The following is a 57,671-nucleotide window of genomic DNA, read 5'->3' on the forward strand; positions in this document are numbered from 1 at the left end:
TTTAACATATTTTGGGTTATTTTTATCAGGTTTTTCTTAACATTCAACGTTTCTGTAAAAATATATATAGGAATCTTATTTAATTACTAAAATTATTTGCGTGGTGCACGCAGCGCAGCGTATGCGTAATAGGGAGGAAACTTTTAACATCAAAAGGGAATAGGGAAGAAGGAATAAAGTTATACTGAGTTGTTTTCAAGAATCATTGTGCTGAGTTGCGAAGTAAGAAGTGCGGAGTTTTTTGCTGTCGATTTTAGTGCGTAATTGTTCAATAATTGCGATCGCTTATTCTACATTAGTGCGCGCTGCTTGGAGGTGAGAGCGACTGTCTCCCAGGGGCGAGGACTTATGGGGTTTTTGCGTCTTCGCACTATATCTATCATGAGGGCACAGCAGTGCTGTGCCCCTACAATGTGGTATATAGATTTCAATACGCTTGGGTTAAGAAAATTTCTCTGTGGAAAGAGGAAACTCTTAACAGGGAACAGAAAAAATAGGCTTATTTGAACTGTATTGATATCTATTTACTAATAAAAATTACTTGTAAATTGTCTGAAATAAGCTGGATTGAAATACCCAACTTCTCTAATAAATTGGGTATTTGAGTAGATGCAAATCAATTGCAGGGCGATGCATTAATATAACAAGGGAATGCGTAGACGCGGAACGGTGAATATTAAATGTTACTTGACTCTAAAGTCCGAGATGATAGCTGATGCTGTTGTTTCGCTACCATTTGAATACTACGATTTGGCCCTGTTACCAAACCACGGCGTTTTGGCTTAACATCACCATCATCCACTAGCGCCAAATCCCAACTTGAGAGAATTTTTGCTAGTATTACTTTCATTTCATACTGGGCAAATGCCATACCAATACAGCGTCTCGCACCACCGCCAAAGGGTAAGAACTCATAGGGCGAAAATTGACGTTCTAAAAAGCGTTCTGGTTTAAATTGCTGATGTTGGGGGTATAAATCTTCGCGCTGGTGGGTGAGATAAATGGAACCAAGTACGACTGTACCGGGTTCTAGGTCGTGACCACACAAAGATACTGGTGTTTTTACTACTCGTGGGAAAGTCAGCATCCCGACAGGATAAATCCGCAAGGCTTCAGAGTAAACAGCGTTAAGATATGGTGATTTAAAAACGCTACTGGGGTCTGGGCGATCGCCCAAGCTATCTAGTTCTTGTAGAAGTTTTTGCTGTACTGATGGCAATTTATGAATCCAGTACAATGCCCAGGTGAGGGCTGTGGCTGTGGTTTCATGTCCTGCTGTCAACAGAGTCATCAATTCATCACGCAACTCTGCATCTGTCATGCCTTCACCAGCTTCATCACGCGCCGCCATGAGTAAGCTAAGGATATCTGTGCGCGATGGGTCGGGATTTTCTCGCCGTTCCTGAATTTCTTCGTTGAGAAGTTGATGAACTCGCTGTTTGCGGCGTAGGAATCTTCCCCAAGAACTGCGAGGGCCAAAATCTTTTTGTAAAGCAGGAAAATAAAGTTCAATGACCCGTAGGGGGGAGGTTTCATTCAGCATTATAGCTAAAAGTTCCTCTAACTCTTGGGCGCGTGACCCTTCATATAATCCAAATACAGCTTGCATAATCACCCGCATGGTAATAATTTGCATAGCCGATCGCACACAGAAGGATTTGTCTATCTGCCATTGACTAATTACCTGTTCTGTAACATCGTTAATCACTTGGCCATAGGTTCGCATTCTGTCACCGTGAAACGGCGGCATTAATAACTGGCGTTGACGGCGATGTACCTCACCGCTGACTGTAATCACAGAATTTTTCCCTAGCATCGGTTCAAATACCGTGTTCCAGTCATTAGGTGCCTCAAATTCCTTGGTATCGCTGGTCAAAATTTGCTGTAGCGCCTGAGGATTGCTGACAAAGACAATAGGTGGATTTAATTGCAGAGTGAAAATATCACCATAGCGTTTGGCACAATCTTCCATAAACGGCATGGGTCGGAAAATCCACTGAAGCATCTGGATAAGCGCTGGAGATTTAGGACCGTTGGGTAATTTCATAGGCTTTGTCTGTTGAGTTATTTCTGTTTTGCCAATTAAGCGCACAGAACAACATTAAATTTTTCTGAATGAATATAGAAGCTGCTTATCTTTGTATTGCGAAAGTGCAATCAACTGTTACAACCTGATGGTTGTAAAATTTTTGTTAACTTGGACGAGCATCTATAGTTTCTCCTCATCCTCTTAAGGTATTCAGCATGACAGCAACCACCCCTAAGGCATCTTCAGCGCTTCCGAATTTTTGTGAAGGAATTCAATATTTTGGTGAGGCTTTACCAGGTTTTGAAACTCATGGTGCAACCCCTGCTATAGAATCAGGCAATGTGGCGATCGCATCTCCCACAGAACCGAATGCCGTCTATCAAACTTTACTTGCGGCCGATGCTCTACGTTACCTGACGCTACAAGTTACAGGTAGTAAAGCTTCTGGACACCCTGGTGGATTTGCTAGCCAAGCGGAAGCTTATGCGGCTCTCGTCATGTTAGGGTACAAAAACATTATTACGGAAGTCGGTCACCACGCCCCTGGATTTTATAGTGCGATGTTCCTCGATCGCTCTTTAGAGGATATGGGAATTTTTACAGTTCAACAATTGCGCGATCGCTTTCGTGAAAAGCATGGACTGTTAGGCCATCTTTCTGGTTACATACCAGGTATTCTTGCACCTGCGGGGCCTTTAGGACAAGGACAGCACTTTGCAATGTCAGCCGCACTGCTGCACAAAGATAAATTATTCCCCTTCACCGTTGGGGATGGTGGACTGGGTGAACCTTATATTATGAGTTCAATGGCTCACTTCCATACTGCTTATCCCCATACCACTAACTTCTTACCCGTGCTGGTGTGGAACGGTTACAGCCAAGAACATCACAGTATGGTTTCGCTCAAAACCAACGAACAGATGACAGCATACTGGCAAGGTAACGGTTTTGAGGAAGTAGTGTTAGTAGATGCCAAAGAATTTGACGATCGAGACCAAGCTGGCGATTATGTTGATAGTACCGCTTTTTCCTTCGAGCAACGGTTAGCCTTCACCAAAGCCGTGCTTTTGGGAGTAGATAAAGCAGCGCGTTCAGCTTTGAGTGGTAAACTTACCGTCTTCATCATTAAACAACTCAAAGGTGCAGGAGTCCACGCCAGAGGTGCAAAATCTCACAACCTCTATCCTAAAGATACGCTGGATGCTCCCCATATTGTCAGCGCCTTAAAAGAACGTGCTTTATCTAAGGAAGCTTGGGAATTAGTGCGGACAAATGCAGAACGCGCTGGCGGTGGCCCTGCGGCTAAAACAGTAGTGACAGAATTTGAATTACCATTACCAGACTTAGGCGAATTACCTTTAGAAGAATATGCGGTAGGTGGTGAACCCAAAGTTTCCACAACAGCAATGGGAAGATTAGTGGGAATTGTGGGGACAAAAGACCCGAATTTCTTAGTAACTAACGCTGATGGTAACGAAGCATCAGGAATTGCCAATATCAACCAAGCACTGAAGATTATTCACCCCACAACCGACGACTTATATAACCAAGCACCAAATGGACAAGTTTATGAACCATTGAGTGAAGATGCTTGTGCAGGTTTAGCTGCTGGTTTGTCATTAATGGGTGCAAGAACCTTGTGGTGTTCTTATGAATCTTTTGCCATCAACGGATTACCAATTTGGCAAACTGTAACTCAAGCAATGGCAGAATTGCGCCGTCAAACTCCCTCAACAATTACTTTATTTACTGCTGGCGCATTAGAGCAAGGACGTAACGGTTGGACTCACCAACGTCCAGAGATTGAAGCTTATTTTGCTTCATTAATGCGAAATGGCAATGTGTTCCCATTATTCCCCCCCGATGCTAACAGTATCCAAGCTTGTTATGACTGGGCATTGAAAACTAAAAATAAGGGAATTGTAATTACTGCGAGTAAATCACCTTTACCAATTCGCACCACATTAGAACAAACTCGCCAAGGTTTACGCGACGGTGCAGTTTTATTGCATGAAGTTCCAGGTGATAAGCAAGTTGTCTTTGCTGTCATTGGCGATATGACATTAATGCCAGTATTTGAAGCAGCAGCTTTCTTAGAAACTGAAGGTATTGGTGCCAAGATAGTTTCTGTTATTAATCCCCGCCGTTTGTATCGTCCTGATGATACAGCTTGGGATACTTGTTCAGAACCCGATGGTGGTTTTTTAGATGATGCCAAATTTGCCGAATTATTTGATGGCGATGCGTTAATTGCTGTTACTGGTGGTGCAGCGGCGATGGTAGAACCAATTATGTTGCGGAGTAATTCTAAGCGCGATACTTTTGCTTGGAAGCGTGGCGAAACTACAGCGAGTGCTGGTGAGTTGATGGCGTTTAATGGTTTGACTGCGGAAGCGTTGACTAAAAGAGCGATTGAATTAGTGCATTAAATCTTTATCTCATGTAATATAATGCCCCCATCTAAAAATTTTCACGATGGGGGTTTGTTATGATAGTGATTTAATCGAAACTATTAAATCTAAAATGATTAATTCTCAGAATTTCCAGCCACCTAAATTTTTTATCTTACCTCAAGATGGCCATTCCATTAATCATAATGGAATGAAGTATGTGATTGGAGAGATGATTGGTCAAGGTAACTTCGGTAAAGTATATAAATGTGAAGATGAGTGGAGCAACGAACTTGTAGCTAAAATCCTTATACCTCGAAATCAGAGCTATGAAGAAGTTCAACAAAAATGGCTGGAAGAGATAGATAAGTTAGTTTATCTTCGTCATCCAAATATTACCTTTGTATATGATGCTTTTGAATATAGAAATACTTTTTACCTTATTATAGAGCGTTGCCATTGTACACTTGAAGACCTGCTTAATCTACAAAACTTTCAGGGGGATGTATGGCTACCACATATTGCAAGAGATCTATTGCAAGGGATTCATTTCATGCACAATGCTGGTTATGTTCACAAAGATATCCATCATGGAAATGTTTTTGTGTCATTAATGCAGGATAAGATGATTCCCATGAAAGATCCAGTTTTAAGGTTTAAAATCGGAGACTTGGGAATAAGTATATTAGAAAGAGATATTGATGTGTTTAATACAACACTTGCGGCATGGATGCTACCACCAGAGTACCTTGCTCCACAAAAATTTGGGTTGATTGGTAGACAGGTAGATATATACCATATAGGGTTGTTGCTATTAAGTTTACTGCTGGGGAAAATTCCACAATTTACATATGATGAAATCTTAGCTGGAAAGCCACGGCAAATAGCAGAGAGTTTATCTTCACGTTATAGTGACGTAATAGCAAGAGCATTACGTAGGCACGTTGCATACCGAACACAATCAGCGCTAGATTTTTGGCGGGAAATATTAGAGGCAAGCAAATTTTAACAGTAATTAAGGCGTAGGTTGGGTTGAGGAACGAAACCCAACATCTAAAAACTTTGTCAATGTTGGGTTTCACTTCGTTCAAAGCAACCTACAAAAGAGTGCTTGATTATAAGTAGCATCACTCTCCAAATTTTAGCCATCCTAAATCATTCGTGAACAACAAGATCCCCGACTTCTTGGAGAAGTCGGGGATCTGAGTCTGGTTATTTTTACAAATCAAATAGTATGGCTATGGTAAGAATGTAATATGAGTAAAATCTTTAACAGCTTACTAAACTTCAAATATAATCATGACTACAGATGCAGAATATCAAGCAAGAATTATCGCCTATAACTGGGATGACTTAATAATATTATGGTCAGAAATTAAAGCAAAAAATACTTCAAACTTTTGGGATGAAGGTAAAGCATTAGAATATTTAGTTTTACGTGCATTCCAACTAGATGGTGCTGAAGTGGCTTGGCCTTATACTGTAACAATTCAAGATAAAGTAGTAGAACAAATCGATGGAGTGGTATATACAGACAGTCTAGCCTGCTTGATAGAATGTAAGGACACAACTAAAGAAGTTAATATTGAACCCATAGCAAACCTACGAAATCAACTACTACGAAGACCAGCAGCAGCTATTGGGAGCGTGTTTAGTCGCAGTGGATTTACAGAAGCAGCAGTAACATTAACTGGATTTGTAGCACCTCAAACTATTCTATTGTGGGGAGGACAAGAAATAGAATATTCACTCACAAATAAATGTATATGTAAATTCTTAGTCAAAAAATATCGTATCTGTGTGCAAAAATGTATCCCTAATTACGACATTACAACGGAGATTTCATCATGAACCTGGCATATATGATTGCAGAAAGTGATAAAGATGTAGAGATTTTACAGAAATTGCTACCGCAAAATCTAAGTAAAAATATCAAATTCATAGCAGGTGAAAGTTCTTACAGAGCGCGTTCTTTAGCTAGTTCACTGCTTGCTACTCGAAAAACACCTGTTGCTCTTGTATTAGATGCAGATACAGATAACGAATCTCAAATATTTGAAAGAAATGAATTAATTAATTATGTACTAAATCAGGCATCATCGGGAATTCCTTATCAAGTGTTTCTGGCAATTCCCCAATTAGAAATTGTATTTTTACAAGATAAATTATTAATAGAGAAAATAGCACAACGCCAATTCAATGATTTAGAATGGCAGTTGGCTCAAAGTAAACCTAAAGAATTTTTAGAAACAGTATTCGGAAATAATGAGCAAATAAATGCCAGAATATTTGAAAATATAAATGATGCGGAAATTGAGATATTACAACAAAGTCCATTAATACAAGAAATAATTAAATTCCTATCATCGCTAATTACATCTTCTGTTGCAATTAACTAACTATCCATATAATATATTTAAATTTAAGGAGGAATGAAAGTATGAGCGATATTCACGGTATCGTTCGCTTGAACCTAGATTTATCACCAGAACTTAATCAAATATTAGAAGAACTGGCAACAAAGATTGGCACAAGTAAAAGTGATGTTCTACGCCAGGCTATAACGTTGATGCAAATCATGGTTATAGCTAAAGAAGAAACCAAAAAATTAGGAGTTCCCGAAGCAAATCAACTGATAGCGAATGAAATCATTTTTTCATCTGAGCAGCCAAAACCGCATCCACTAGATACATTTATGGAAAGGCTGGGCCCGTGGGAAGATGAACGGACTGCTGAGGAAATAGTCAAAGAGATTTATGATAGCCGTACTATTTCTAACAATGACATTAGTCTATGACTTATTTACTTGATACCGATACTTGTATTTATTGGATAAAAGATATTAATTCAGTCAGAACTAAAATTAGACAAATAGGATGGGAGCAAATTTATATTTGCAGTATCACTGTTGCTGAGTTGTACTTTGGTGCTTATAATTCTCAACGAGTGGTGGAAAACTTAGCTCGTGCAGAAGACTTTATTCAAAATTTACCTGTTGTACCTTTAACTACCCCGGCTCTCAAAAAGTTTGGAGAATTAAAAGCAGAACTTCGCAGGCTTGGACAACCAATTACTGAGTTTGACTTACTGATTGCTAGTGTTGCGTTGACAGGAAATTATATTTTAGTGACTAACAATACTCGTCATTACAGTCGCATTACCAGACTACAACTTGAAAACTGGACTTTGCTTTAAAAATATCGAAAATGGAATGTACGATAGGCAAATTGCCGCAACTGCACTAGTTTTAGCAAGTAAAGGTGATGCTGTGCAGGTATTAACGTGCGACCAAAACATCACTGCATTGGGTTTGGTTACTATTGTTTGGTAGTTATTCGATGAATCAAGCGATCGCACTCTACCTCAATGCGATCGCTTTATGATGTAGAAATTCAATACTAATTCTTGACTCGCCCGTTAGTTGGCTCCTGTAAAATTGCAGTTGGGACGGGTTGAGTAGCGGGAACCTCTACAACCGGAGGAACTTGCGAAATCAATTTTTTATTACCCCGCTTGCGATTAGAACCACCTGCTTTAGCATACTCCATGCTATTTTTACCGTAGACAGTTGCAACTCCACTCAGCATCCGTTCTGAAAGTTCCGAAAGCGCTTTGTCCATCTGGGTAGCTGTCTTACGCGATTCTTCAAGATTAGACAACAGCGTATTATGGGCTTCCACAACAGCACGGGTATTATCAATTAGGCGAGTATAGGCTTCAATGGTTAATCCGTGTCCTAAATCCAGATTCTCATTAATAGATTTTAGCAAAGCAAGACGACGTTGGGCTTTTTCCACAGCAGCAGAACCGCGAGTTGTCACAGTCATGAGAAATACTCCTACAATAATTCTCTTTCAACATAGTGGAGTACCTTTGTGACTGAGATGAGTAGTTTTGTTGATTTAATTACTCGCATTGATTGGGACTATATCTGTGTTTTTACTCGTTTGTCTGTGTCTCTCAATTGTTTCAAGATAAACGCAATTAGCAATTGTAGTCTCTGAAATGGCAATTGTAGTATCCAAAATAGCAAATGTAGTCTCCGAAATGGCAATTGTAGTATCTAAAATAGCAAATGTAGTCTCCAAAATGGCAATTGTAGTATCTAAAATAGCAAATGTAGTCTCTGAAACGGCAAATGTAGTCTCTGAAATAGCAAATGTAGTCTCCGAAACGGCAAATGTAGTCTCTGAAATAGCAAATGTAGTCTCCGAAATGGCAATTATGGAGTTGGATGATAGATGCAATAAAGCTTACGGAGAGTCGCACTGCAATTTTCCGAAATTGGCAACCCAAGTATGTGAGTAATTAAATTGGCTTCTGGTAGCTGTAACTTCATTTCTTGAGCATTCAGTTCCAGTAAAATCTAAGCGGAAAGGCTATGCGAGAAAATTTTTAAACAACACATGGCAGAAAAAAAATTAGAAGCTTTAATAGCTAAAACTGTCAAAAAAGTGCTCAAAAAAGAAATAGGTAAATTTAAAAAAGATAATTTAGCGATTGTATCAAATCAAGCTAATAATACATTAGATAGTTTCGTAGCTAATGTTGATACTTGGAAAGATCAAGACAATACAGAAGAAATTATTGATGATATATATGCCAGTCGTTATGTGAGTTTACCTTCAAAAGAAGATGCAGAACTTGAGCGTAAGTTACGAGAACTAAAGTTTAAACAAGAACTTAGAAAAGATTGGATATCATTTCTTTTGAAAGATGTAATAGTATATTCTGCTACTGTTATTTTTATTTTTACTGTCGCTGGCTTTTATCTATTCACTCTGATTCAGAGGTATTAACTTGCGTATTATATCCTGTGAGCAGCGTTATACTTATGATAAAATGACTTTGATAGTAGTTTACCCATCCTCATATCTCTGTGTCTCTGTGGTTAGATAAATTATTTGTGAACCGCAGAGACGCAGAGGCGCAGAGAGGAAACACAGATTTTATTGGAGATAATGCGATCGCTTTCAGAAGTGCGATCGCTTACTGCAACGTCAAGGACGTTCGCAACTACATAAGTCTCATAAGAAACGTTAACCTAAGTAATTTTTCGTAACTAATTTTACAGGCGACGAAGCAAACTTGCGGAAAGTAGACTCTTGTGTATATCCAGAAAAACTGTACTGGATATAAAAGCTACTTTGATTGGTAAATCTGCAAACAAGTATCATGCTTGCTTTGCTTAATGGCAATTTTCCTGTCAGGGTGTTGAATTTCTCTATTCGCAAGTGTGATGGAACTTTAGGAATATGATCGGGCTTTTAATATTTTTGGTTGTTGTAATTGCCACTGTAGTTGTCATTATCATTAGTAGCTACAACGATTTAGTTAAGTTTCGCAATCGCTACAAGAATGCTTACTCCCAAATTGATGTGCAATTACAGCGTCGCTATGACTTAATTCCCAATTTGGTGGAAACTGCTAAAGGTTACATGAAACATGAACGGGAAACCTTAGAAGCAGTGATTGCAGCCCGGAATTCTGCACTTAATGCTAGCAGCCGCGCTGTACAAAATCCTGGCGATCCGCAAGCGATGCAGCAGTTGGGTAATGCGGAGGCGGTGCTGACAGGTGCGTTAAGCCGCATGATGGTACTTTCGGAAGCTTACCCGGAATTGAAAGCTGATCGCTCGATGAGTCAGGTAATGGAAGAACTATCTTCTACAGAAAACCGGATTGCTTTTGCACGTCAGGCTTTTAATGATGCTGTGACACTCTACAACACTAAAGGCGAATCGTTCCCCAGTAACTTAGTAGCACGCACTTTTAACTTTACTAATGCCGAGTTACTGCAAGAAGCCACACCAGAAATGAAAACTGCTCCCCGCGTGTCTTTTTAGATGTCTATGAATTTCTTTGAACATCAGGATAAAGCACGCCAAAACACGCAACAGTTAATCGGGTTATTTGCTGCGTCGATCGCAGTTATGATTGTGGCGATTTATATTGCCGCGTTATTTCTGTTCCGCATGGCTCCCCGGATTTGGTGGCATTTAGGATTATTTCTCTCTGTGGCTGGTGTCACCATTATTGCGATCGCTATTGCAAGTTTGTATAAAATTTTCTATCTTCGCGCAGGAGGTAGTGTAATTGCTCAGGAGTTGGGAGGACGACTGCTGCTGCCAGAAATGGCTGACGAACAAGGGCGACAACTATTAAATATTGTCGAGGAAATGGCGATCGCTTCTGGTATTTCTGTGCCGGAAGTCTATCTCTTGGAATCAGAACACGGTATTAATGCTTTTGCTGCCGGGTTTTCACCTAACGATGCGGTGATTGGAGTTACCCGTGGCAGTCTGCAACATCTGAACCGGGATGAATTACAAGGAGTTATCGGCCATGAATTCAGTCACATTCTCAATGGAGATATGCGGCTGAATTTGCGTTTGATGGGACTGCTACACGGAATTTTGTTTATTTACTTAGCCGGGGAATTGCTCTGGCGTTGGCGCGTTCGCAGTAGCTCCGAAGACAAAGGTTTGCCTTTGTGGGCGTTTGGTTTGGCACTGATGGCGATTGGCGGTATCGGATTACTCTGCGGACGCCTAATTAAAGCCGCTGTCTCTCGTCAAAGAGAATTTCTGGCTGATGCTTCGGCGGTACAATTCACTCGCAACCCTGATGGCATGACTGGAGTACTGCAAAAACTCCAACAGATGGATTCACGCTTGATTACGCCAGGTGCAGAAGCCGCCAGCCATATGTTCTTTGGCAATGCTCTCAAACTCTCCTTCGGGGAAGATATGTTTGCTACCCATCCACCGCTTACAGAACGTATTGGCCGCATTGGGGGTTTGAATGCGCGTGATTTAGGTGCAATGCCATCTCCTATGCGCAATCAGGCGCATTCTCAGGATGGGTTAGCAATGGGTTTTGCTGGAGGTGGAAATCCTACAGCAGTGACGCCAGAACAAGTAGTCAATCAGGTGGGAAGCGTTGCACCAGAGCATTTTGCTCATGCTCAAGCGTTGTTGGCGCAGTTACCAGAAACTCTACGTTTGCAAGTAAGAGAACAGCAAAGTGCAACAGCGATCGCTTTTGCCTTAGCCTTAGATACAGAAAATCCCCAGGTACAAGAACGCCAAATTGCTTGGTTAAGCCAAGTACAGCCTGCTGAGTTGGTAGAGAAAACCTTAGAATTTAGTAGCGAAATTAGCCAACTAGATCCCAGCCTGCGCCTACCCCTTGTGGATTTGACAATACCTGCATTGCGGCAAACTTCCGCTAAAGAATGTCAAAGGTTGTGCAAATGCGTTCAAGGTTTAGTTACAGCTAGAGGAAGTTTATCGCTGTGGGATTTTGTGTTGCAGTTAGTACTGTGGCATCGACTTCAGCCTTGTATCAATCCCACCTCAACTACAGCTGTAGAATTCACTTCTATAGAACAGATTTGGTCAGATAGCATATTAGTACTGTCAGCACTAGCACGAGTGGGACAATCTCAACCCGATGAAATCGCCTATGCATTTCGTTCTGGTGTTTTTCGACTTCCGGGAGCCGGACAGCAAGAAAAACCAGATGCACCTGTTGCTTGTAACTTTGCTGATATTAAGAAAAGTATTGAACGCCTCCGCCTTGCTAGTCCTAAACTTAAGCAAGCTCTTGTTGATGCCTGCGCTCACACGGTTTTACTAGATAATAAAGTTACGCCATCAGAGGCAGATTTGCTGAGAGCGATCGCCATGACTCTAGACTGTCCTATACCCCCATTTTTAAATTCTCAAAGAGGTTTTCCCAAACCCAAACAATCTTCAGCAAAGTAAAGTTCATGCCATGATTGATACCCGTACACACCAAGTCCGCCGTTGCGGACTTTTTATTTTGCAGAGTTTTGATTTTTGCAAAAACAGAGAATTTACTGGGAACGGGCTACGAGCTACGAGATCCCCGACTTCTTCAAGAAGTCGGGGATTTTACCATCTTACGAGAACTGCTATATAAAGATTTTTATGCCAAAACAATTTACTGGGAACTGTATCCGGGTAAGCTTCCGTCATAGGCGAAAGTACAAGTTAATGGTGAGGAGTGGTGAGTGATGAGTTATTAACTCAAAACTCTCTAAAATATCTGTGTCTGCTCCCGTATACTTCCCCTTCTCATTCTGGTATAAGGTGGTTAACAATGGGTTGAATGTGTTTCAAATAATTCAACTTTATGCCTAGAACCCCGAATGAATACGCAGTACACCTTCTACTAGAAAGTGGTCATCGCGAAGAAGTACGTTTTCCTACTATTCAAGAGTTTCAGAAGTGGTATAGTGGCGAACTTGTGCCAAAGTCTGCTTCTCATGACTTTATTAGCGTGCCGATCAAGAATATTCAAGGGGAGTATATGGTAGTACGCCCATCTCGAATTACCGCAATCCGGGTAGAACCAATTTTTAGCTCTAGTGTTGAAAGATACGATTAAATGATGAGAAAAACCCTTGCCTTGCTTTCCTTAAGTCTAGGAATTGCCTTTGTAAATACACTCTGGTCAGCTGTTGCTCAGGTTCCTGATTTACCACCGCCAGTACAGACTAATCCTGGAATACCTTTAGTAGTACCACCTAGCAATCCTGAAGTACAGCTGCCGCTCAAACCTACTGACTTAGGAAACTGTACCCCTAGCTATGCTTGTTTGGGCTGGGATGAGCAACTTTGGGGTAGCAGGGGTAAACGCGGCGATCGCCAAGCACTTTTAGCAGCAATTGATAATAGCTTACGTTACCTGGAAAAAGATAAGGCGATCGCTGCTTATCAACAATATCCAATTAAAGAAATTACCCTGGATCGGGTACGTCGGAGTTTGGTACGCTTCCGTCAGCTGGTTGTCAAATCTAAATCACCAGCCCAACTACAAGCTGCTGTCCGCAAGGAGTTTGTGTTTTACCAATCCGTAGGTAACGACGGCAACGGTACTGTTAAGTTTACCTCTTACTACGAGCCTGTTTATCTAGCTAGCCGTGTACGAACTTCTGAATACAAATATCCCCTTTATCGACTACCACCGGATTTTGACCAATGGGCTAAACCTCACCCAAAACGGATTGATTTAGAAGGTCAAGATGGGTTACTGGGGGATAAAAGCCAGTTGCACGGTTTAGAAATGTTGTGGTTCCGCGATCGCCTAGACGCATACATGATCCACATCCAAGGATCTGCCCAAATTCAGTTAACTGATGGTAAAAAAACCTCTGTTGCTTATGCAGGTGGAACAGATTATCCTTGGACAAGTATCGGCAAAGAACTGGCAAAAGACGGCAAACTCCCACTAGAGGGATTAACACTACCAAAGTTGGTCAGTTACTTTAAGCAATCTCCACAGGAATTGAGTAATTATTTGCCTCGCTGGGAGCGGTTTGTCTTCTTTAAAGAAACAAGCGGTACACCAGCCACTGGTAGTATTAATGTGCCAGTTACACCAGAGCGTTCCATTGCCACCGATAAGTCTATTATGCCTCCTGGCGCTCTAGCCCTGGTTTATACTGCTATTCCTTATCCCAATACCGTTGGTAACCTAGAGTTTCGGAATGTTAGCCGCTTTGTGCTCGATCAAGACACAGGTAGCGCCATCAAAGGGCCGGGAAGGGTAGATTACTTTATGGGAACCGGCAAATTAGCAGGCGATCGCGCTGGGATTACAGGCGGTAACGGCTCCTTATATTATTTATTGCTCAAAGAATAGATATTGGGCATGGGGTATGGGGCAAACAAGGAGTGTGGAAGGTGTGGGAAGATGGGGAAGACTAAGTGTGGTTTCTTTCTCCCCACACACCCCACACTCCCTTGCCCCCTCATCCCCTAATAAGGCGGATAACCAAAATCATCTTCATCAGCGTAAACATAAGAACTGGAAACACCCGCCATTTCCATTTTAGGTGTTTCTATTTTCACAGCTTCCTTACCAAATTCTTTGTGTTCTTCAAAAGTCTTACAAATTATTGTAGACTCAGGCGAATCAGAAGCTATTAAGTATTGTGTTAATGTTCCAACTGTCGGATGTTTGAAATCCACAGTAGAAGCAACCAAAACTGTATTTGGTTCTATGCCTCTTTCTTCACACTCAATGATGGGAGAAAAAATTCCGTGAGCATGGAATAGAGGACCTTTGGGTGACACAGCTTGCTTTCTATATGCCGCATAGGCCCTTTCTAATTCAGCAACGAAACCATTAACAACTTTACCTTGTTGATATTCGCAGTAGGTTTTGCTGAAACTTGCCCCAGCTGCACCATTAAGAGTTAATTGTAGTGGAGTTTCATGTAAAAACTTTTTATTTTCTCCTACTAAAAAAATCAAATACCGAGTGAAAGTTTTAAATTTAAGTTTATCTGCTAAAAAAGCATCGTAATTTTCTTTAAGTGTACCCAATTTCAGCCCAGTTTCTCTATCTTTGACAGATAGCGGTCCGCGACGTACTATCACTAAGTTTGGAGTACTAGTAATAAATACAGTTTCGGCTCCGGAGCTAAATTCATGCTCTACCTGTTGCCAATTATCGTCTGGCTGAAAGCCAACAGCATGGGCATTATCCAGCTTTACTGCCAAACCATAAGATTGGATACCATCTGTGCCATACCGAGGATTAATCATCTGACACCAGGGAATGACTTGAGAAGGGGGTGCATTAAATTTCTCGTCCTCAAAGTCGAACTTAGCAGATGCTTTCATCGTTTTAGGCTATCCAAGTGTTGTGCTAAATAAGTGTATCAGTAGTCAAGAGTTAAGAGTCAAGAGTCAAGCCTCAAGGGTCAAATCTTAATTTTGAATTCTTTGTCCCCCTTGCTTCCTCGTTCATATTTTCTCAAACAATAATACTTTTGTACCACTTATTTAGTAGATCGGGTCAATGCTAAAGCAGATTTACTAGCAAGCTTGGGATTAAACCGCGCATAAGTACAGTTAATTGCTGGGTTTATTGATACATATCTAGAATTGAATGCGCAAGAAGCAGTGTTTCAAGAACAGCTTGCTAGGGTAGAACAAAGGCAAGAGGAACAAGTTATGGAAATTGTCACTAAACCACATCTATTTTGAGAACCACAGTTTTAAAAGTAGTGGGAGCATTTTGCTCTAAACCCTCTTCCCTCCTGCCTCATCCCAACGATAAATATTCACGCCGACCTACTTAACTGATAACTGGGTAGCCGCTACTTGGGATGAATACATTCAGGTAATTGAAAATCCTGCCTATGAAAAAGCTAAGGGCTACTACTACAATCATAAAATGAGGATTGAAATGCCTTCAGTAAGTATTTACTGTTAGTGTTTTACTAGTCTTACAACTAGCTCCGCAAGCGTAAATTCCGGCACTTCTAACCGTATTGAGTGGTAGATCATATCATCGCTTTTGAAAACCGCCACTATCAAACTCAAAAACCTGGTCAATGGTGACCAGGTTCGCTCGAATTCACAGTTTTCAAATCGTTAAACTTGTTAAGTGTTTGCAAAAATCTATAACTAGGGTGGACATTAAAACTAGCAACTTCAGCATTTTTTGTTTTTCCGCTTTGGGATTTGGCTTTGCCTTTCTTAGAAAGAGTTTATGCCACTTCACTATTAAGATGCTGAAACTTGCTTGGGCTGATGACGGGAGACACCGGGTCATGTGCCCTTCGGTTTGGTTCTGCTTTATTTGGTGTCCTATAAATACAATTTACCACCAGGATAATTAGCCGCAACCCTTTGTTTACCAAAGTTGATATTTTGTTGAATTCTGCAATACAGATTGAAACTTTTACATAACCAAGTTTACTAATCTAATTGTATGGGCTAATATGCGATCCCCAAAAGCCTGAATTTGGATAAAATATGCCCTTAGTAGGATGTTTTGATTAATCAAAAAAGATAATAAAACTTATTTAGATATGATGCATATAAACTTGGATAATGTTTTGTGAGCAAAGTCTAGAGTTAAAAGTCAAGAGTTACTTTAGACTCTTGACTTTTAACTATTTCAACAAGAAAATGTGCAATTTAAACGGGTATTAGCTTACCATTCCCACATCACAAGACTCTCATCTAGGTGAGCCGTGACAATTCGCCCAATGGCATCAATTTCTGCAAGTTCAGCAGCAGAAAGTTTAACTTCAGCAGCTAATGCGTTGTCTTTGGCTTGTTGAGGATAACGCGCACCTGCGATCGCATTTGTCTGAGGTTGGGCAATTAACCAAGCTAGCGCTAACTGGGCAAGGGTTGCATGATGTTTCTCGGCTATGGGGCGGAGTTTGTCTAAAGCTTGTTGGGCGCGTTCAAAGTTTTCTCCTTGAAACAACTTATTTTTAGCACGATTGTCTGCTGCGTCGAATTTATGACCGCGAGCAAATTTACCTGTTAACAATCCTTGTGCTAATGATGAATAAGCAAGAATGGAAATTTGATTGTCTATACAATAGGGCCTTAAATCTTTTTCTATCTGTCGCCAAAATAGAGAATAAGGTGGTTGTATACTATCAATCCGCCCATATTTGGCAGCTTCTGCTATTTGGTCACGGGAAAAATTAGAAACACCAATGGCACGAATTTTACCTTGCTCATTCAGGAAGTTAAGAGCTTTCATTGTTTCCTCAATTGGTACAATTTCACTATTAAAAGCACCAGATGGCCAATGAATTTGGTAGAGGTCGATATAGTCAGTTTTGAGGTTTTTCAAAGAACCTTCACAAGCCTCTATCACTTGCTGATACTTGAGATGATTAGCAAAAACTTTTGTGGCATACTGCACGCGATCGCGCACATTAGATAAAGCTTCGGCTACAATGCGCTCAGAATGTCCTTCCCCATAGACTTCAGCAGTATCAATTGTGGTAATGCCAGCTTCAAATGCGGCGCGAATTGTTTTAATTGAGTCAGCATCCTCAATTCCTACCCACATTTTTTTACCAGCTTGCCAAGTTCCCATCAAGATAGGCGTGATTTCTACATCTGATTTTCCTAGTTTTCGCTTTTCCATAGTTGCTTCCTAATTCATCTCCCTGGATAGTTTTACACTGTAGCGGTCTTAGGGTGAAATTAAATCAGAGTTAAAGTAGATGTCGATGAATTTAACCACAAATTTCCATGCACTTAAAGAATGGGCAGTTGCGATCAATGCTTTAGAAAATGGCAATACTATTATGTTGCTCCGCAAAGGCGGTATCCATGAAAAAAATGGACGTTTTCAAGTTGCTCATAACCAGGTTTTGCTCTACCCTACATTTGAGCATCAACAAACTTTTTTGCTTAAACCTGAGTATGCCAATCTTGTATGTCCAGTGACATCAGGATGGCATCCGGAAATGGTTCGCATCGGTAGTTGGGCTGAAATTACCGATATTTTGCCAGTGAATGATGAGTCAATAGTTAACAGCTTGCTTCCTTTCCATATTTGGAATGAGCATTTTATTAGCGATCGCTTAAAATGGAAATCTCGCCAGCCCTTGTATATTCTCCTGTTGCGGACTTATAAACTACCCGAAGTGCAAGAAATACCTTATCGTCCTGAATATGGTAGCTGCAAGTCTTGGATTGATTTAGATCAACCTATTAACATTCAAGGAGCAGAACCAGTATTGTCAGAGTCTAGCTATCAGCAATTAGTAGCGGAGATTCGCGCTATTGTTGGCGACAAGTTGTATGTCCCGTTGTTCTAATACTCATATCGATTCCCTTGAATTCTAGCTATAGATAACGATATGGCAACGTGCACAGATGAATCTGTAGCCAGATTTTGAGGACTTTAGGACTTACGCACTCGTGACGAAAAACTAAGCCTTTGCGATTACTTCGCTACCCTGCGGGAACGCTTTCAGCGAACGCTTGTAATGACGTAAAATCGTAGTCCTTGCGTAAGTCCTGGACTTGTAACAATAGCTAGTAAGTAGAACGGTGTGGAAAAACAAAACTATGTTTTGAAAAATCAAATAGGCTTAAACCCTCTTCCCTCCTGCCCTTCGGGTTCGCCAGTCGCTCATGGGGAAACCCCCAAGACCGCGCTGGCTCACCTTCTGCCTCCTGCCTCATCCCAACGATAAATATTCACGCCGACCTACTTATAAGTAATACAAACTAATGTAACCAGAAAAACAAATCATTTACACCTGAGGTCTAGCCTAAAACAGTAACTCTTGATACATACACTGACAAAAACCGCAAGTAATATTAAAAAAACTTCACCGTAAATAATGGGAGCGGTATAGAAGTTGGTTGATGCTGTTTTTGTATCTTATGGAAGGGCCCGTTAGATTATAGGCTTGTGGGTGATTATCTGCTGCAAGGCAGTATTGGATGTGACAGTTATATCTATTAAACAACAAAATTATCCCACAAGAGTGATGCAGGTATTGACAAAAGTCTGCCAATATGCAATATATGCTTAACGCAAAGGAGTTTACCATGCAGCGACAAATGTGCTGGTTATCTAGTTCTACTGGTGATGGGGAGAAAATTTTGCATTTGCAGACCGCGCCCAATCAACCTTGGCGTCCCTACACAGCTTGTAGGCAATACGCAGTCCCAGATTATCAAATACCAGGTGGCTCTAAAGGTTGGGCAACTTATCAAAAATTGCTCAAAGCTGGCTGGACATTGGTACATAGCGCACGCGCAAACGAGTTTGCCAGCAACTACTCAGAGTCAATAGTCCAAAATCAATAAGTCCACAGTTATTCGAGTAGACTGTGGACTTAATTTATTAACGCTTCAGAAACCTATTGGCGAACCTTCCCCCCGAGGATCGGCTGCTCCCTCTAAAGTGTTATCTGCCGTTACGACGATCGCATTAGCATTGCCCCAAGGAGTTGCTTCTTTAATGTTGTGCCCGCGATCGCGCAAATTCTGTAAAGTAATAGCATCTAAACCCCAAGGTTCTACGCGCAACTCATCGGGAAGCCACTGGTGATGTATGCGTGAAGCAGACACTGCTGCACCAGCATCCATGCCATATTCCAACACGTTGAGGATGACTTGCAAGACTTGGGTGATGATCGTACTACCACCAGGCGAACCCACTGCCATGCGTAACCGATTATTTTCGGTGACAATTGTGGGCGTCATGCTAGATAGAGGTGTTTTGCGAGGTGCGATCGCATTTGCTTCGTTACCAACCAAACCAAAAGCGTTGGGGACTCCCGGCGCAGCTGCAAAATCATCCATCTCGTTGTTCAGCACAATACCGATTCCTGGTGTTACTACACCAGCGCCAAAGCCAAGGTTAATTGTAAAAGTCAGACTTATGGCATTGTGCTGCTCATCCACAACTGTCAGATGGCTGGTTTCGGGAGACTCGTAGAATTTTGGATTTTGGATTTTGGATTTTGGATTTGGAATTGTTTCAAGCCCAGGCTTCACCTCAGTTGAGGGTTGAGCTACTTTCATGTTGATTTGTTGACGGCGTTTTTTAGCGTAGGCTGTGCTGATGAGTTGCTGTACAGGAACTTTGACAAAATCGGGATCGCCTAAATATTGTGAGCGATCGGCGTAAGCAATCTTCATCGCCTCTGCCATTAAATGTAAACCATTAGGATGATGCCATCCCCAGGATTTTAAATCGGTGTCCCCAATAATGTTTAAAATCTGCAATAGGTGAACCCCTCCCGATGAAGGTGGTGGCATAGAACAGATTTTAGCTTGACGAAAATTGCTACAAATAGGAGTCCGCCAGATTGGTTTGTATGCTTTTAAGTCTGCCAGAGTAATTAAACCACCGTTTTTTGCCATATCTGCGGCGATCGCTTGGGCAATATTGCCTGTATAAAAACTTTGAGGATTCTGGGCAATTGCTTCTAAAGTTTTAGCTAAGTCACGCTGTACTAATTTTTCTCCTGGTTGGTAATATTCGCCATTGCGAGTGAATATTTCCCGCGCCGCTGGATTACTGAGAATTACTTGTTTGCGATTCTCAAAGGCTGGCAAAGAGCGGTAGGTTACTAAACGACTGAGGGTAAAGCCATTTTTAGCGAGAGCGATCGCAGGTTGTACCACTTCTCGCCAAGGCAGCTTACCATAACGACGATGCACTTCATACATTCCCGCCACCGTCCCTGGTGTCGCTACCGCTAAATAACCATTCACACTTGCATTTGGACGCACCTTACCTTGTGCATCTAAGTACATATTTTTTGTAGCATTTAGCGGTGCGCGTTCCCGGAAATCCAGCGCTTTCATCTCGCCAGTTTTCTCAGAATGCATCAGCAAAAATCCACCGCCACCAATTCCTGCTGAAAAAGGCTCTACCACAGAAATCGCAAAGGTTGTGGCGACTGCTGCATCAACTGCATTGCCACCCTTGCGTAACATAGAAATACCTGCCTCACTTGCCAAGGGATGTGCTGAAACCACCATCCCTTTTTTGCTGCGTAGAGGTATAGTAAAGGCAGCTGATACAACTTGGCTGTGAAAGAGAACGCTCAGAGAAAAGACAGCGATCGCAACTCGTTCGTATTTAGCAAAAACACGCATTTTCAGGCAATTTAAAAGAATATTTTTCAGCGTACATGGAAATACCTGCTATATCCCAATACAGTTCAGTTAAGAAAATTCATTTACAACAAAGCTCACAAATAATTCCTAAACAAAAAACCGAACAATTATTTTGGAGGGGGTTTGGGGGACGCAACCGTCCCCCAATCGGGGGTTTGGGGGATTCTCCCCCAAATCTTAGTTTTTGTCCGACAGATGAGAACTCTTATCACATTAACTGAACCGTATTGCGCTATATTCAGGTTTAACTGAGCCAAATATAAATCTAGTTCAATCAATTATCAAACGAAATATATTATGGAACCAAAACTAGAAACTTGGCATAATTTTTGCTGCTTCCCGGTTACCTGTTTCCTTTTAAAGATGTTTCTCAAACTAGAGTAATTCAACTTTGATCAAGCTATCAATTCTTACTCACCACTACAAATCCTCGTGTTTTCCCTGAAGTCTGATCAAGCGTTGCCATTGCCTTCCACAACTCTTCTGCCTTCACCCAAACAGGCGGATATTTGTAGCGAGATACATCCAAGATTAGGAATCTATCTGTTTGTTTATTATATGCAGCTAAAGGAGAAATATGACCGCCTTTTTCCTGACCAATTGCCTTACGTAAATAATTAACTATAAGAAAATTACCAGGTTGTTGTAAATTTTCTGCTGCTAGTTTCCGAAAGTTCTCTAAACTAATATCAGCAGCATGGTAAACAGCAATTTTCACACCATAACTTCCTAATAATCCGCCTAACTGATCTAAAGTCATACCTTGACGAGAAACATCCTCAGCCGTTATTACTGCTTGAGCTTTTTCATTGCTAAAAAAGTTTTCTTGAGTAAAGACTCGATATGGTTTGTATTGTGGCGCTTCTGGTGCAGGAATTCCCAAACTGTTCAGCACCATCACCATACTCGCAACTCCACAATATGCTTGATTATTTTGGGTGATAAACTGGCTGCTGAGTGGGAAAAAATCTTCTCTTGATTGACTTTGAATTAATAATTTTTCACCTTCTTGAGAGTTAAAGTTAATTAAATTAGGTGTAAGAGAAAGTGTCTGAGCTAATACAGTCCCGCTACTCAAACAAACACCTAACAAGAGAAATCTGATAAATGATTTTGGAATCATATTTTAACCTTCTTAAGCTTTATAGAACCGTTAGATTTTATTTACTAAAAATCCGTATTAGAGTATGACTTACAGAAATCTAGGAATCTAATTTAATTGTTGAATAAATTGCGTAGCTCTCGAAGATCCTTCTTGGCTATTGCCTATTGCCAACCCATACAAGTAAGTTTACGAATCAAATAGGAACGCTATAGATCTAAAAAATAGTTTACACTGGAAAAAATAGCTTTAACCGTATTAAATGCCAATTAGCCATAAAATTGTGTTCATACTTTGGTGTCAATGTCGGGGATATGTTTGAGATACGCTCTCTACCTAAGAATCAATATTAAAGCGCCATAGAAGGCAATAATTTATGTTTCACGCCATACGCAAACTAGTAACCTTTGAAGATTTTGCAGCTTGGCGACCCGAAGGCGGAAGGTACGAACTACATGATGGCGTAATTGTTGAAATGGCACAACCAGCGGGAGACCATGAAGACGTTGTAGGTTTTATAGCAAGAAAACTAACTATAGAATTTGACCGATTAAATCTACCTGATATAATCCCCAAAACTGCACTGGTAAAACCTTCCACCTCAGAATCTGGCTACTCCCCAGATGTGCTATTACTCAATCGCGCTAATTTAGTAAACGAGCCTCTGTGGAAAAAAGCATCAACTGTTAGCCAAGCAGCATCAATTCCCTTAGTAGTTGAGGTAGTTAGTACGGCAGTCGCTTCAAGCCGGGAAACCCGTCCAACGCGCTGCCTTACCAACTGGGATGATGATTACTACACAAAACAGGGTAAGTATGAGGGTATTGGCATTCCTGAATACTGGGTTGTAGATTATCTTGGTCTAGGCGCTAAAAAGTTCACTGGCAACCCCAAACAGCCTACTATATCTGTTTATCAATTAATCGATGGCGAATACCAAGTTACCCAATTTAGAGGCGATGACCGCATCGTATCACCTACTTTCCCCCAACTAAACCTGACTGCTCAACAGATTTTTCAAACGGCTAATGCTTAAGTGTAGCTACGATCGCACAATCAGTTTCTTACTTTTTTTTGATTGAGTAACTAATTGTGAACTCAGGCGATCGCATAACTTTACCATTTTTTCCTTGGTGTCTTTGGATGGGGATACAGTAACAAGGTGAAGCGGAGAATAAGTATTGCAGGGATTCTTTTTCCTGTAATTAAAAGACAACTAACTCAAACCCTGGCAGAAAAAAGTGGAAGTTGTCTTCTTCGGTATTATGCTCCGCGTCTCCGTGTCATTTTCGCTCAGAAGAGTTATTCTTACTTGACCCCAATTAAGGAACCTCAATTGGAATTAAAGCATTTTCTGGCAAATAGCTAGAGAACTGCCCTTCATCTGACAATACAAAAATCAGGCGTAGGGGGTAATCTGGTGGAACTTGTAAATCTGCCCACGGTACTGCAAGTTCTAAACAAGTGTTAAAAGCTACTTGAGCGCGGCTAAACCGGGGATGCCATTGATAGTTCTCTCCTGCTTCCCGAAATTGAACCGATTGCGTGACAAAATTAATCTCCAGATGGTGGTGAAACAGGTAATTAACTGGTGCGGTATCTGGCACATCCGCCAAGGGAATTGGACTATTGTGCATGGTTTTATCGGGATAGAACCATAGCAAATTCAACTCTGTGGGAAAATCTCGACCTGGAACAACGCCGCTTTTTAAGTCCATTCGCAAATAAAAATTCAAGTGATCTACCCCATACCAAAGCCGTTGGATAGGGCTGCTGTTGTGCATTGTTCCCCGTGCACCGCCGATTTCGATGCGTCCAGCTTTGTCCCAATCTTGTTCATCACCCCTACCATCGATAACAGGGTGAATAAATCCTTGTGGAGTATGGTCTGCCCGTGCTGTATGGGCTTCTACTGGTTGTCTGAGATAGGGCGGTACAGGTTCATTTAACGCTTTGTAAATGCCATAGAGATGTTCCCGAAACAATTGGTCAAAAATCGCATCCTGATTTGAGGAATGTCCTTCACCAAACCACCAAAACCAGTCAGAACCTTCTGCGGCGTACAAAGCTTCCCATGCTTCTGGGTTATTTTCTTCTGTAGCTTCCGGGTGACTGGCCAGGGTTTCCCTGGCTTGTGTGAGGTAGTCCCAAGCACGGTTTTTGGCAGGATCGCCAATCCAAGTAGTAAAGCTACCATCTACCCAAGAACCGCTATGCAGTTGTTCTCCGGGGATAGTTGCTGTGGCGGGAAATTGTTCGAGGAATTCGGAGACAGTGACGAGTTTGAGGTGGGGTTCGTTGCTGAGGCTTTGATATAAGGCTTCTAAGAAAGGTTTGCCATCTTGAGGATAAAATTCCCAGCAATTTTCGCCATCCAAGGCAATAGTAACTAACCAAGGTTGTTCGCTGTGCTTGTCTCTTTGCCTTTTCGCGATCGCTTGCAGGTGTCCTACTAAGTCTGCTGCTGCCTGCTTTGCTGGCATTGCCCCGTAAGTAAAGCCAATCAAATCTGATAATCTGTGATCGCGGAAGACAATCGCCAATTCACCGGCTGGGGTTTCTAGGCGATAAGGTCGATATAGTAGTTCTGGTTCCTCCACATTCCCTGCCCCATCGCGATGGAAAAAGTGTTTTAGCGTCCATCCCAAGACAGCTTCATCTGAGCAAATCCACTTAAAACCTTGTTTAATAATATACGGTAATATTTCCGGGCTAACTGACTGCTCTGAAGGCCATAAACCACGCGGTTCTTGGCCAAAGCGGTCTGTATACAACTCCCAAGCTTTTTCTAAGTGGCGGGGAATGTCTTCTGCCCACTGAAAACGTCGTTCCGGCAAATTCATCTGCGGTACAGCGACCCGACCGGAATTAGTATCAGCTAGTAAAGGCAAAATCGGGTGAGTGTAGGGTGTGGTTGTGACTTCTAGCTGCCCTGCTGTTTGCATTTTCCGGTGTTGGGGGATAATGCGGCCAAGGATTTCTCTTTGTTTAGAATAAATGCGCTGGCGATCGCTTAAAGTAAAATTTCGACCCTGCTTTAACCAACTGGCAATTTCTGGGTCATCCCAAAACAGCGGATCGATCCACGCCAAATTATGCCAAGCTAACAAATCGCTATAATCTTGCAGTTGCCAATTCTCCAAACACCAAGCTTGTCCTTGCTCCTGCCTTTGATGATACAACTGGCCATAGCGAGGATGGGGGTCAATCAGGGTGTGGTGATTGGCATCAAAAAAGTGTTGGACAATAAATTCCCGCTGTTGCTGAGTCAGTTGTTCAACAGGCGTCAAACTGGCAGTTAGATAGGGATCGAAAGCTGTACCCGCAATGTAATCTTCCAGTTGCAATATCAGAGATGGAACCAAATTCACTGTTTGGTGTAACTTCGGATACCGTTCTAGGAGTAAGACCAAATCCAGATAATCTTTAGTGCCATGCAACCTAACCCAAGGTAAGCGGTACTGTTGGCTGGAAGATAACGAAACGCCGCTGCCAGGAGATTTGTACAGCGGCTGATGTTGATGCCAGATAAAGGCGACGTAAAGAGGTTGGGTCATAGGGAATGATGGGGTATTGGGCAATGAGGATTGGGGATTGGGCATGGGGGCATAGGGCATTGGGGATTGATTGGGCATGGAGCATAGGGCATCCCTGCCCTTGTCTGCCTTATTTCTACCTTGTCTCCCCTAGCCCTTAATCCCTAGCCCCTTCCAGTCCCTAGATAACTTGTTCGACTTCGGCAATTTCGGGAATCATTTCCCGCAAGCGGCGCTCAATACCCATTCTTAAGGTCATGGTAGAGCTAGGACAAGAACCGCAAGCTCCTTGCAACCGCAATTTGACCACAGGCCCATCCAGTTCTACTAATTCCACATTGCCGCCATCAGACATTAGGTAAGGGCGCATTTCATCTAATACAGTTTCTACGTTGTCAATTGTCAGTTCCATAGTTTTAGACCTGTAAGTTAACCGAGGGTATGGGGAATTAGTCTACAGTGGAGCTAAAGCACAACTATCAAGCTATTTCCCAAAATTTTATTTTCTTGCTTTGTTAAAACGATCCTAGATCTAATTGCAGCTAGTTGTTAGTTATTGGTAGCCAGTTATCTGTTTGTGATGACTTTAGGCTATACCAAAAATCTCTAAATCTAGAAGCTGTATTGGATGATATCTCTATATTGTGCCGCTATACTGTACTAGCTTTATTGATATTCGAGTTGCGGAATACCGCATCGTAGCGACTCGCATTGTAACTAGCACTGTTTTGCAGTTTTCGGCTGTATTAGCCGAGCAATTCTTAAATCTATTTTAGAAATATAACATTAGACACTTGACTAACAGATGCTATTTTGTAGATCGTTATCATTGGAGGAAACGAGTACTGGCTGTTGATACAGAGGCACTGTGAATGTCACTGTGGAGCCAAGCCCTTCACCTAGACTGTAAAAATGCACCTCACCACCCATTGCCTCTACTAGCTTCTGGGATATTGCCAATCCCAAACCTGTACCACCATACTGGCGGGTGCGAGAGCCATCAACTTGAGAAAATAATTGAAATAGTTTGTCTTGTTTGTCTAACGAAACACCAATACCAGTATCTGCTACACGTACTCTCACCATTCCAGGGTATTCCTGCCCTTGGAGCTTTGCTTTTTTGATGGCGAGATCGGCGCTAATAGTTATACCGCCTTCTTGAGTAAATTTAATGGCATTACCTACTAAATTGAGCATTACTTGTAGCAGCCGTTGGTAATTGCCTTGAACAATAATTTCATCTGAGGTAATAGGCATTTGCATCCGGAAGCTCAGGTTTCTCATCTCGGCTTGAGGACGCATAAAATTGTCTACATCACCGAATAACTCAGCTAATTGAACTGGAGCACAATCTAGATCCATTTTGCCAGCTTCGATTTTGGCAATGTCCAAGATATCGTTGATGATGTTCAGCAAGTGAATCGATAAGTGGTGAGCCTCTTTGAGAAATTGATGTTGTTCTTCTGGATCGTCTGCCATCCCCTCCAGAATCAGCTTCAAAAATCCAATCATGCCGTTAAGAGGAGTACGAATTTCATGGGAAACATTCGCCAGAAACTCGCTTTTAAGGCGAGAGGCATCTTCAGCTTTTTGACGGGCTGCTTCTAATTCTTTGTATAAAGTAGCATGAGCGATCGCTGTTCCCAGCTGATCTGCCACTTCTTTAGCTAGTTCGATTTCTGCATCTGTCAAAGGGTAGCATTCATCCCGCAAATTCAATGCCACCAATCCATTTGCTTGGTCTTGATAAGATGTAGCCACTACTAAAATTTTCTGGTGTGGACAAAGACTATACCCTGGTACTTCCATGACTATCGGTTCTAAAGTAGCCAAGGCTTGAGCAAAGGCAGGCTCAGTAGCTAAATCTATGTCTACACCTAGTAGAGATTTGCACTCTGGCTGGTGATACTCTGCTATTACCCGCACTTTCGGGCTAGAAGGCTGGTAGGGACAAATAATACAGCGTTCTAACCGCAGCACTTTCCCCAAACTATCAACTGTTTGCTGCCAAATAATGTCTAGATCAAGGTTGCGGCGAATATTTTTGGTAATTCGATTCACCAGCTTTTGGTGTTGCTGTGAGCGTAAAGCCAACTCTATCTGTGTAGGTGTTTTTGTGATTACATCTATTTTGCCTCTGTTGACTTTAGCTTGTAGTAAGCGTCCCATTACCAAAACAGTGGTTGCCGCTTTACCCAATTGCGGCATAATCGGAGTGATCACCAATTCCAACTCAAACAACTCCTGGCCGCAACTAAACCAGCACTGCAATTTTTCCGGCACCAAACTTGTCAAAATCCGGTGCAGCCGCTCCAAATAAGCAACCTTATCAACTGGGTCGAAGGTTGCCTCATCATTGAACTCATCAATTATCTGGTCAGGATTTAACCCCAGAAGCTCACTGTGCTGCCAACAAAAAGTCAGGTAACGCCCTGACCCATCTTGTGTATATACCAACTCAGCTCCTAGAGTTGGTAGCAGGTAATCAGTCGGATTATTAATAGAGTTTCGATTCTGGGAGAATAAGTTCGGCAATTGAGAATTGGCAGTAATAGTCATTATCGAGTTGGATAGACAAATAGCAGCCGACAACATTATTACTAAAGCTGCTTAAAGTTTGGCATAAATTATTACAGCTTTGGAGTTTTTATTTGAAGTTTTGGTGATTCTGCAAGCCAAAGTTGCAAATTTTACATTTTTTTGATTTTATATTTACACTTTATTTATATTCAATCATTCCATTCTCCCCGAGGTGGAATAGGAGCGCGTACAGGAGTACGTGTCAGTTCATCATCTCTGGGGACTTCACCCCGCAACCATTGCCGAATCGCCACTTCAATGACTTTACTTGGGTCGTTAGTTAGATGCTGAATTTGCTCTAGTAACTCAGAGTCCAGATGGACGGCAATTTCTACCTTATCGGCTTGTCTGTTTTCCGCATCGGTAGCTTTTTCTTTCATATTCATAGGTTTATATACTCAGAAATTGTTGTGTCAAAAGCTTTGTAAAGCAGCACTATTATGAATTTCGGATTAGTTTACTGACAAATGTAAAAATTTATAGTTACATAGTTCCCCGAAATTTTACCAAAGTAACAGCTTCTGCTTGCAAGTGGCAATTTTCATAGAAGTTACCATACAGTAGCTTTCTAGAAGTTTGTCAGTAAATCAATTCTTACGGGCAATTACGGGTTAAATTACCCATGATCTCTACACTATGTACTTATACATATTTATTGTACGCTTCTGGTTGATCAATACCCCTAACTAAAAATAGACTTTTACAGATTCTTTTTGCTAGATGGGAAATCAGGCAGTCCCAATGAAACAATTTCACAACCATGCATTGGGTATTAGGATATGTACATCGATATTTGTCGAAGTAGATTTCAAGACAGAGGACAAGAGGTAAGTCCAGCGCGGCAAGAGTAGGAGCGTCACTTTAAGGGGTAAAGGACAGATATACGCTTGGAGCAGACTTCTCTTAGGGTAGAAATAACAATTTGAGAAATTTTGCGTCAGTCTTGGCAATTTTATGCCAACAGAGCCAGAAACGAAACCCAACAATTAACGTTTAAAGTTGAAAAAAGCACCTCAACAGAAGTTAAGTTGTTTGCTGACGGGGGTTTATCGGAGCCATTCTGATGCAGAAAAGAAAAGTCAGGCGATTAACGATGTTGTTTGCAGTCATGCTAGTAATCAGCATCATCGCAGGTCATAGCCATTCTCTTAAAGCTGCCTCATCTTTAGGCAAGGACACGCTGACGATGATAACTTCACCAGATTACCCACCTTATGAGTTTTATGATACTCAGGGTGGTGAGAGGCAAATCGTTGGCTTCGATATAGATATTGCCAAGAACCTAGCTCAAAAATTGGGGTTTAAACTCCAAGTCATGGAATCTGATTTTAATGGATTAATTCCTGCACTCCAAGCAAATCGGGCTGATTTTGTGATGGCTGGGATGACTCCGACACCAGAACGTCAGAAAAATGTGGATTTTTCTATTATTTATTACGAAGCAAAAGATACTATTGTCGCTCCTAAAAATAGCAACCTCAAACAGCCTCAAGATTTAGCCGGGAAAAAAGTTGGCATTCAACTGGGAACTATCCAAGAGCAAAATGCTAAAAAAATTGCCCAAAAAGTTACAGGTATTCAACTCAAGCAACTTAATAAAGTACCGGAAATCATTCAAGAACTTAAATCAGGACGAATTGATGCGGCAATTGTTGAGGATACTGTTGCCAGAGGATTCGCTCAAGCTAACCCACAATTAGAGTTTAACGTGATTCCTTCAGAAGAGGCGAGTGGATCGGCGATCGCTTTTCCTAAGGGTTCCGCTTTTGTAGAACCTTTTAATCAAGGTTTGCAACAAATGAAGGATAAAGGCGAACTTGAAAAATTAGTTACCAAATGGTTTACGCAAAATACCTCAGCCCCTACTTTATCCTCACCTGCCAAAGGCGGGCTAAATCTAGACTTTACCCGAATTCTCCCAGACATTCCCTTTATCCTCAAAGGCATTCCTCTAACGTTATTGTTTACACTCTTTTCCGTATTTCTGGGGTTAATTTGGGGTACAGTTCTCTCTTTGTGCAAAATTACCGGAATTAAGCCCCTTACTTGGCTGGCTAATGCTTACACATCTATATTTCGTGGCACACCTCTACTGTTACAGTTAGCGTTGGTTTACTATGCGACGCCCCAGCTGACAGGCTATGATATCTCGGCTTTACAGGCAGGGGTGCTAACATTTACCCTCAACTCTGGCGCTTATATGTCGGAAACCATCCGGGGTGGAATTCAAGCCGTAGATAAAGGACAAACTGAGGCGGCGATGTCTATGGGTGTTCCTTACCGATTGATGATGTGGGATATTATTTTGCCCCAAGCATTGAAGAATATTCTCCCAGCATTGGTAAATGAAACTATTGGATTATTGAAAGACTCAGCTTTAGTATCAACAATTGGTGTAGTGGAAATATTACGCAGTGCCCAAATTGTCGGTGCGAATAAATATATTTACTTTGAACCACTGCTGTTTGCAGGGTTAATCTACTATGTTTTAGTGATGGGTCTGACCTTTGCTGCATCTGTTTTAGAAAGGAGGTTGAGACAAAGTGAGTGAAGTTGTAATTCGTACAGAATTCTTGTGTAAATCTTTTGGTAAACTCAACGTACTCAAAGATATTTCTACAGATATTCACCAAGGTGAAGTTGTGGCGATTCTTGGCCCTTCTGGTTCGGGGAAGTCTACCTTTCTAAGATGCTTGAATTTGTTAGAACGTCCCACTAGAGGCAGAATCTATTTTCACAAGCAAGAAATCACTAATCCCAAAGTAAATATCGCTCAGGTTCGGCAACAGTTGGTAATGGTGTTTCAACACTTTAATTTATTTCCCCACATGACAGTCATACAAAATGTCACCTATGCTCCGATTAAGGTGAAAGGAGTAGATCGACAGTTAGCTGAAAGTAAAGGGCTGGAGTTACTGACAAAGGTAGGCTTAGAGGAAAAAGCAGATGTCTATCCATCTAAACTATCAGGAGGACAAAAACAAAGAGTAGCGATCGCTCGCGCTTTGGCAATGGAACCTGAAATGATTTTATTTGATGAACCCACCTCCGCTTTAGATCCAGAAATGGTCAAAGATGTGCTGGAAGTCATGCAAGCTTTAGCTCACACAGGAATCACAATGGCAATTGTTACCCATGAAATGGGATTTGCCAAAGAAGTAGCTAGTCGAATTATGTTTCTCGATCGAGGGATGTTGGCAGAAGATACCACTCCCAGCCAGTTTTTCCAAAGTCCTCAGTGCGATCGCGCTAAGCAATTCTTAGAAAAAATGCTTTAGCTAACTAGATTCCCGACTTGTTTATGAGGTCGGGAATCTTTCATAATTAAAAGCGATCGCGATAGCGACCTGTCACCATCTCGCGTTCATGCTCTCGTAGTTCTGCTGGACTGGGTGTTTTGAATCCAAAATAGGCAGCAATCAATGCTGTGATTGCATGTAGCCAAACATCGTGACCAAAGATCGGAATTAGGCCAAATACGGTATTAAGAACTGGCAACAATCCCATAACTGCCAGCACTCCATAAAAGATTGCCAAACCCCGTCCGTAATTGCGCGCTCTAATATAGGTGCGGTAGGAAACTAATCCCGCAATACCAACAGCTATATGCACAATGTTATGGAGAACATTAATGGCAAATGTTTTCAACAGGTAACCATATCCTGCCTTAAACACAATTGCAGGTCCAGCAACACCAGGCGTTGCTACCATACCTGGTATAAAGCCAAAAATGCCAATTAATAGAAACACAATGCCGCTAATTAAGGCAAAGTAGCGTGCTCCCATAGTATTACTCCCTTTATTAGAGATTTTGGGAAACCAGGGGGATTTCTCATCCCGGAAACTACTCACTTTGTTTGTTGCAATTAAAACTGCTACTGTTGTTCAAGTCCCTAGCAGTCATGGCAACAATTTTCCTACTCTCAAGCTGGCTCAAACTCAAGCAGAAATTCCCCTATCTAAAGTAAGAATTTTGAAAATTTTGCGATGTCTGCGACAAGCCTCTGCTGACGATGGCTTGCCACTGCACAGGTTGCCAGCGAATGACCGCCAGCGCTTTTTCTTTAAGCGCCGCAATTCCAAGCGTTGGGTTCTCAATACTGAAAGGTCAGCCGACCATCGGCGGTTTACATGGCGCGACTCGCCATTACTTCTGCCCACACTGCATGAGTTGGATATTTACTCGCCCGGAAGGAATGGACGAGTTCGTTAACCTTCGTGCGACGATGCTGGATGATGTGTCATGGACGATGCTGGATGATGTGTCATGGTTCACGTTTTTCATCGAAACTTGGACAAGGGAAAAGCTGACATGGGCGATAACTTCTGCGGTTTATAGCTTCGAGACCCTGCCCACAGAAGAAGACTATGCTTCACTGATAGAAGAATACGCCAAGCAAGCATCGAGACCTTTACGATGACTGGAACTTGAAACCTTCCCCAATCTTCGACCCCGTTCGGGAGCTACTTGCCCTGTTGCGCTCAGTGTGAAGGCGATGTTGGGTGCAGTCTTCTACAAATCCTTGGTCGTTTGAGGTTGATGGTGAAAATTATTAAGTTACGCCCGTAAATTTATTGTGAAGATACACGCCAAATCTTAATAGTGCCATCCTGCCCAGCACTAGCGAGAATCTGACCTCGGTGCTATTAGGTAATTCTACAAAATACGGTTGAGAGCCATTGTCGAGAATGCCTCCAGCTTGATATCTGATTCGACTGATTAAACTACACGCTGTTCCATAATGATTTTCAAATTCTCAGCCCCCTATTAACAGCAAGTTATCAATCAGACTTTCTATCAATTCCTGTAACAGTAGTGTTAGGGCAAAAATGCAGTGACAACCAATGTCAGCACTCCCTTTGAGTGGGCGCAACGGCAGATGGTTGTGTTGGCGATGTCGGGTGGAGTAGTGTATACGCGCCTTGGGAGAGGCGGTAGCAACTGGGGAGACGATGAAGCGGTTTCTGATACGGGAATGAGTAGGCATTGCAGTTCAACTACTGGCATATTATAGTACTCGTTCCCCCACCCCCACCACCATACTGTCTCTACTGTTATTTCCTTAGCGTTGGTAAAATGGATGAATTCTTGCCCATTGTCATAAAACTTTCCGGTGTTGAAAATTATTTTTTGTTTGATGCTTAAGGATGCTCTGCTTTGCTAGAGAGAGTCAAAACCAGTGTTTTGGATATGTCCTCTCTGCCGCTAAATTATTGAAGATCACAGCGCATAGCACTAAAATCATCGATCCCTCGAAGGCAGGTGTGAGCAGAAATTGCCAGTCCGGTTTCGTCATCATGACGACTAATGCAACAGCACCCGAAGGTGGGTGTAGGGTTCCGGTAAGCTGCATAATTCCAATTGCACTAGAAACAGCCATTCCCATTGCCAAGGGAGAAGAACCGAGAAAATGCAGAATTATCAAACTCACGATAGCAGCTAAAAGATTACCCCCAATGACATTGCGAGGTTGAGCCAAAGGACTTTCAGGGACACCAAATATCAAGACACTTGTAGCACCAAAAGGAGCCATCAGCAAAGGAGAATTAGTTTTTACAGCAAGGTAAGAAGTTGCAGTGATCGCCAAGAAACTACCAATCCAACTCCAAAAAACGTGCCGATGATGAGGTCTTTCTATTGGACAGGTCAGCGGACATGAGCGCCATCTGCCAAAGGTTTTAAAGCAATAATTTTCCCATTTCAACCGAATTTTTTTATAGTCGATCATGAACCACTTGATAATTATGACTCTCTGAATTGACTGAGCAAGACTTTATTAAAGTTACAATAACATGACATTTCTCAAGAAAACTGTAAAAAGTATCTAAAGATACAGATTTTTCTAATTTATTGGAAAACAGGTTAAATGGATAAATTTAATTCACATAAAATCAGGGCTAAAAATCTTACTGCAAGCTAATTACTCAGTAAAATAAATGACGATTAGCTGACGGGGTGATATTGGCTTACCCTCGGTTGGCCCCAGTCAAATTCTCACTAACTTAACTATTCTGCATCTTTTCGGTTCGGAACCCTGGGCGATGGGCATGGCAGTGGCGACAGCTATTGGGATGATGCAGTTTACTGGATCTTTACACCCGCCTTCGGGAGCAGTTGCATTAGTTGTGATGATGACAAAGGCTCAATGGCAATTTCTATTCACACCTGCACTGGAAGGTTCGATAATTCTGGTACTCTGCGCTGTGGTTTTCAATAATCTGGCACATGAGAGGACTTATCCCAAGTACTGGCTGTAAGCCACATGATTAATGCTTTGATTGAGCAGCAATCGAATTTGCTGCTCGTAAAATTAGGAAATACTAACTATTTGTGCTGAAGATAGCTGTTACTGCTTTGTAAATGTTGATAGCGACGCAAAACAGCTTGAATATTTTTTTTAGAGACTTCTTCCCCAACTACCAAAGAAAGCGATCACCACAACAGGGAACCAACTTGTTTAATATAGTCGTGTTCATAACTCAACTGTTTTGCGATTTCTGCATAAGTGCATCCCAGCCAACTTTCCACAAACACCGCAGATTGAATGTCATTGAGCCTTTGCCCAAAATGATTAGAGCATAAGAGAGTATCGACTAGGTTCAGGGCCTCTTGTGCCTTCATTGTCAATCAGCTTCTCTATTACGTGAACTTCGTGAGATTTCACCTTTTTAGGAGCAGATTACGGTTAGCTTTACATTTTTTTACAGTAATTACTCACTTTTTCTCACTGCCGAGGCGATCGCTCTTGGATTAATATATGAAATTGCCCGTACAGATAAATTTCTGTTCCGGCTAATAAACAGGAGATAAATTATGAAATTTGGGATTGATATGGGGCATAATTGCCCACCTGACACAGGAGCATTAGGTATTAAGAAAGAAGATATTTTAACTAAGGAAGTCGGTACACTACTAATCCAAAAATTAACAGCAGCTGGTCATACCGTTATTGATTGCACTCCTAAAACAGCTAATAGTGTGACTGATTCTCTACTTCAAAGAGCTAATAAAGCGAATGCCAATAACGTGAATATTTTTGTTTCTATCCATTTTAATGCATTCAACAATAAAGTGAATGGTACAGAAGTTTTTGCTATTAGTAACGCTTCCAAAGGTATAGCGCAATCAGTTCTCAAAGAAATCGTGAAACTTGGATTTAATAATAGAGGTGTTAAAAATACAAGTTTATCGGTCTTGAGAAATACACACATGCCAGCTATTTTAGTTGAGTGTTGCTTTTGTGACTCTCAAACAGATATGGATATCTTTGATGCTGAAAAAATGGCTGAAGCTATCAAAGATGGATTAATTGGTGAATCAGCAGAAGATACAGTCAAATCTGATAAAGAGCACTTTTTGGAGATTACGACACCAACTATTTTAAAACCATCCACAGATCAATCCTCAGAACTACCTAAAGAGTCACTAATTGAGATTGCTCCAGGAAAGTACCCAGTGTTAGATGCTCGTTTTGAAGAACACCATTATTGGGTGAAGTGGCCTGACAAAACTAAAGGAAACCGAGATATACATTTTGTTTTTGCTGGACACGCCAAAATTCAATAAATTCAAGTAGCGTGTGTTAGGTGCATATAGCGGTGGGTTTTGACCCTTTCACGAATTTTACGCCTAACGCATTGCCGTTTTTTATTCCTGCGAGTATACGCACAGCGCGATCGCAGTCAGTCCATGTTCAGGATACCAATCACCGCGCATTTACGCAGAAGTATCTAGCTTATTAATTGTATCGATTATGTTTAATTACCGAATTTATAGTGTAATGAGGTGTCATACCCCCGATAACAAATAGGGGAAATTACTGTATTATTAGTCAAATAGGTCAGACGAAAATATTCTCTAGCAAAATAACTAGTAAATACAAGTAGCCGAATCATAGGATTGCAACACTCTTTACCACAGGCTTTGATCTCTGCTTAGTGGTTTGGTAGTACACGCCCGAATATTAAGTAGGTAAGGCATAAGCCCTACCTATGGTGAATTTGCATTTCAATCAATTGTAAAGTTCTAGATTTTTTCCAACCTCGACCTTACATCGAGTAAAAATAAATTTTTTACAGCTTCTGTCCTGTGTAAATTGATCGCACTTCGCCATTACGACGAACGATCGCTTCACCGTTATTGACATCTACTAACGTCCAACCACTTGAGCCAATGCTTTCACCAACAACAAAGCGGTGCGTTGTACCATCGACCTTAAACAAAGCCGCAGATTTGCTTCCTAACTCTAGTATTCCCTCTAGGATATGGCTAGGAGTTGCAGCATTTGTAGTAGTTGATGTAGCTTGTTGCTGGGATGCGGAATACACGGATGCTGTAGCCATAGGAAGTTGTGGCGGTGCAGCCCGGAATGGTACAACTGGTAATGTCGGCAGTAGATTAGATGATTGTCCGATGACAATCGGTGCAGTCCGTACATTCACAGGTTTGAGATCTGTACGTACAGCAGCAGCAAACATGTTAACACTCACAGGCTTACCTGCTTTTCGCACAGAAGTTAAGGCATTTTTCACAGCATTAGGACGGGATGCAGCCGATGCAGTCTTTACTGGTGATATAAGTTTGGGAATACCAGGAAGTAGCGGTGGTGCATAGCGCATTGGAGAAGGTGCTTGATAAACAGGTATGTAGATGCGCTCAACAATGTTTTTGGCGACGTTAGGGGCTGGTAGTGTATTGTTAGCTGTCAGAGGTGTTGGTAAGAGCAGACTTTTTTGATCGCTAGCCAAAGCTAAGGCTGTTGACCTAGGAGTTGCACTAGTGGCAAGTCCAGGGTTGGCGTAGCTTTGATTAGTTCTGTTCTGTTGCTGATCTATGACAGACAGTGCTCCTAGCATATAGTCAACTAACTCAGCCTGGACATCAACTCTTTGAGGTAACTGCGTCTGCGGTACCTGAAGATATGCTGCTGTGATTGGCTTGAAAGTTAGGAAAGTTAGCACCCTAGAGTTTAGCAAGTAGATAATGCCAGCGATCGCCACGCCGACAATGGTTGTGCCGACAATTACTAATCTCCCCAAAGGACGCCTGTTTTTCTTCAGCTTGCGAGTAACTGCTTTTTTCACAGGCGTGTCAACTCCAAACTTACTTAAAGGCTTTTCCCTCATTTGGGAAACTCCTTGTATAGTTTGGTGCAGTTCATTTGGCAAGATAATCTGCGGTACTTGAACTGTTTGTAGAGGAACATACTCTACATTCACAGTTTGGGAAGCAAAATTCCCACTAGCATCCAGAACATTGTCGATATCGGCAAAGAGTTCATCCATCAAGCCATCAGCATAGACATCTATCGTCCAAGGCTCGTTGGCGATCAAGTCTTCTGATGGTTCTGGAATAATCACATGAGTGCTGGCTTCTTTTAACATAGGCTTTTGGGTGGTAGCTGCTAGGACGGGAAAATACCGCCCCTACGCCTGGGAATTAGGATTTTCTGTGAAGTTGGCAATCTTCCGTCTAAGTAGACTGGTTGATTGCTCAGTGGTATTAAATTCAACTTAGAATCCAGAGACTGCTGATGATGCCAGTTCTTAATCCATGTCATCTATCATACCCAATCTCTTCCCTACTACTATACTCATGCTTCATAAAGTTTTTTTGAAGCCAACGCTGGAAACTCTGACTGGAACTTTGTTTTACGTAATTCTAGATATATTAACAAGGCATTAAGATCTGCGGGGTTCACTCCACCAATACGTGCTGCTTGACCGACAGTAAGCGGTTTTACTTTACTTAACTTTTCTCTTGCTTCCTTAGAAAGGGTATCAATTGTTGTGTAATCTAAATCCGCAGGCAATTGGCGGTGCGCCTGACGGGCAATCTGCTCAATCTGATTTTGTTGCCGCGCCAGGTAGCCAGAATACTTGATGTCAATTTCTGCGCCATCTTTCTCAACAGAGTTGAGGCTGGGATTGCCCAATCCGTACCTATCGAGGTGGAGGTAGTGGAATCCAGGACGCCTTAGCAAGTCAGCTAGAGTAATTGAGCCTTTAATTGCTTGTTGGGTATCAGCTGCGATCGCTACTCCAATTTCATCATGTTCTTTCACTCTTATGGCGTGCAGCCGTTCTTTTTCCGCAATAATCTGTGCTTGTTTGCGGGTAAATAAATCCCAACGGCGATCGTCAATTAACCCTATTTCCCGTCCCAAAGGTGTCAATCGCTGGTCAGCATTATCAGAACGCAGTATCAAACGGTACTCAGATCTACTCGTGAGCATACGGTAAGGCTCACGTAAATCTTTGGTACATAGGTCATCAACCAACGTTCCTATGTAACTTTGCTCACGCGGAAACACAATCATTTCGCGATCGCGTACAAAGCGCGCGGCGTTTACACCTGCCACAAATCCTTGAGCTGCTGCTTCCTCATAACCTGTTGTGCCGTTAATCTGCCCAGCACAAAACAGTCCGGCAATCTTTTTAGTCATCAATGTGGGATAACACTGAGTTGCAGGTAAATAGTCATATTCCACTGCATAAGCCGGACGTAGCATCACACAGTTTTCTAAACCAGGAAGACTCCGTAACATTTGCAGTTGTAAATTTTCCGGCAACCCTGTGGAAAACCCTTGGATGTAAAGTTCAGGAATATCCCTGCCTTCTGGTTCAATAAATATTTGATGGCTTTCCTTATCGGCAAAGCGCACAATTTTATCTTCAATACTGGGGCAATAACGAGGGCCTTTCGCTTCTACCCAACCACCATAAACAGGCGACAGGTGTAAATTTTCTTGAATCAGGCGATGGGTTTCGGGGGTGGTACGGGTGATGTAACAAGGCATTTGCTCCCGTTCTACCCATACTTCCGGGTCAAAGCTAAACCAGCTTACTTGTTCATCCCCAGGTTGGATAGACATTTTACTGTAGTCTACCGATCGCTTGTCTACCCTGGCCGGGGTGCCGGTCTTCAGTCTTCCAGTTTCAAATCCCAGACGATTTAAAGTATCCGTCAATCCTTCAGCGGCGAATTCTCCCGCGCGTCCCGCCGCCATTGACTTGTTACCAACCCAAATCTTTCCGCCTAAGAATGTACCTGTCGTCAAGATAACTGCTTTGCAGTGAAAGGAGACACCAAAGTAAGTCTGAACACCAATTACTTCATCATTAGCGCCTAGCACTAAATCCGTTGCCATTCCCTCCCGGATTATCAAGTTATCTTGATTCTCAACAATACTCTTCATCACGGCTGCGTATTCCCGCTTATCCGTTTGGGCCCGTAATGCCCATACTGCTGGTCCCCGTGAAGAATTGAGAATCCGCTTTTGCAGATAAGTCCGGTCAGCCATCTTACCAATTTCCCCACCCAGAGCATCAACTTCATGGGTTAATTGAGATTTGGCTGGTCCACCGACTGCTGGGTTACATGGTTGCCAAGCAATTTTATCTAAGTTAAGCGTCAACAACAGAGTACGACAACCGAGGCGGGCAGTGGCAAGGGCTGCTTCGCAACCGGAGTGACCTGCACCGACAACAATGACATCAAAAGCGTCATGGAATTCAATGGAATTGTGCATGGTCATACTTACAAATTCGGCAAGCTGAGAGTTATTTTCAATTTTAACCGATACCGTAGTTTCAGGGATGTGCTTTTAACTGTTAACTGTTAAACAATTCCAGGTTCAAAACCTAGTAAGACAAAGTATAGTAGCTACTAAATTTATGCGAAGTAGATAAAACCTAATTAATTAAAAATGAAGAGACATGAAATAGCAATATTAACTCACTTATTAAATCCTGCATTTTCTTGCTTCTTTGCGCTCTTCTTATCCTTTGTAGTCAGTTAAAAGATTTTTTCACAAGCCGACCAGGATGAAGAGCTATTGAGTATTATGGACACAAATTCTCAAAACAGAACTACAAATATGCAACGAATTCTGCGGAAAACAGCTTTTTTAATAATGATTTTTTTGATTTCTTGTGCTTTAGTTGCTAGCAGTGGAATTGCTCACCACCAATCAGTTATTAACACCGCACAATTCAATAGTTGCTCAAGTGCTAATTCAATTCCATGTATAGGAAACCCTCAACAGATAATCTTACCTACGCCAATTACACCATTTATCCCTAATCCCCAATTAAACGAGCAACAGCGTTTTTTGTCTGCAATTGCTAATAAGTTACCAATAATCCCGCAACCAGGCACTTTTGAATATATATTGTTAGATAAATATGGCGCAGCATTTGTCAATCAAGCACCAGAGATTAAACTGCCGCAAAAAGTAATCTTTGCTAACGAGCAAGAAACCAAAGAATTTCAATCTACCCTGACAATGATTAAAGTTGATGGAACTAATGATTGTTATTTACAGCAATCAGCAGGATTAGCTTTTAATAAAGCGCGATCGCTACAAACAATTCCTCTCAAATCAGGTTATGGTAGCGGTGATTGTACTCGTACTTTCACCACAAATTTGAGATTTTGGCAAAAATACGCTAACGATAGAACCTTAGAAAAAGTTCGCCAAGGTAAAGAAACAGCAATTCTGGGGATAGTTGCACCACCTGGAACATCACAACATCTTTGGGGATTAGCTATTGATTTACGTGTATCTAGTCAAAAGCAGAGACAAGCTTTAAATCAAAATGGCTGGTTTCAAACTGTAGAAAGTGATATTCCTCATTGGACTTATTTAGGTTTAACGGAAGAACAATTACCTCTGTTTGGTTTTAAGAAAAAAGTCATGAGAGGAATTACTTATTGGTTAACACCAATTTAATTAATTCAAGTTTAAAAGGGAATCTGCAACAGAGAAATTTGTTTATCGAACCTCAACATAACGTAACTCTGCATTTTGAGTTACTTCATCAACAGTTTCTAGATAGGCTTTAATTGCATCTTTAATATTCTCTAAAGCCTCTTCTTCGGTTTCGCCCAAAGTCCAACATCCTGGTAAAGCAGGGCACCAGATAGCATATCCTAACTTTGTTTTATTTAACTTGACTTTGTAACGCATATCTAAATAACCGCTTTTGTCTGTTATTTTATATCGTTAAATTAAACAAAAATTGATCATCTGATACTGCACAAACTGAAAGTATTAGTTTACAAGAATAGAATTGAGGATTTGTTGACATCAATCCCATTTATAGCGAAAAATTAAATTTATTGATATTTATAAGGAGAAGCTACAAACTGCTGGAATTTTAATTGATTATTTTCCCATTTATAGTAGAAACGCCCAATACCTTTTTCTCCGTCATTACCTCCTGCTTGACCAATAATTATGAGTAACTTGCTATTGGCTCGGTAGTGTAACCCACCATCAGCCCTAGGAGGATTATATCCAGCACCGCGTTGGTCGTGATAGCCATAAAGTTGTGTGGGTAGATAAACTTGACCAGTTTTGAGATCGACGATCGCTGCTGTATCTACACCACCCATAGCACGATTGAGATGATCGGCGATCGCATAATGACCTGCAAAATTAGTACCTTTGTTAACAGTCGCGTTCAGTTGTGGTTCGTAGTCCTTGATTTCTTGGCTACTGGCGGCTAGTGCAGCTGGCTTCCCTTGGAATACTGACTTTGCTGGATAGGTTTTAAAATGCGGTTGTTGAATGCGAGAAGTTGGCTGCTGAGATACTGCCAATATTGGTACATTTTGGTTGACTACAGTGAAGCCCATAACTGTAGTCAAAGCAGCAATAATCAAACTACGTTGTAACATTGAATGCGCACTCTACTAATAATTATAATTAACTTGTTTAAATTAGCTACAAGCTCAAGTTGTAAAATTCCAGGAAATTATCTCCAGTAATTTGTAATTTTGCAGATAAATTCAAATAGTTTGTTTATATAAAATTTACCTATATCTATAGTTAGAATTTAACTATATAAGTTCGGATTTATTTTTGAAAAAAATCTGTACACCTCACCTTCCTTGTTTCCTATTCCCTTCCTCTTTTATAGTGAACTGTTACAAGTAGCTTTCCGTGTAGGATAATAATTACTACAATAAAGTCACACACCTGACTCTGGAGTTCTAACAGTGGGCTTATTTGATGATTTAAGTCGGTTTCTGGAAAACCGTTTAGAAGAATTCTTGCGTAATAATCCCCATTTGGAATTAGAAGCGCTGTTAGAACAGCTGCGGGAGCAAGAGGAAGATACGTTAAAGCTGGTTGCAGATTTACAATTACAAGAAAAGCGATCGCAAGAGGAAATTCTGTCCACTGCTCAAGAGATTCAGCGTTGGCACATCCGCGTTCAAAAAGCGAAAGCTGCTGGTAGAGAGGATTTAGCCGTTGCGGCGCAAGAAAGAGAAGCAGCCTTATTACGCGAAGGAAATCAGCGCTGGGGACAGATGCAAGGGTTAAAAGAACGCATTAACCAATCTAAGGAATTACTACAAAAAATTCAGGTTCGACGACAAGAGGTGCAAGCCAAAGCTACCGAAGCGCAAACAATGCGTGCAAAAGCTCAAGCTCAACAGCGCTTAGAAACCGACGGGTGGTCAAAAGCAACTAGCAACTATTCTAGTAGTTTTGACGACTTAGAAGATAAGTTTCGCCGTTGGGAAACTCAGGATGAGTTAGAACAAATGAAACGGAATCTCGGGAAATAATTAGTAACCAGTAATCAGTACACAGATTACTGGTTACTGGGTAACAGTATTAAATTATATTTAATGGCTTTTTTTGATTATTTAAGTTATACGCATCTAAAAATTGAATTATTGAAATTTTATTTAATTTATTAAGTTAGCTTGCAATTTTTGTTAAATTTAATTTAAACAGACTTTTACACCTCCTTATTGTTTGTCTATTCACTATTTTTTGCAATTGCCGCAGTATTTCCCAGACTTTCCAAATGAGAACTGAGGCATGGAACACAGTATACTTCTAGATGTTTTATCTAGCTTACAAAGATTATTTGTAGGTTATATTCCATCTGCTATTTTAGGTGGTTTCATTGGATACTTAATTAGTATAAATGGCACAATTTACCAGCTATTCAAGCGGATATTTCAAATACCTCATAGTATCCCTCCTATAGCCTTACTACCGATTGCGCTTATAGTATTTAAGGATAGCGAAGCCGCAGCGGTGGTCATAATTTTTATTGGAACTCTCTGGACAATGATAGTGAATACTGCAATAGGAATGCGGCATTTTTACAGACAGAACAATAACTTTCGAGCAGCAATATTTCATACATTTCATGCTTTGAAAGTAAGCAGTTGGGTAGCGTGGTTCACAGTTATTGCTACAGAAATGTTGATAGGTCCAAAAGGACTTGGTTCACTCGCCTGGGATGCTTATAAAATTGGCAACACAAATTACATCATCCAGGCAATACTCTACATAGGTGTTATTGGTAGTTTACTAGATCAGTTTTTAGACATTAGTGCATATCTTCTAGCACAAATTGTCTCACAAGGTAACAGATCTGCATAACAATTAGATTGGCGGTTAGAAACCACATTTATGTTGATAAAACTCCTATTTAGCGCACTTGCTCGCTAGTAAATATTAAGTAGGGTAAGCAAAAAGCGGAAAAAGCGTTGCGAGGTTTCCTAGCAAGCTATTTTTCAAGACAGCGGTGTGGATGTTCGTCCCCAGCGAACTCAGTTCTCGCTTTATTAATGTTGTGTTACGTCCATGTAATAATTTGAGCGTTTGAGACAGTACAAAACTAGCCCTAAGGCAGCGCATTTGGTATCGTACTACTACAAGTTAAAGTTTACTTGATAAAGTATCTCTTGCCTTTATTTTGTGAACAGAACTACAAAACTTGGAGAATATTGCCGTGTTAACCCACGATGAAAAACTACTTTTGATTGGTCAAGTAACAGATTTAAGCGGAGTACCAATCAGAACAATTCGCTATTACGAGAGTTTAGGTTTAATCAAGGCATCAGGAAGAACTGAGGGTGGTTTCAGACAGTTTTCAGCAGATGTATTAGCTCGTCTAGCTTTCATTAAAAGAGCGCAAAATCTAGGTTTGAGCCTAGAAGAAATAGGAGAAATTTTAAATGTGTACGACGAAGGACAACCTCCCTGTGATGAAATCCAAGAAAAGCTAGAAGAAAAGCTGATGCAGATCGATAGCCAGATAGCTCAGTTGTCAAAATTACGCTCTGATATAGAGGTATTACTTTCTGGTTGGAAGAATGCGCATAGCAAACGTGAGGATACAATTTGCCCTATCATCCAACCTTAATGTTGCCGTTGAAAGCATCTCAATAGAATACAAATATAGCAGCTTTTGCTAGTAATCCAAGGCTATACAAAGGAGACACAGATGTCTAAATTATTGGCTACAAAAATGAGAGTTTTCTGTATTGTTTTATAGTTGAAGTTGAAACTGTGTAGAGACGTTAAGTAAGTCGGCACAAATAAACCAAACTATCTAACAGAATGTAAAATCACCAAAACCCTTGCGATTGCTATCTTACGGGAAGCCACTGCGTGTCTACGTTCCACTCGCAATGACGTACCTTGAAATTTTTACGCCGACTTACATATAACCCAATACAGTTCAGTTAAGAAAATTCATTGACAACAAAGCTCACAAATAATTACTAAACAAAAAACCGAACAATTATTTTGGAGGGGACTTGGGGGAGAATCCCCCAAATCTTGGTTTTGTCCGACAGATGAGAACTCTTATCACCTTAACTGAACCGTATTGACATATAACCTCTCTACACTCAACGCTGTCAAGGATTAGGCAACTGGATAACCAGCAGCAGCTAACGCTTCCTTAATAGCGGTTTCTGAGGCTTGAGTATCTACACTCACAAGCTTAGTTTTAGGATCTGCCTGAATATTAGCATTGGCATCCACTGCTTTAAGTGCATTAGTAATAGTGTTTGCGCAAGCCGAACAAGCCATGTTGGGAACTGTGAGTTTAAGTGTCATAAGTTTAAAATATCCAAGGGAAAACAGATCAAGATCAAGCCTGATACCATTGCTGCATTTGCTGAATTTCAGCAGTTTGCGATTTGATGATAACTTGACGAGGTCAAGAATTTGTATGTGAGTAGCTCTATTTAAAGCCATCCTCGACAATTTTTGAATTTCAGGATCTTTAGCTTTTAGCAAAGCCGCCATCTCAACTGCAACTTCATCCTAAAATCTCTACTCCACTGGAGAGTCAAGGGTGTATAACAAGTTTTTCGCTAAATTTAAAGTTCGTTTACAAGCTTTGTCTAGCTGAGTAACTATAGCTATCTGTAATTTAAGCATAATACAAAGTACTACAAAATCCTTGTCAACCTATTAAAGGTTATGTTATGAACGTTATATAACCCGTTGTTTTCCCCACAAACCTGGGAAAATAACTCCTTACAACAACTGAGACGCGGCTGCTGAACCCAAGTCTCCTAATCTCTTCAATACCAAGAGTCTTGTTTAAGACTTCTCAGGAATTTTCATGCAGCCAAAAAATCTTCGACGTCTCTTGCGTGCTTTAGCGCGGCAAGGTTTGAATGTTACTTATAGCGATCGCACTTATTCTGTCCGTTTAGCAAATTCTCCTGATGCCCCAGTTGCAGAAATACTACTACCTGAAGGCTTCTCTGTAGAAGCTAAGGCACTGAAGCAGTTAGCAAATCTCGCTAACGTTCGCCACCCAGCCGGGGGATGTGTTTGTCGTGCCTGTGCAACGCCTGACTTTCACCCTGGAGATGCAGGTGTTGCCATTGGTTCTGTTGTGGAAACTGTCGGTCAAGTCATCCCTGGTGCTGTCGGTTCTGACATTAATTGTGGAATGCGCCTCCATGTTGCCGATTTGAGCATCGATGAATTTCTCGCAAAACGCGATCTATTTGTCGAACGTATGAAAGGAGATTACTTCTTCGGCACACGTGATGTGACGATGACGGCTCATGCTATGCGTGCATTGTTTCAGTATGGGGTTCCTGGTTGGTTAGATGCCATGCTGGATCAGCCTACGGGAAGTATCGTTAAGTCTGATGTGTACCAACTAGCTCAAGAAAGCGATGGCTCTGCCAACGCCTTCGGCGAACGCATCTTTTTGGGTGGTTCAATGGATGGTAACTGGAAACTTGCACCTGAAGAATTAGTTCCCAATAATGGACTGGTGCGCGATGGTGGACTAGCAACCATCGGTTCGGGAAATCACTTTGTCGAAGTGCAACGGGTGGATAAAGTCGAAAATCGCGCACTTGCTCACGCTTGGGGAGTGCATGAAGGACATTTAGCTTTCATGATTCACTCTGGTTCGCGCAATGTGGGTAAGTATATCGGGGGAATGTGGCGAGATAGAGCAAAAGCCGCTTGGCCAAAAGGTCTGAAATATCCAGAATCTCAGATTTTTCCCCTTTGTGCTCATTCCCATCCCGAACTAGCCGCTAGTTACTTAAAAGCTGAAGCAACTGCTGCTAACTATGGTTTTATCAACCGGCTACTGTTAGCAGAACTACTACGTCTGCGTTTGCGGGAAGTTTACGGAGATGTAGAAGCACCTCTAGTTTACGACTTACCACACAACATCACCTTGCCAGAAGGCCGCGGATGGGTGACGCGCAAGGGTGCTTGTCCAGCCTATGCAGAGCAACCAGTTATTATCCCAGGTTCAATGGGTGCTTACTCTTACTTAATGGTAGGGAAAGGCAATCCTGCATTTTGCAATTCAGCATCGCATGGCGCGGGAAGAGTAAAGTCGCGTTTTGACCTCAGCCGTAAAGGTGCATCTCAAAGTGAAGCCGAACTAGGATTAACTGGAGTTGACTGTATCACCTTACGAGAAGAACGTCGAATTGAGGAAGCACCAGCTGCCTATAAACCGATTGAGTCTGTGATTGATGTGCAGGTTGAGGCGGAGATGGTAAGTGTTGTAGCGCGGTTGAGTCCAGTGTTAACTTTTAAGGCGTAAGCGATTGTAAATTGTCAAATCTTGAACAACATTGCTCTGATGTAGTTCCAGAATGTGTGACAATTCTATGAATAGAAAAAGACTAAGATTCCCCAATTCATAGAGAATTGGGGAATCTTATTTTTCAGCAATAGTCATTAAACTTTGTTAGCTAAATTGATTAACTGTTTAAAGTTGACTAGATAAATGATGTTATTTGCGCTGTCAATTTCCAGCCAGCCTTTTTCATGCAGTTTTTCCATGATTTTGCTAGTTTCGTCAACACTGATTTCTGTCACTTCTGCCAAATCTTTGAAGGGAATGTTAAAAATTTCTCTTCCTTTGTCTGATTTTTGACCGTAGCTTTCGCCTAAACTAACTAGGGTCTGAGCTAGCTTGACTGCTGGTGGTGAAGAGCGCATTTGCAAGCGCAGATTGATCTGTCGCAATCGCCGCACCATCAGTTGTAGCATTCGGTGATGTAAATGCGGATCTTTAAATAAGATTTGAATAAAACGCTCTCGAGAAACACTAAGTAACTTTACAGGCGATAGAGCAATCACATCAGTTGAGCGCGGCGATTCATCTAAAACTGCCATTTCTCCAAAAAAATCGCCTCGACCTAAAATTGCTAGAGCGACAAAATTATCTCCGGATGTGCGCCGAACTTTGACCCAACCAGAAACTAAGAAATAAACTGCGTTACCCCAAGCATCTTCCATCAAAACAGCCCGTTCAGCCGGGTATTCATGGTCAATTGCAACATTCAGCAGCCATTCCAAAGTTTGGGGATTGGCTGTACTTAGTAAGGGAAAAAGTTCACTAAAAACCTCAGTCTGCATGAAATATCTGCAAAAAATTGATTCAGGAGGAGCAAATTAGGTCGGCTATTATATTTTTTAAAACCGCAATCATTGGTTGAATACGGTAGCAAAATAGTTACAAATTAATTAAGAATTTTCAGATTTTTAAGTCTGAGATTCTAGTACAACATAGCAATTATGTCTGGGATCGCAATCAGCGGTTTTACTGACAGATGTGTTATTTACTGTTTTTTGGTAGTTGACTCTCTCCAGCCAAGACATTGAGATGTTTGTCTAAATTGTCCACTAGTTGAGTTAGGGCGACCATAGCCTTTAATTGCTCAGATTGTAAGCTAGGGGTAAAGAGCAGTCTTTGCTCTAGTTCGTGCAACTTGAAGCTTAGTTGTTTGGCCATGACCAATGTATCGTGGCTAAGTCGGTTCAACTGTTGCTGTTGATAGAACTTTAATGCTGCTCCTCGTAGCACTTGTAGTGTCGCCTCTTCACCGTAAATTCCGGGCATTACCCGTAAGCGTAATAATAAACTGTTGTTTTGATATAGCCATTCTTTCTCTACCTGTTTAGGTTCGGGAAATGTGGCGATAGGTAGACCAGCAAATTGCTTAAATTCATTGATTACCTCTTGGAAAACCGCAAGCGGCAAATTTTCGATCACCGACTGCAAGACCCCATTGTCACTCCAGAGTATTCTGCCTTGATCATATTGTCTTTCCAAATACAGGCGACCAATTCCCCCAAGCAAGACTCTTGCTAATAACTCTTCTAGTAATTTTTTTGATGGTAGCGTTGGCAAAACTTCTATCGAGCTTAATGTATCTGGAATTTGCACTGGCAAAACAGTTAAATTGCTCGGAAGTACCACTTCAGTTGTCTGTTCCTCTTGACTCCGATCAGCAGAGGTAGCTGTAAGACTTCCAGACAAGCTATTTGAATCGGGGATTGAGGATAAATCAGCTTGTGAAATAGAAGCTGGCAGAATTTCTGTTTGCGGCTCAATCAATGAGGGTTGTAGATTTAATTCAGAGTAGGTAGTTGCAGAAGAATTCAATTGATCGCTGAGGGAAACTGTCCTGTTTTTTGAGGTAGAGTCTACTTTTGGTTGATAGTTTTGTTTGGCATCTGAGGGGTATCTGTTTTTATAGTTGAGGTAGGCTGAGAGGGTAGCGTGGTGAATATCGCCTTCTATTGCCTCAGTCACCATTATGTAATCAATAGAAGACAAAATACGACTAACGTAATCTAATGCCTCGCTGTCTTGCGGATCAACCATACCTAGTAAAAGTTGATTGCCTTTTAACTGCAAAGGCAAAATTTGGTGGTAAAGGCAAGCTTCTAAGGACAAAAGACTATCAATTAACGAGAAGATGTGCTCGCGATCGCTAGGTGACTCCTTGGAATTATTACATTCTAGCTTCCCCTTAAGTGGAGTTTCATCTGGCATCGGCGGCTCAATTTCTTCGTTATCAGTGAGTTTGCCCTCGGAAGACAACATATGCTTATTTAATATTTGCTTTATTTTCTTATAATTCTATTGTGCTTCTAAGTTAGTGTGTAGTAAATAAAGATACTTTATATGTTATGGAAAGTTTGATTAAATACAAAGGTCTAGAAGTTAAATTTAGGATTGTGGATTGGGGATTTATCCCAAATCCAAAATCTGAAATACTTACTCTCAATGCATTTTTCTTCTATGTATGAACCGAGATACCTCCAATTTGAGCCTTATACGAGTACATCAGGATATATACCAGGCTCATAGCTAAATTTTGTTACTCTTGAGTTCTTAAACTTTGGGCTACAAGATAAACTTTTGTCCATTCACCCAAGACTTGATGAGTTTTGAGTTTTAATTCTTTAGCTGTGGCTTCGATTGAGTTGCCAGCTTTTCTTAAATCTAAAATCTGTTGCCCAAGTTGACTCAATTGTTCATAGAGTTGCTGCCATTGGTTTTGTGTTAGCCCCAAGTTGTGTTCTTGCAAAGAAATTGCTAACCAGTTATCCACTAGTTCCGGTTTACCTTTGAGAGCAAAAACACGCACGGCATGGTAGCTAATTTTTTCACGCAATCGGTATACTTCCTTAATCTGCTTCTTCAGTCTTTTGGCGATTTCGTCTTGGGATTTACCTTGCAGATACAGTCGCAGCCACTCTACAGCTTCTATGCCGAGATTTACTTGTAAATATTCTTCAAATTCTTGTTGTACAGCCTGACGCAACATCTGTTGCTCTTCTAGTTCCTGTGCCTCTTGATATTCTGCGATCGCCTGACTATCAACCAAATTAACTCTATTGTCACTGTCATCCGTGAGAATTTCTTCTGAAACTAGCCTAATCAAATCACTGCTTGGCACCTGAGTTAAGCCACCACGCTGAGTACGGCGCAGGTAGTTGACAAAGCGGTAAACCAGCAGAGGCTGATTGCGTACTGGGCGCAAACAGTATTCTTCTATACTTGCAAATAGTAGAGTATCTCGCAGTCGCCGATCGGTTGTAATTTCAGCGATGCAAGCCATTTGATCTTGAATGTAGGTATCGCCTTGTAGTAATTCTTGGATAATTTCTTGTAATACATCAATTACACTGCGCTGGCGATCGCGGCTGAGGGAAACCCAAGTCTGAATTTTATTCCGCAATGTCATCAGACTGGCCAGCCGAGTTATCAGGTTACGATAAGCACGTTCTCGTGCTATCCCCAGGTAACGTTGCAGTAAAATCCGATAACGGTATTCCATTGCTTGCTTGGCAATCTCAAGTTCCTTCGGGTTGAGCAAATCAAACCGTTGGAAGTCACGTCCCAACAGCCAAAGAATGATACTTTCTTTAGCTGCTGTGCTTTGTTCTGGACACTCGGCCAATAGACGTTTTCGCCAATATTGCGCCAGTTTTTCTGCTTCCGTTGCCATAACGAGATTGCGCTCCTCGAAACCCTGTTTTAAAGTTTGCATCACAACCCCCATTTGTCACACTTAACTTATTAACTGGCAGGTGCCCCTAAACTCATCTTCTTGATGAAGACTTTTTAGTGATTCCATTTTTATTACGTCTGGAATGACTAAACTTATGCAAAAATTATCCATTGCTAGTCTTAACTTTTAATCTCCAACTGCTGGAAACCCCAATATCTAAGGCATTTTTCTCAATTCTGCAAATTTAAATTTTTGTAAATCTATGCATCAGTAACTCAGGAAAGCAGCCTGCACAGGCTAAGTAAATTATGATACACTAATACTGTATAGAAGTTTAGGAAAGCTAGGATTTTGCATTTGACTCAGAGGAGCGAAGATAATTCACCTCAATCCAGACGTAGTTTGGTTCATATAAGTTTCACTCCTCTAGAATTTGTCTGTGAGAATATAAACATTTTTTTAACTCCTCTCAACAAGTTTTGCAAAATTGTTTACATTAAAGGCAAGACACACGACCTTATTGTGAAAAGTCTACTGAAAATTTCATAGTACCCATCAGGGTAATATCTTGATCTACGGAGATTAAATATAAGGTAAGCTAATTCTTTGCCTCAGTATCCCAGTTTTTGGGGTACTCTTGTGAATTGTTTAGTATCTTGCTTGATTGAGTACACTCCGTAAGGGCTGACAGGCTCTGTAGCGCTCGGCAATGCGCCCTTTCCATGCTGGTGAAGTGCTGTGTGGGGTTTAGCTATACCTGAGCTGCGATGCCTTCCGCGGGCTACGCCAACGTATTACTATTTCATCAATTAAGGCTACAACTATATAGTCTACTTCTGGCAACAGTGCGTGCCATGCATCTGTACCGACGATTTTATCAAGATTCGGTAGGGGTTCGGGTTGTGGAACTACAGCTACGAAACCTGCGATCGCTTAATTTATGAGTCCTATTTAATTCATGAACTTACTCGTAAAAACAGGGAATAAGTCTATTTTTCAAAATCAAATATGATTCACATAGAAAATATAACGCACTCATCATTACAGATTTTCACTCTTTCAGTAGATACGTGCAGCCTTGCCATCTATTACATAAATTTCCCCAGAATATATTGTTAGTGCTATGGTTTGCATTCATACAAACTATAAGACATAATCATCAGATTTTATTTCTATAAACTTATAACCCAAGAGGTGATTTATCTCGTTCTGCTCTAAGCCTTCTGATAGTGTATTTCTTAAAACCAAAAAGTCTAGGCTAGTTATGTTTAGTCATAGAACTTAGGGGAAAAATCATGCCTGGTGGTCATGCTAGTCATAAAGGTAGTTCTAACAAACCCAATGTGAATGCTAATGGGATAATTGATGATGCTGTGGATGAAACAGTAAATCCTGAGGATCTTCTGCCGGAAAATCTAACCAATGCAGAAACTCTCAGAGTTGACGAAGCTGTTAATTATCCTCCTACTACCCAACGTCCTGGTGAGGAATTAGATTCAAATAACACAAATAAATAGAAAACGTGTTGAACGGACTTTTTAGTAATTGAAACAAGAGGCTTAATGAACGTATCACAAATTAAAGAACACTTGCCCGTTTATGCAGAAGGTTCTGGCGGTTTAGAAGGAGCATCTGACACACATATTGGGAATATCGACTCTGTAGAAGGGGGCAATTACGTTAAATTGACGAAGAACAATGCTCCTGATGGACAACATCACTGGTTTCCTATCAGTTGGGTGAGAGCAGTAGATGAAAGAGCTGTGTACCTCAACAAAACAGTGGACGAAGTGGCTAAAGAATTACTGAACGAACAGCCTGCTGGTGTTTAGATTCCTGGCTGCTGAAGTTGATACTACAGCTAAATTGCGATCGCTATTCTTTTGATAGACAAGAGCTAATAATATTTATCTCTTGTCTATTGCCTAATTTAAGTTTTGACAAATACTTCCAAGCTAGCCCAACGTTCTTGTAAAACCCCAGCTAAAGAACGTAAACCCCACACTTCGCTGCGACGATGACCAACTGCGATCGCGCCTATTTTAGTTTCTTGCATTGCTGCTGCGGCTGGTTGTCGTAACTGTCCTGTAATATATACATCAGCACCACGTTCTCCTGCTTCCCGGACTAAGGAATCGGTCATAGCGCCAACAACAGCAATGCGCTTCACATCAGAATTAAATGCTGGATGTACTTGTTCTTGTCCGCCGAAAATTTGAGTAATAAAACTGCAAAGATGCGTAAAGCTTTGAGTCGGAATTTCTCCAATCATGCCAATTGCTCTGTTTTCTTTTTTTCCTAATACTTCTAGCTCAGACATTCTCAAAATTTGAGCCAAGCGGAGATTAAAACCCAGTGTCAAGCACTCATCAAATGGCAGATGGTAGGAAATTACTCCAAGTTCGGGCGAAATTTCATCTGCTGTTAATTTCCAAGGGCGATGTAAGAATAGCGCATCTAAATTTTGGGTTTTTATCCACTCGTGTAACTGCGTGTCTGGTTCAAGTGCTAATCCTAGTCGTGCTACAGAATTTGATGATGCTAAATATATGCCTCCTTTTTCACTTATAGGGAATAGTTCAACATTAAAGAAGCAATTAAGGAACTCTGCTATTTCTTGGAGAAAAATTGAGTTGCATTCAGATGTCATTGATATCTATGGCAGCTTGATATTCTTGGGAAAGATGGCGATAGCACACCTTTATTTTATTTGTAAACTTAGTCATAAAGATAGGAGATAGGGAACATTATATTTAGTGTAAAAAACCGAATTAAGATAAAAATAAACCACAGATAAACACAGATGAACACCGATTTATCACTGTTCATCTATGGTTTGATATTCAAAATACTGACTGATGCTAGAGGTTTGATCAACAGCAATTGATGAATGTAATCCAGCCTGAATTAATCTCTGCTGTAATTGCGTGTAGCGCTGTTGTCTATCGGTAGAATTTACAGCCAAGGAGATTGCTTTTTTCGCACCAATAATAATCGCCAACTGTTTAGCACGAGTTAAGCCAGTGTAGATTAGGTTACGACTCAGCATCATATAGTGTTGCATATATATTGGCAGAATTACTACGGGATATTCAGAGCCTTGGCTTTTATGAATTGAGGTGGCAAATGCTAGGGATATTTCATTTAAATCAGCATAATCGTAAGTGACAATTCGCTCGCAATACTGTACATTCACTTCTTGTTCAACAGTATCAATGGCGGTAATTATTCCCAAATCGCCGTTGAATACTTCTCGTTGATAATCGTTAGTCTGCTGAATTACTCTGTCGCCTACTCGCAGCTTAATCCCGCCTCTGGCGATTTCTACTTTATCAGCACTAGGAGGATTAATTAGTTCTTGCAAAACTTGGTTGAGGTTGCGAGTACCGACTAATCCCCGTGACATTGGGCACAGTACTTGTACATCGGTGGCGGGATTAAAGCCTAAATTGGGAATTAAGTCTGTGATTAACTCGCAAATTGCTTGGACACCGTGTTCTGGTTGATATCCGCCACCATGCCAAAGACAATCAGAAACGGGGCGATCGCATATCGGTTCAATTGTGGGATAATGTCCGCGATTGATTTGGTGCGCGGCTGTAACGATGGCGCTTTGTTGGGCTTGGCGGAATACTTGAGTTAACCGCACTATAGGAACTCGACTAGAATTAATTAAGTCAGCGAGTATGCTTCCTGGCCCTACAGATGGTAACTGATCGATATCTCCTACTAACAATAGTTGGGCATTCTTTCCTATGGCTTTCAGCAGCGAGTTAGCGAGGAATAAGTCTAGCATACTCGCTTCATCAACGATAATCGCTGTTTCAGGTAAAGGATTCTCGCTGTCACGCTTAAAGCCCATTGTTTTAGGGTCGAATTCTAACAAGCGATGGATGGTTTTCGCTTCCAAACCAGTCATTTCACTCAAACGTTGGGCGGCGCGTCCTGTGGGCGCTGCTAAGGCGATAGATTTACCCATTGCTTTCCACAATGAAACAATGGTGTGGGTGGTGAAGGTTTTTCCAACTCCCGGCCCGCCTGTCAAAATCATCACAGGGGAATATGCAGCCATTTCTACTGCTTGCTGCTGCTGAGTTGAAAGTTCGATTTTCTGGGTAGCAGTAAAGCGTTCCAACCAAGCACGCACGCGAGGATAGTCGGTAGTGACAGGTTGATTTAGGCGTTGGTGTATGAGTTGGGCTAGGTTTTGTTCTGTGTAGAAGAAAGTAGGCTTGTAGCAATTAACTATTTTATCAGCGCTACTTTCTCTAATTAGCTCGTCCTTGAGAGCCATGTCTTTGATAATTTTTGTAAGTGCGGCTTCTGGTGGCTGATGAGTTTCAGTAGTTAATAATGGAATGACTTTCTCTACTAGTTCCGTTTGGGGTAAATAGCAGTTTCCATCTTCTGCTGCTTCACTCAAAGCATGGATAATTCCCGCACAGTATCTATATTCTGAATCTGGCGCAACTCCTAAATTCCGCGCAATTTTATCAGCAGTGAGAAAGCCAATACCGTAGATGTCGGTAGCTAACTGATAGGGATTGTTTGTAACTGTAGCGATCGCCTGATCACCGTACTGTTTATAAATTTTTACCGCGTAGGTAGTAGAAACACCATGTCCTTGCAAGAACACCATCACCTCTTTGATGGCTTTTTGGGTTTCCCAAGCGGTTTTAATCATATGAATCCGCTTCTTGGCTATACCTTGAACTTCAACTAGACGCTCAATTTGGTTTTCAATAATTTCTAAAGTTTCCAGTCCAAAGTGAGCAACTATCCGCTTTGCTGTTACTGGCCCTACACCTTTAATTAATCCGCTACCTAAATACTTTTCAATCCCTGTCAGACTGGCAGGGTTGGTTTCCTTGTAATTTATGACTTGAAATTGCGGCCCGTACTGGGGATGGTCGCGCCAGAAACCTGTTAGTTGTAGTGTTTGCCCAGGTTGGATATTTGCGAAGCTACCGACAATTGTAGTTAAATCTTTAATACCAGAGCGTGTCAGCCGTGCCACTGTATACCCCGACTCCTCGGAGTAGAAAGTCAAGCGTTCGACTACTCCGGTAATGGTTTCGTGCTGCTCTACTAGCGTAGACATTGCTTGCTGATTAATAATAGGGGATTTATAGTACATTTATACTAAATATATGATAAAAAGTTGTATCTGTTATACAGCATCTAAAAAGCAGGTGCTATGCCTAAACGCCTTCTAGTAGTTGAATCCCCCGGTAAAGTCAAAAAACTCAGTGAAATTCTCGGTGCTGAGTGGATTGTGCGTGCCAGTTGCGGTCACATTCGCGAACTCAGCGATCAAGGAGAAGATTCGCTGGGATTTAGTATGGATGGTAGTAATGTGCAATGCAACTATGTCCCCCGTGACCAACGCTCAAAAGAAACTATCCAGCAATTAAAGACTGTAGCTAAACAGGTAAGTGAAGTTGTTTTAGCTACCGATCCAGATAGAGAAGGGGAAACCATCGCTTGGCATCTCAAGGAAGTGTTAGGTTTAAGAGAAGCAAAGCGAGTAGTATATACAGAAATTACCGCATCGGCTGTCAGAAATGCGATCGCTCATCCGCGAAAACTTGACTTGAATTTAGTTGGTGCGGGTTTGTGTCGAGATTGTCTAGACAAACTAGTAGGTTATAAAGGCAGCCCGTTAGTCTGGGCTTTAAATAATGGTGCTAAGAGTGTAGGCAGAGTCCAGAGTGCCACATTACACCTAATTTGCCAGCGAGAACGCGAAATCCAAACCTTTGTCCCTCAAGATTACTGGAGTGTCTGGGTTGACTATGCTGAAGGATTCCGGGCTTTTTATCACGGAATGGGAAATGCTCCCCAGGAAGCAGCCAAGCAGGAAACAGAAGTACACGATGATACTAAGATTAATAATCAAACAGCACCAGAATCTACGCGCGTACTTTCCGAAGCCGAAGCCAACCGCTTAGTTGAAGAAGCGAAACGCCATCCCCATCAAGTTGTGCAATATGAGGGGAAAGTCACCAACCGCCAACCACCGCCACCATTTATCACCTCTACCCTGCAACAAGCGGCTGGTTCGCGGTTACGATTTGCACCAGAGAAAACCATGCAAGTAGCCCAAAAGCTGTATGAAGCGGGGTTAATTACATATATGCGCACGGATTCAGTGATGTTAAGTCCTGAGTTTTGTGAAAGTGCGCGTCAGTGGTTAGAACAAAACGATCCGCAGAATGTACCGCAACGCACCGCGAGACATCGCAGCAACAAAACTGCGCAAGAAGCCCATGAAGCGATTCGTCCGACAGATGTATTTCGCCCTTCGGCGGAGTTAAGAGTGCAATTGCCCGCCGATGAGTTTAACTTGTATGTTTTAATTTGGAAAAGAGCGATCGCTTCTCAATGTCGCCCTGCTCAACTGCGGAAAACCAAAGTCATTATTAAATCTGGTGAAATTTTCTGGCAAGCTAGAGGGCAAGTAGTCGAGTTTTTAGGATATGCGCGCTACTGGCCAAATCTTGGTAAAGATACTATCTTGCCAGCTTTACAACAAGGGCAGATGCTAACTTTAGCAGATGCAGGTCACGAGAAAAAGCAAACCCAACCACCACCTCGTTACAGCGAACCAAAATTAGTGCAACTGATGGAGCGTAAAGGCATTGGTCGTCCCAGTACCTATTCTCCCACCATTGCTACTTTGAAAAAACGCGATTATATCCAGCTAACAAAAGAAATTATCCAGCCGACAACTCTGGGGTTAGAAGTTGACGTTTTTTTACAAAAAGCCTTACCAGATTTACTAGAGGCAGAATTTACCGCGAAAATGGAAGATGCGTTAGATGCGATCGCATCTGGAAAACAGCCTTGGCAACAATATCTCACCAGTTGGAATCAAAATTACTTTGCACCAGCTTTAGCAAAAGCAAAAACTGTAGTTGTGAGTTCAGGGAATGGGGCGAAAACTGCTGCTGTCGCTGAACGCAAATTTGAAACTTCTAGAACTCGTTGCCCTGAATGTAATAAATTTCTCGCCAAAATTC

Annotated in this window: 55 protein-coding genes and 1 pseudogene (1 of these 56 running past the window's edge); 33 read left to right on the plus strand and 23 right to left on the minus strand. The window is 41.5% G+C overall.

The window, feature by feature from the left end; all coding sequences use genetic code 11:
• Positions 1-676: 676 nt before the first annotated feature.
• The gene (locus tag BV375_RS11215; protein ID WP_086760592.1) at positions 677-2,047 is read right to left on the minus strand and encodes a cytochrome P450; all 1,371 of its coding nucleotides are present in this window, start codon (positions 2,045-2,047) and stop codon (positions 677-679) included.
• Between the two features lie 197 nt (positions 2,048-2,244).
• Between BV375_RS11215 and BV375_RS11220 the strand changes: the two genes are divergently transcribed.
• The 6 genes from BV375_RS11220 to BV375_RS11245 all read left to right on the plus strand — a co-directional run bounded on the left by BV375_RS11220 (position 2,245) and on the right by BV375_RS11245 (position 7,614).
• On the plus strand, positions 2,245-4,458 hold the full coding sequence (locus BV375_RS11220; protein WP_086760398.1) for a transketolase: 2,214 nt from the start codon (positions 2,245-2,247) through the stop codon (positions 4,456-4,458).
• Positions 4,459-4,552: 94 nt separating this feature from the next.
• Positions 4,553-5,428, plus strand: coding sequence for a protein kinase family protein (locus BV375_RS11225; RefSeq protein ID WP_086760594.1), 876 nt, complete (start codon positions 4,553-4,555; stop codon positions 5,426-5,428).
• A gap of 290 nt (positions 5,429-5,718) precedes the next feature.
• Entirely contained in the window at positions 5,719-6,270 is a 552-nt protein-coding gene (locus BV375_RS11230) for a restriction endonuclease (protein WP_086760400.1), read from the plus strand.
• Positions 6,267-6,818: a hypothetical protein gene (locus BV375_RS11235; RefSeq protein ID WP_086760402.1), complete on the plus strand. Its 552-nt coding sequence runs from the start codon at positions 6,267-6,269 to the stop codon at positions 6,816-6,818. Before BV375_RS11230 ends, BV375_RS11235 begins: the two co-directional genes overlap by 4 nt.
• Positions 6,819-6,859: 41 nt before the next feature.
• The gene (locus tag BV375_RS35925; protein WP_134075930.1) at positions 6,860-7,216 is read left to right on the plus strand and encodes a CopG family transcriptional regulator; all 357 of its coding nucleotides are present in this window, start codon (positions 6,860-6,862) and stop codon (positions 7,214-7,216) included.
• Complete coding sequence (locus BV375_RS11245) at positions 7,213-7,614, plus strand: type II toxin-antitoxin system VapC family toxin (RefSeq protein WP_086760404.1); 402 nt, start codon at positions 7,213-7,215, stop codon at positions 7,612-7,614. The genes BV375_RS35925 and BV375_RS11245 overlap by 4 nt, the downstream gene beginning before the upstream one ends.
• A gap of 203 nt (positions 7,615-7,817) precedes the next feature.
• Here BV375_RS11245 and BV375_RS11255 read toward each other — a convergent pair whose 3' ends face one another.
• The gene (locus tag BV375_RS11255; RefSeq protein WP_086760407.1) at positions 7,818-8,246 is read right to left on the minus strand and encodes a hypothetical protein; all 429 of its coding nucleotides are present in this window, start codon (positions 8,244-8,246) and stop codon (positions 7,818-7,820) included.
• Positions 8,247-8,424: 178 nt separating this feature from the next.
• On the opposite strand from BV375_RS11255, the gene BV375_RS11260 reads away from it, so the two are divergent.
• From BV375_RS11260 to BV375_RS11285, 8 genes are all read left to right on the plus strand, one after another.
• On the plus strand, positions 8,425-8,727 hold the full coding sequence (locus BV375_RS11260) for a hypothetical protein (RefSeq protein WP_208099101.1): 303 nt from the start codon (positions 8,425-8,427) through the stop codon (positions 8,725-8,727).
• A gap of 98 nt (positions 8,728-8,825) precedes the next feature.
• A complete protein-coding gene (locus BV375_RS37555; protein WP_208099102.1) occupies positions 8,826-9,218 on the plus strand; it encodes a hypothetical protein in 393 nt (130 codons plus the stop codon).
• 107 nt (positions 9,219-9,325) lie between these two features.
• Complete coding sequence (locus BV375_RS36790) at positions 9,326-9,481, plus strand: hypothetical protein (protein WP_166507428.1); 156 nt, start codon at positions 9,326-9,328, stop codon at positions 9,479-9,481.
• Positions 9,482-9,674: 193 nt separating this feature from the next.
• On the plus strand, positions 9,675-10,265 hold the full coding sequence (locus BV375_RS11270; RefSeq protein ID WP_086760410.1) for a LemA family protein: 591 nt from the start codon (positions 9,675-9,677) through the stop codon (positions 10,263-10,265).
• Positions 10,266-12,188: a M48 family metallopeptidase gene (locus BV375_RS11275; protein ID WP_243713912.1), complete on the plus strand. Its 1,923-nt coding sequence runs from the start codon at positions 10,266-10,268 to the stop codon at positions 12,186-12,188.
• A 68-nt stretch (positions 12,189-12,256) separates the two neighbouring features.
• The gene (locus BV375_RS36795) at positions 12,257-12,424 is read left to right on the plus strand and encodes a hypothetical protein (RefSeq protein ID WP_166507429.1); all 168 of its coding nucleotides are present in this window, start codon (positions 12,257-12,259) and stop codon (positions 12,422-12,424) included.
• 155 nt (positions 12,425-12,579) lie between these two features.
• Positions 12,580-12,834, plus strand: a complete 255-nt coding sequence (locus BV375_RS11280; protein WP_086690514.1) for a hypothetical protein — start codon at positions 12,580-12,582, stop codon at positions 12,832-12,834.
• A gap of 3 nt (positions 12,835-12,837) precedes the next feature.
• The gene (locus BV375_RS11285) at positions 12,838-14,091 is read left to right on the plus strand and encodes a murein transglycosylase A (protein WP_086760600.1); all 1,254 of its coding nucleotides are present in this window, start codon (positions 12,838-12,840) and stop codon (positions 14,089-14,091) included.
• A gap of 116 nt (positions 14,092-14,207) precedes the next feature.
• Here BV375_RS11285 and BV375_RS11290 read toward each other — a convergent pair whose 3' ends face one another.
• Together BV375_RS11290 and BV375_RS11295 are read right to left on the minus strand one after the other, a co-directional pair.
• A complete protein-coding gene (locus BV375_RS11290) occupies positions 14,208-15,077 on the minus strand; it encodes a DUF5895 domain-containing protein (protein ID WP_086760413.1) in 870 nt (289 codons plus the stop codon).
• A gap of 1,321 nt (positions 15,078-16,398) precedes the next feature.
• Positions 16,399-17,358, minus strand: coding sequence for an aldo/keto reductase (locus tag BV375_RS11295; protein ID WP_086760414.1), 960 nt, complete (start codon positions 17,356-17,358; stop codon positions 16,399-16,401).
• Between the two features lie 79 nt (positions 17,359-17,437).
• Here BV375_RS11295 and BV375_RS11300 point away from each other — a divergent pair, with 79 nt between their 5' ends.
• Positions 17,438-18,037: a DUF1802 family protein gene (locus BV375_RS11300; RefSeq protein ID WP_086760416.1), complete on the plus strand. Its 600-nt coding sequence runs from the start codon at positions 17,438-17,440 to the stop codon at positions 18,035-18,037.
• Between the two features lie 742 nt (positions 18,038-18,779).
• Positions 18,780-19,040: a hypothetical protein gene (locus BV375_RS11305; RefSeq protein WP_086760602.1), complete on the plus strand. Its 261-nt coding sequence runs from the start codon at positions 18,780-18,782 to the stop codon at positions 19,038-19,040.
• 45 nt (positions 19,041-19,085) lie between these two features.
• On the opposite strand, the gene ggt is transcribed toward BV375_RS11305, so the two are convergent.
• Both ggt and BV375_RS11320 read right to left on the minus strand, forming a co-directional pair.
• Positions 19,086-20,843 carry a gamma-glutamyltransferase gene (gene ggt, locus BV375_RS11310; protein ID WP_086760418.1) on the minus strand — a complete coding sequence of 586 codons (1,758 nt, stop codon included), beginning with the start codon at positions 20,841-20,843 and terminating at the stop codon, positions 19,086-19,088.
• 424 nt (positions 20,844-21,267) lie between these two features.
• Positions 21,268-21,987 carry a phytochelatin synthase family protein gene (locus BV375_RS11320; protein WP_086760422.1) on the minus strand — a complete coding sequence of 240 codons (720 nt, stop codon included), beginning with the start codon at positions 21,985-21,987 and terminating at the stop codon, positions 21,268-21,270.
• 355 nt (positions 21,988-22,342) lie between these two features.
• On the opposite strand from BV375_RS11320, the gene BV375_RS11325 reads away from it, so the two are divergent.
• Positions 22,343-23,002 carry a Uma2 family endonuclease gene (locus BV375_RS11325; protein ID WP_086760424.1) on the plus strand — a complete coding sequence of 220 codons (660 nt, stop codon included), beginning with the start codon at positions 22,343-22,345 and terminating at the stop codon, positions 23,000-23,002.
• Between the two features lie 286 nt (positions 23,003-23,288).
• Here the strand turns inward: BV375_RS11325 and BV375_RS11330 are convergent, their stop codons facing one another.
• The 4 genes from BV375_RS11330 to BV375_RS11345 all read right to left on the minus strand — a co-directional run bounded on the left by BV375_RS11330 (position 23,289) and on the right by BV375_RS11345 (position 28,468).
• Positions 23,289-25,523 carry a glycoside hydrolase gene (locus tag BV375_RS11330; RefSeq protein WP_086760604.1) on the minus strand — a complete coding sequence of 745 codons (2,235 nt, stop codon included), beginning with the start codon at positions 25,521-25,523 and terminating at the stop codon, positions 23,289-23,291.
• 160 nt (positions 25,524-25,683) lie between these two features.
• Complete coding sequence (locus BV375_RS11335) at positions 25,684-25,914, minus strand: NifU family protein (protein WP_086760426.1); 231 nt, start codon at positions 25,912-25,914, stop codon at positions 25,684-25,686.
• A 386-nt stretch (positions 25,915-26,300) separates the two neighbouring features.
• The gene (locus BV375_RS11340) at positions 26,301-28,061 is read right to left on the minus strand and encodes an ATP-binding protein (RefSeq protein ID WP_086760428.1); all 1,761 of its coding nucleotides are present in this window, start codon (positions 28,059-28,061) and stop codon (positions 26,301-26,303) included.
• A gap of 170 nt (positions 28,062-28,231) precedes the next feature.
• Positions 28,232-28,468 (minus strand): hypothetical protein, encoded by a 237-nt coding sequence (locus tag BV375_RS11345; protein ID WP_086760430.1) that lies wholly within the window; start codon positions 28,466-28,468, stop codon positions 28,232-28,234.
• Positions 28,469-29,145: 677 nt separating this feature from the next.
• On the opposite strand from BV375_RS11345, the gene BV375_RS11350 reads away from it, so the two are divergent.
• Together BV375_RS11350 and BV375_RS11355 are read left to right on the plus strand one after the other, a co-directional pair.
• The gene (locus BV375_RS11350) at positions 29,146-30,633 is read left to right on the plus strand and encodes an ABC transporter permease subunit (protein WP_086760432.1); all 1,488 of its coding nucleotides are present in this window, start codon (positions 29,146-29,148) and stop codon (positions 30,631-30,633) included.
• On the plus strand, positions 30,626-31,360 hold the full coding sequence (locus tag BV375_RS11355; RefSeq protein ID WP_086760435.1) for an amino acid ABC transporter ATP-binding protein: 735 nt from the start codon (positions 30,626-30,628) through the stop codon (positions 31,358-31,360). The genes BV375_RS11350 and BV375_RS11355 overlap by 8 nt, the downstream gene beginning before the upstream one ends.
• 46 nt (positions 31,361-31,406) lie before the next feature.
• On the opposite strand, the gene BV375_RS11360 is transcribed toward BV375_RS11355, so the two are convergent.
• On the minus strand, positions 31,407-31,868 hold the full coding sequence (locus BV375_RS11360; RefSeq protein ID WP_086760437.1) for a DUF4383 domain-containing protein: 462 nt from the start codon (positions 31,866-31,868) through the stop codon (positions 31,407-31,409).
• A gap of 257 nt (positions 31,869-32,125) precedes the next feature.
• On the opposite strand from BV375_RS11360, the pseudogene BV375_RS38100 reads away from it, so the two are divergent.
• The 3 genes and pseudogenes from BV375_RS38100 to BV375_RS36800 all read left to right on the plus strand — a co-directional run.
• Positions 32,126-32,263 (plus strand): annotated as a pseudogene (locus tag BV375_RS38100) (aldehyde-activating protein); the annotation flags it as partial.
• Positions 32,264-32,278: 15 nt separating this feature from the next.
• Positions 32,279-32,503, plus strand: a complete 225-nt coding sequence (locus BV375_RS38105) for a hypothetical protein (RefSeq protein WP_243713915.1) — start codon at positions 32,279-32,281, stop codon at positions 32,501-32,503.
• Between the two features lie 414 nt (positions 32,504-32,917).
• Entirely contained in the window at positions 32,918-33,097 is a 180-nt protein-coding gene (locus tag BV375_RS36800) for a hypothetical protein (protein ID WP_166507427.1), read from the plus strand.
• Between the two features lie 156 nt (positions 33,098-33,253).
• Here the strand turns inward: BV375_RS36800 and BV375_RS11370 are convergent, their stop codons facing one another.
• On the minus strand, positions 33,254-33,811 hold the full coding sequence (locus tag BV375_RS11370; protein WP_086760443.1) for an HPP family protein: 558 nt from the start codon (positions 33,809-33,811) through the stop codon (positions 33,254-33,256).
• Between the two features lie 280 nt (positions 33,812-34,091).
• Between BV375_RS11370 and BV375_RS11375 the strand changes: the two genes are divergently transcribed.
• On the plus strand, positions 34,092-34,340 hold the full coding sequence (locus tag BV375_RS11375; protein WP_339376780.1) for an HPP family protein: 249 nt from the start codon (positions 34,092-34,094) through the stop codon (positions 34,338-34,340).
• Between the two features lie 175 nt (positions 34,341-34,515).
• On the opposite strand, the gene BV375_RS11380 is transcribed toward BV375_RS11375, so the two are convergent.
• Entirely contained in the window at positions 34,516-34,704 is a 189-nt protein-coding gene (locus tag BV375_RS11380; protein WP_086760447.1) for a hypothetical protein, read from the minus strand.
• Positions 34,705-34,896: 192 nt separating this feature from the next.
• Here BV375_RS11380 and BV375_RS11385 point away from each other — a divergent pair, with 192 nt between their 5' ends.
• On the plus strand, positions 34,897-35,649 hold the full coding sequence (locus tag BV375_RS11385) for an N-acetylmuramoyl-L-alanine amidase (protein WP_086760449.1): 753 nt from the start codon (positions 34,897-34,899) through the stop codon (positions 35,647-35,649).
• A 506-nt stretch (positions 35,650-36,155) separates the two neighbouring features.
• On the opposite strand, the gene BV375_RS11390 is transcribed toward BV375_RS11385, so the two are convergent.
• Positions 36,156-37,466: a hypothetical protein gene (locus BV375_RS11390; RefSeq protein WP_086760451.1), complete on the minus strand. Its 1,311-nt coding sequence runs from the start codon at positions 37,464-37,466 to the stop codon at positions 36,156-36,158.
• Between the two features lie 209 nt (positions 37,467-37,675).
• Positions 37,676-39,619: a tRNA uridine-5-carboxymethylaminomethyl(34) synthesis enzyme MnmG gene (gene mnmG, locus BV375_RS11395; RefSeq protein WP_086760453.1), complete on the minus strand. Its 1,944-nt coding sequence runs from the start codon at positions 39,617-39,619 to the stop codon at positions 37,676-37,678.
• Positions 39,620-39,961: 342 nt separating this feature from the next.
• Between mnmG and BV375_RS11400 the strand changes: the two genes are divergently transcribed.
• Positions 39,962-40,816, plus strand: coding sequence for a D-alanyl-D-alanine carboxypeptidase family protein (locus BV375_RS11400; protein WP_086760606.1), 855 nt, complete (start codon positions 39,962-39,964; stop codon positions 40,814-40,816).
• A 42-nt stretch (positions 40,817-40,858) separates the two neighbouring features.
• On the opposite strand, the gene BV375_RS11405 is transcribed toward BV375_RS11400, so the two are convergent.
• Both BV375_RS11405 and BV375_RS11410 read right to left on the minus strand, forming a co-directional pair.
• Positions 40,859-41,053: a type II toxin-antitoxin system HicB family antitoxin gene (locus BV375_RS11405; RefSeq protein ID WP_086760455.1), complete on the minus strand. Its 195-nt coding sequence runs from the start codon at positions 41,051-41,053 to the stop codon at positions 40,859-40,861.
• Between the two features lie 149 nt (positions 41,054-41,202).
• Positions 41,203-41,766: a hypothetical protein gene (locus BV375_RS11410; protein WP_086760457.1), complete on the minus strand. Its 564-nt coding sequence runs from the start codon at positions 41,764-41,766 to the stop codon at positions 41,203-41,205.
• 321 nt (positions 41,767-42,087) lie between these two features.
• Here BV375_RS11410 and BV375_RS11415 point away from each other — a divergent pair, with 321 nt between their 5' ends.
• The 3 genes from BV375_RS11415 (at position 42,088) to BV375_RS11425 (ending at position 44,261) form a co-directional block, all read left to right on the plus strand.
• Positions 42,088-42,663, plus strand: coding sequence for a TIGR04376 family protein (locus tag BV375_RS11415; protein ID WP_086760460.1), 576 nt, complete (start codon positions 42,088-42,090; stop codon positions 42,661-42,663).
• Between the two features lie 259 nt (positions 42,664-42,922).
• Positions 42,923-43,495, plus strand: a complete 573-nt coding sequence (locus tag BV375_RS11420) for a nitrate transporter (protein WP_086760462.1) — start codon at positions 42,923-42,925, stop codon at positions 43,493-43,495.
• Between the two features lie 352 nt (positions 43,496-43,847).
• Positions 43,848-44,261, plus strand: a complete 414-nt coding sequence (locus tag BV375_RS11425) for a heavy metal-responsive transcriptional regulator (RefSeq protein WP_086760465.1) — start codon at positions 43,848-43,850, stop codon at positions 44,259-44,261.
• 506 nt (positions 44,262-44,767) lie between these two features.
• On the opposite strand, the gene BV375_RS11430 is transcribed toward BV375_RS11425, so the two are convergent.
• On the minus strand, positions 44,768-44,962 hold the full coding sequence (locus tag BV375_RS11430) for a heavy-metal-associated domain-containing protein (protein ID WP_086760608.1): 195 nt from the start codon (positions 44,960-44,962) through the stop codon (positions 44,768-44,770).
• Positions 44,963-45,476: 514 nt separating this feature from the next.
• Between BV375_RS11430 and BV375_RS11435 the strand changes: the two genes are divergently transcribed.
• Positions 45,477-46,940 (plus strand): RtcB family protein, encoded by a 1,464-nt coding sequence (locus tag BV375_RS11435; protein WP_086760467.1) that lies wholly within the window; start codon positions 45,477-45,479, stop codon positions 46,938-46,940.
• Positions 46,941-47,077: 137 nt separating this feature from the next.
• Here the strand turns inward: BV375_RS11435 and BV375_RS11440 are convergent, their stop codons facing one another.
• The 3 genes from BV375_RS11440 to BV375_RS11450 form a co-directional block, all read right to left on the minus strand.
• Positions 47,078-47,761, minus strand: a complete 684-nt coding sequence (locus BV375_RS11440) for a Crp/Fnr family transcriptional regulator (RefSeq protein WP_086760470.1) — start codon at positions 47,759-47,761, stop codon at positions 47,078-47,080.
• Positions 47,762-47,960: 199 nt separating this feature from the next.
• Positions 47,961-49,235 carry a pilus assembly protein PilB gene (locus BV375_RS11445; RefSeq protein ID WP_086760472.1) on the minus strand — a complete coding sequence of 425 codons (1,275 nt, stop codon included), beginning with the start codon at positions 49,233-49,235 and terminating at the stop codon, positions 47,961-47,963.
• A 277-nt stretch (positions 49,236-49,512) separates the two neighbouring features.
• Positions 49,513-50,700: a HetZ-related protein 2 gene (locus BV375_RS11450; protein WP_086760474.1), complete on the minus strand. Its 1,188-nt coding sequence runs from the start codon at positions 50,698-50,700 to the stop codon at positions 49,513-49,515.
• A 716-nt stretch (positions 50,701-51,416) separates the two neighbouring features.
• On the opposite strand from BV375_RS11450, the gene BV375_RS36805 reads away from it, so the two are divergent.
• From BV375_RS36805 to BV375_RS11460, 3 genes are all read left to right on the plus strand, one after another.
• The gene (locus BV375_RS36805; RefSeq protein WP_166507430.1) at positions 51,417-51,593 is read left to right on the plus strand and encodes a hypothetical protein; all 177 of its coding nucleotides are present in this window, start codon (positions 51,417-51,419) and stop codon (positions 51,591-51,593) included.
• A gap of 351 nt (positions 51,594-51,944) precedes the next feature.
• Positions 51,945-52,166: a hypothetical protein gene (locus tag BV375_RS11455; protein ID WP_086760476.1), complete on the plus strand. Its 222-nt coding sequence runs from the start codon at positions 51,945-51,947 to the stop codon at positions 52,164-52,166.
• 45 nt (positions 52,167-52,211) lie between these two features.
• Positions 52,212-52,481 carry a DUF2171 domain-containing protein gene (locus tag BV375_RS11460; RefSeq protein WP_086760478.1) on the plus strand — a complete coding sequence of 90 codons (270 nt, stop codon included), beginning with the start codon at positions 52,212-52,214 and terminating at the stop codon, positions 52,479-52,481.
• Positions 52,482-52,579: 98 nt separating this feature from the next.
• On the opposite strand, the gene BV375_RS11465 is transcribed toward BV375_RS11460, so the two are convergent.
• Positions 52,580-53,299, minus strand: a complete 720-nt coding sequence (locus BV375_RS11465; RefSeq protein ID WP_086760480.1) for a Nif3-like dinuclear metal center hexameric protein — start codon at positions 53,297-53,299, stop codon at positions 52,580-52,582.
• A gap of 168 nt (positions 53,300-53,467) precedes the next feature.
• On the minus strand, positions 53,468-55,786 hold the full coding sequence (locus BV375_RS11470; RefSeq protein WP_243713914.1) for an ATP-dependent RecD-like DNA helicase: 2,319 nt from the start codon (positions 55,784-55,786) through the stop codon (positions 53,468-53,470).
• A gap of 60 nt (positions 55,787-55,846) precedes the next feature.
• Between BV375_RS11470 and topA the strand changes: the two genes are divergently transcribed.
• Positions 55,847-57,671, plus strand: the 5' portion of a protein-coding gene (topA, locus tag BV375_RS11475) for a type I DNA topoisomerase (protein WP_086760483.1). It continues 332 nt past the right edge of the window; 1,825 of the gene's 2,157 nt are visible here — the first part of the coding sequence; its start codon is at positions 55,847-55,849; its stop codon lies beyond the right edge, outside the window.

The organism is Nostoc sp. 106C, from assembly GCF_002154725.1.
Classification (GTDB): domain Bacteria; phylum Cyanobacteriota; class Cyanobacteriia; order Cyanobacteriales; family Nostocaceae; genus Aulosira.

Excerpts from the sequence above, each read along its gene's own strand:
- BV375_RS11215 (WP_086760592.1), bottom strand. The coding sequence starts at position 2,047 with ATGAAATTACCCAACGGTCCTAAATCTCCAGCGCTTATCCAGATGCTT.
- BV375_RS11220 (WP_086760398.1), top strand. The coding sequence starts at position 2,245 with ATGACAGCAACCACCCCTAAGGCATCTTCAGCGCTTCCGAATTTTTGT.
- BV375_RS11225 (WP_086760594.1), top strand. The coding sequence starts at position 4,553 with ATGATTAATTCTCAGAATTTCCAGCCACCTAAATTTTTTATCTTACCT.
- BV375_RS11230 (WP_086760400.1), top strand. The coding sequence starts at position 5,719 with ATGACTACAGATGCAGAATATCAAGCAAGAATTATCGCCTATAACTGG.
- BV375_RS11235 (WP_086760402.1), top strand. The coding sequence starts at position 6,267 with ATGAACCTGGCATATATGATTGCAGAAAGTGATAAAGATGTAGAGATT.
- BV375_RS35925 (WP_134075930.1), top strand. The coding sequence starts at position 6,860 with ATGAGCGATATTCACGGTATCGTTCGCTTGAACCTAGATTTATCACCA.
- BV375_RS11245 (WP_086760404.1), top strand. The coding sequence starts at position 7,213 with ATGACTTATTTACTTGATACCGATACTTGTATTTATTGGATAAAAGAT.
- BV375_RS11255 (WP_086760407.1), bottom strand. The coding sequence starts at position 8,246 with ATGACTGTGACAACTCGCGGTTCTGCTGCTGTGGAAAAAGCCCAACGT.
- BV375_RS11260 (WP_208099101.1), top strand. The coding sequence starts at position 8,425 with ATGGCAATTGTAGTATCCAAAATAGCAAATGTAGTCTCCGAAATGGCA.
- BV375_RS37555 (WP_208099102.1), top strand. The coding sequence starts at position 8,826 with ATGGCAGAAAAAAAATTAGAAGCTTTAATAGCTAAAACTGTCAAAAAA.
- BV375_RS11270 (WP_086760410.1), top strand. The coding sequence starts at position 9,675 with ATGATCGGGCTTTTAATATTTTTGGTTGTTGTAATTGCCACTGTAGTT.
- BV375_RS11275 (WP_243713912.1), top strand. The coding sequence starts at position 10,266 with ATGTCTATGAATTTCTTTGAACATCAGGATAAAGCACGCCAAAACACG.
- BV375_RS11280 (WP_086690514.1), top strand. The coding sequence starts at position 12,580 with ATGCCTAGAACCCCGAATGAATACGCAGTACACCTTCTACTAGAAAGT.
- BV375_RS11285 (WP_086760600.1), top strand. The coding sequence starts at position 12,838 with ATGAGAAAAACCCTTGCCTTGCTTTCCTTAAGTCTAGGAATTGCCTTT.
- BV375_RS11290 (WP_086760413.1), bottom strand. The coding sequence starts at position 15,077 with ATGAAAGCATCTGCTAAGTTCGACTTTGAGGACGAGAAATTTAATGCA.
- BV375_RS11295 (WP_086760414.1), bottom strand. The coding sequence starts at position 17,358 with ATGGAAAAGCGAAAACTAGGAAAATCAGATGTAGAAATCACGCCTATC.
- BV375_RS11300 (WP_086760416.1), top strand. The coding sequence starts at position 17,438 with ATGTCGATGAATTTAACCACAAATTTCCATGCACTTAAAGAATGGGCA.
- BV375_RS11305 (WP_086760602.1), top strand. The coding sequence starts at position 18,780 with ATGCAGCGACAAATGTGCTGGTTATCTAGTTCTACTGGTGATGGGGAG.
- ggt (WP_086760418.1), bottom strand. The coding sequence starts at position 20,843 with ATGCGTGTTTTTGCTAAATACGAACGAGTTGCGATCGCTGTCTTTTCT.
- BV375_RS11320 (WP_086760422.1), bottom strand. The coding sequence starts at position 21,987 with ATGATTCCAAAATCATTTATCAGATTTCTCTTGTTAGGTGTTTGTTTG.
- BV375_RS11325 (WP_086760424.1), top strand. The coding sequence starts at position 22,343 with ATGTTTCACGCCATACGCAAACTAGTAACCTTTGAAGATTTTGCAGCT.
- BV375_RS11330 (WP_086760604.1), bottom strand. The coding sequence starts at position 25,523 with ATGACCCAACCTCTTTACGTCGCCTTTATCTGGCATCAACATCAGCCG.
- BV375_RS11335 (WP_086760426.1), bottom strand. The coding sequence starts at position 25,914 with ATGGAACTGACAATTGACAACGTAGAAACTGTATTAGATGAAATGCGC.
- BV375_RS11340 (WP_086760428.1), bottom strand. The coding sequence starts at position 28,061 with ATGACTATTACTGCCAATTCTCAATTGCCGAACTTATTCTCCCAGAAT.
- BV375_RS11345 (WP_086760430.1), bottom strand. The coding sequence starts at position 28,468 with ATGAATATGAAAGAAAAAGCTACCGATGCGGAAAACAGACAAGCCGAT.
- BV375_RS11350 (WP_086760432.1), top strand. The coding sequence starts at position 29,146 with ATGCAGAAAAGAAAAGTCAGGCGATTAACGATGTTGTTTGCAGTCATG.
- BV375_RS11360 (WP_086760437.1), bottom strand. The coding sequence starts at position 31,868 with ATGGGAGCACGCTACTTTGCCTTAATTAGCGGCATTGTGTTTCTATTA.
- BV375_RS38105 (WP_243713915.1), top strand. The coding sequence starts at position 32,279 with ATGGACGAGTTCGTTAACCTTCGTGCGACGATGCTGGATGATGTGTCA.
- BV375_RS11370 (WP_086760443.1), bottom strand. The coding sequence starts at position 33,811 with ATGATCGACTATAAAAAAATTCGGTTGAAATGGGAAAATTATTGCTTT.
- BV375_RS11380 (WP_086760447.1), bottom strand. The coding sequence starts at position 34,704 with ATGAAGGCACAAGAGGCCCTGAACCTAGTCGATACTCTCTTATGCTCT.
- BV375_RS11385 (WP_086760449.1), top strand. The coding sequence starts at position 34,897 with ATGAAATTTGGGATTGATATGGGGCATAATTGCCCACCTGACACAGGA.
- BV375_RS11390 (WP_086760451.1), bottom strand. The coding sequence starts at position 37,466 with ATGTTAAAAGAAGCCAGCACTCATGTGATTATTCCAGAACCATCAGAA.
- mnmG (WP_086760453.1), bottom strand. The coding sequence starts at position 39,619 with ATGACCATGCACAATTCCATTGAATTCCATGACGCTTTTGATGTCATT.
- BV375_RS11400 (WP_086760606.1), top strand. The coding sequence starts at position 39,962 with ATGCAACGAATTCTGCGGAAAACAGCTTTTTTAATAATGATTTTTTTG.
- BV375_RS11405 (WP_086760455.1), bottom strand. The coding sequence starts at position 41,053 with ATGCGTTACAAAGTCAAGTTAAATAAAACAAAGTTAGGATATGCTATC.
- BV375_RS11410 (WP_086760457.1), bottom strand. The coding sequence starts at position 41,766 with ATGTTACAACGTAGTTTGATTATTGCTGCTTTGACTACAGTTATGGGC.
- BV375_RS11420 (WP_086760462.1), top strand. The coding sequence starts at position 42,923 with ATGGAACACAGTATACTTCTAGATGTTTTATCTAGCTTACAAAGATTA.
- BV375_RS11430 (WP_086760608.1), bottom strand. The coding sequence starts at position 44,962 with ATGACACTTAAACTCACAGTTCCCAACATGGCTTGTTCGGCTTGCGCA.
- BV375_RS11435 (WP_086760467.1), top strand. The coding sequence starts at position 45,477 with ATGCAGCCAAAAAATCTTCGACGTCTCTTGCGTGCTTTAGCGCGGCAA.
- BV375_RS11440 (WP_086760470.1), bottom strand. The coding sequence starts at position 47,761 with ATGCAGACTGAGGTTTTTAGTGAACTTTTTCCCTTACTAAGTACAGCC.
- BV375_RS11445 (WP_086760472.1), bottom strand. The coding sequence starts at position 49,235 with ATGTTGTCTTCCGAGGGCAAACTCACTGATAACGAAGAAATTGAGCCG.
- BV375_RS11450 (WP_086760474.1), bottom strand. The coding sequence starts at position 50,700 with ATGGGGGTTGTGATGCAAACTTTAAAACAGGGTTTCGAGGAGCGCAAT.
- BV375_RS36805 (WP_166507430.1), top strand. The coding sequence starts at position 51,417 with ATGCCTTCCGCGGGCTACGCCAACGTATTACTATTTCATCAATTAAGG.
- BV375_RS11455 (WP_086760476.1), top strand. The coding sequence starts at position 51,945 with ATGCCTGGTGGTCATGCTAGTCATAAAGGTAGTTCTAACAAACCCAAT.
- BV375_RS11460 (WP_086760478.1), top strand. The coding sequence starts at position 52,212 with ATGAACGTATCACAAATTAAAGAACACTTGCCCGTTTATGCAGAAGGT.
- BV375_RS11465 (WP_086760480.1), bottom strand. The coding sequence starts at position 53,299 with ATGACATCTGAATGCAACTCAATTTTTCTCCAAGAAATAGCAGAGTTC.
- BV375_RS11470 (WP_243713914.1), bottom strand. The coding sequence starts at position 55,786 with ATGTACTATAAATCCCCTATTATTAATCAGCAAGCAATGTCTACGCTA.